General features: G+C 67.7%; 48 protein-coding genes and 1 tRNA gene (2 of these 49 running past the window's edge). 21 read left to right on the top strand and 28 right to left on the bottom strand.

Features of this window, described 5'->3' with window-relative positions:
- Positions 1 to 982 carry the end of an FtsK/SpoIIIE domain-containing protein gene (locus ACMX2H_RS00500; RefSeq protein ID WP_414958458.1) on the top strand. Its footprint begins 2,912 nt before the window's first position, so the window shows 982 of its 3,894 coding nt (coding positions 2,913-3,894); its start codon lies beyond the left edge, outside the window; it ends in the stop codon at positions 980 to 982.
- On the opposite strand, the gene ACMX2H_RS00495 is transcribed toward ACMX2H_RS00500, so the two are convergent.
- A complete protein-coding gene (locus ACMX2H_RS00495; protein ID WP_414958568.1) occupies positions 954 to 1,370 on the bottom strand; it encodes a hypothetical protein in 417 nt (138 codons plus the stop codon). The two genes, ACMX2H_RS00500 and ACMX2H_RS00495, sit on opposite strands and share 29 nt — an antisense overlap.
- A gap of 271 nt (positions 1,371 to 1,641) precedes the next feature.
- Here ACMX2H_RS00495 and ACMX2H_RS00490 point away from each other — a divergent pair, with 271 nt between their 5' ends.
- The gene (locus ACMX2H_RS00490) at positions 1,642 to 1,890 is read left to right on the top strand and encodes a WhiB family transcriptional regulator (RefSeq protein WP_086994524.1); all 249 of its coding nucleotides are present in this window, start codon (positions 1,642 to 1,644) and stop codon (positions 1,888 to 1,890) included.
- 79 nt (positions 1,891 to 1,969) lie between these two features.
- On the opposite strand, the gene ACMX2H_RS00485 is transcribed toward ACMX2H_RS00490, so the two are convergent.
- The 4 genes from ACMX2H_RS00485 to ACMX2H_RS00470 form a co-directional block, all read right to left on the bottom strand.
- The gene (locus ACMX2H_RS00485; protein ID WP_414958457.1) at positions 1,970 to 3,445 is read right to left on the bottom strand and encodes a sensor histidine kinase; all 1,476 of its coding nucleotides are present in this window, start codon (positions 3,443 to 3,445) and stop codon (positions 1,970 to 1,972) included.
- 1 nt (position 3,446) lies between these two features.
- On the bottom strand, positions 3,447 to 8,279 hold the full coding sequence (locus ACMX2H_RS00480) for an NAD-glutamate dehydrogenase (RefSeq protein ID WP_414958456.1): 4,833 nt from the start codon (positions 8,277 to 8,279) through the stop codon (positions 3,447 to 3,449).
- Between the two features lie 70 nt (positions 8,280 to 8,349).
- Positions 8,350 to 9,672, bottom strand: a complete 1,323-nt coding sequence (locus ACMX2H_RS00475) for an AAA family ATPase (protein ID WP_414958455.1) — start codon at positions 9,670 to 9,672, stop codon at positions 8,350 to 8,352.
- Positions 9,669 to 10,316 (bottom strand): CpaB family protein, encoded by a 648-nt coding sequence (locus tag ACMX2H_RS00470; RefSeq protein WP_414958454.1) that lies wholly within the window; start codon positions 10,314 to 10,316, stop codon positions 9,669 to 9,671. The genes ACMX2H_RS00475 and ACMX2H_RS00470 overlap by 4 nt, the downstream gene beginning before the upstream one ends.
- Before the next feature lie 242 nt (positions 10,317 to 10,558).
- On the opposite strand from ACMX2H_RS00470, the gene ACMX2H_RS00465 reads away from it, so the two are divergent.
- Complete coding sequence (locus ACMX2H_RS00465) at positions 10,559 to 10,774, top strand: helix-turn-helix domain-containing protein (protein WP_414958453.1); 216 nt, start codon at positions 10,559 to 10,561, stop codon at positions 10,772 to 10,774.
- A gap of 54 nt (positions 10,775 to 10,828) precedes the next feature.
- On the opposite strand, the gene ACMX2H_RS00460 is transcribed toward ACMX2H_RS00465, so the two are convergent.
- Positions 10,829 to 11,389 carry a hypothetical protein gene (locus tag ACMX2H_RS00460; protein WP_414958452.1) on the bottom strand — a complete coding sequence of 187 codons (561 nt, stop codon included), beginning with the start codon at positions 11,387 to 11,389 and terminating at the stop codon, positions 10,829 to 10,831.
- 161 nt (positions 11,390 to 11,550) lie between these two features.
- Between ACMX2H_RS00460 and ACMX2H_RS00455 the strand changes: the two genes are divergently transcribed.
- Both ACMX2H_RS00455 and ACMX2H_RS00450 read left to right on the top strand, forming a co-directional pair.
- On the top strand, positions 11,551 to 12,261 hold the full coding sequence (locus ACMX2H_RS00455) for a LysM peptidoglycan-binding domain-containing protein (protein WP_414958451.1): 711 nt from the start codon (positions 11,551 to 11,553) through the stop codon (positions 12,259 to 12,261).
- Between the two features lie 37 nt (positions 12,262 to 12,298).
- Positions 12,299 to 12,919 (top strand): Rv3235 family protein, encoded by a 621-nt coding sequence (locus ACMX2H_RS00450; protein ID WP_414958450.1) that lies wholly within the window; start codon positions 12,299 to 12,301, stop codon positions 12,917 to 12,919.
- A 15-nt stretch (positions 12,920 to 12,934) separates the two neighbouring features.
- Here the strand turns inward: ACMX2H_RS00450 and secA are convergent, their stop codons facing one another.
- The 7 genes from secA to mtrA form a co-directional block, all read right to left on the bottom strand.
- Complete coding sequence (gene secA / locus ACMX2H_RS00445) at positions 12,935 to 15,661, bottom strand: preprotein translocase subunit SecA (protein ID WP_414958449.1); 2,727 nt, start codon at positions 15,659 to 15,661, stop codon at positions 12,935 to 12,937.
- 39 nt (positions 15,662 to 15,700) lie between these two features.
- Positions 15,701 to 16,957: a winged helix-turn-helix domain-containing protein gene (locus tag ACMX2H_RS00440; RefSeq protein ID WP_414958448.1), complete on the bottom strand. Its 1,257-nt coding sequence runs from the start codon at positions 16,955 to 16,957 to the stop codon at positions 15,701 to 15,703.
- Between the two features lie 40 nt (positions 16,958 to 16,997).
- Complete coding sequence (gene hpf, locus ACMX2H_RS00435) at positions 16,998 to 17,720, bottom strand: ribosome hibernation-promoting factor, HPF/YfiA family (protein ID WP_414958447.1); 723 nt, start codon at positions 17,718 to 17,720, stop codon at positions 16,998 to 17,000.
- A 126-nt stretch (positions 17,721 to 17,846) separates the two neighbouring features.
- Entirely contained in the window at positions 17,847 to 18,743 is an 897-nt protein-coding gene (locus tag ACMX2H_RS00430) for a ComF family protein (RefSeq protein ID WP_414958446.1), read from the bottom strand.
- Positions 18,744 to 18,876: 133 nt separating this feature from the next.
- Complete coding sequence (locus ACMX2H_RS00425; RefSeq protein WP_414958445.1) at positions 18,877 to 20,604, bottom strand: LpqB family beta-propeller domain-containing protein; 1,728 nt, start codon at positions 20,602 to 20,604, stop codon at positions 18,877 to 18,879.
- Positions 20,585 to 22,279: an MtrAB system histidine kinase MtrB gene (mtrB, locus tag ACMX2H_RS00420; RefSeq protein ID WP_414958444.1), complete on the bottom strand. Its 1,695-nt coding sequence runs from the start codon at positions 22,277 to 22,279 to the stop codon at positions 20,585 to 20,587. The genes ACMX2H_RS00425 and mtrB overlap by 20 nt, the downstream gene beginning before the upstream one ends.
- Entirely contained in the window at positions 22,280 to 22,957 is a 678-nt protein-coding gene (mtrA, locus tag ACMX2H_RS00415; RefSeq protein ID WP_127511342.1) for an MtrAB system response regulator MtrA, read from the bottom strand.
- Positions 22,958 to 23,149: 192 nt separating this feature from the next.
- On the opposite strand from mtrA, the gene ACMX2H_RS00410 reads away from it, so the two are divergent.
- Genes ACMX2H_RS00410 through ACMX2H_RS00385 form a run of 6 tightly spaced genes read left to right on the top strand, consistent with a single transcriptional unit; the run spans position 23,150 to position 29,815 of the window.
- Positions 23,150 to 24,859 carry a glycerophosphoryl diester phosphodiesterase membrane domain-containing protein gene (locus tag ACMX2H_RS00410; RefSeq protein WP_414958443.1) on the top strand — a complete coding sequence of 570 codons (1,710 nt, stop codon included), beginning with the start codon at positions 23,150 to 23,152 and terminating at the stop codon, positions 24,857 to 24,859.
- A complete protein-coding gene (locus ACMX2H_RS00405; protein ID WP_414958442.1) occupies positions 24,856 to 25,536 on the top strand; it encodes a DUF4129 domain-containing protein in 681 nt (226 codons plus the stop codon). The genes ACMX2H_RS00410 and ACMX2H_RS00405 overlap by 4 nt, the downstream gene beginning before the upstream one ends.
- Positions 25,533 to 26,798, top strand: a complete 1,266-nt coding sequence (locus ACMX2H_RS00400) for a DUF4350 domain-containing protein (protein WP_414958441.1) — start codon at positions 25,533 to 25,535, stop codon at positions 26,796 to 26,798. The genes ACMX2H_RS00405 and ACMX2H_RS00400 overlap by 4 nt, the downstream gene beginning before the upstream one ends.
- Complete coding sequence (locus ACMX2H_RS00395; RefSeq protein WP_136784664.1) at positions 26,795 to 27,814, top strand: AAA family ATPase; 1,020 nt, start codon at positions 26,795 to 26,797, stop codon at positions 27,812 to 27,814. Before ACMX2H_RS00400 ends, ACMX2H_RS00395 begins: the two co-directional genes overlap by 4 nt.
- A gap of 7 nt (positions 27,815 to 27,821) precedes the next feature.
- Positions 27,822 to 29,114 (top strand): DUF58 domain-containing protein, encoded by a 1,293-nt coding sequence (locus ACMX2H_RS00390; protein ID WP_414958440.1) that lies wholly within the window; start codon positions 27,822 to 27,824, stop codon positions 29,112 to 29,114.
- A gap of 59 nt (positions 29,115 to 29,173) precedes the next feature.
- Positions 29,174 to 29,815, top strand: a complete 642-nt coding sequence (locus ACMX2H_RS00385; RefSeq protein WP_414958439.1) for a DUF4166 domain-containing protein — start codon at positions 29,174 to 29,176, stop codon at positions 29,813 to 29,815.
- A 106-nt stretch (positions 29,816 to 29,921) separates the two neighbouring features.
- Here the strand turns inward: ACMX2H_RS00385 and ACMX2H_RS00380 are convergent, their stop codons facing one another.
- From ACMX2H_RS00380 to ACMX2H_RS00360, 5 genes are all read right to left on the bottom strand, one after another.
- A complete protein-coding gene (locus ACMX2H_RS00380; protein ID WP_414958438.1) occupies positions 29,922 to 31,004 on the bottom strand; it encodes a uroporphyrinogen decarboxylase/cobalamine-independent methonine synthase family protein in 1,083 nt (360 codons plus the stop codon).
- Positions 30,982 to 31,347: a chorismate mutase gene (locus ACMX2H_RS00375; RefSeq protein ID WP_414958437.1), complete on the bottom strand. Its 366-nt coding sequence runs from the start codon at positions 31,345 to 31,347 to the stop codon at positions 30,982 to 30,984. Before ACMX2H_RS00375 ends, ACMX2H_RS00380 begins: the two co-directional genes overlap by 23 nt.
- Before the next feature lie 73 nt (positions 31,348 to 31,420).
- Positions 31,421 to 32,557 carry a tRNA 2-thiouridine(34) synthase MnmA gene (mnmA, locus tag ACMX2H_RS00370; protein ID WP_136784669.1) on the bottom strand — a complete coding sequence of 379 codons (1,137 nt, stop codon included), beginning with the start codon at positions 32,555 to 32,557 and terminating at the stop codon, positions 31,421 to 31,423.
- 81 nt (positions 32,558 to 32,638) lie between these two features.
- On the bottom strand, positions 32,639 to 33,862 hold the full coding sequence (locus ACMX2H_RS00365) for a cysteine desulfurase family protein (RefSeq protein ID WP_414958436.1): 1,224 nt from the start codon (positions 33,860 to 33,862) through the stop codon (positions 32,639 to 32,641).
- A 46-nt stretch (positions 33,863 to 33,908) separates the two neighbouring features.
- Positions 33,909 to 34,574: a helix-turn-helix transcriptional regulator gene (locus ACMX2H_RS00360; RefSeq protein ID WP_414958435.1), complete on the bottom strand. Its 666-nt coding sequence runs from the start codon at positions 34,572 to 34,574 to the stop codon at positions 33,909 to 33,911.
- 179 nt (positions 34,575 to 34,753) lie between these two features.
- Between ACMX2H_RS00360 and ACMX2H_RS00355 the strand changes: the two genes are divergently transcribed.
- From ACMX2H_RS00355 to ACMX2H_RS00345, 3 genes are read left to right on the top strand one after another with little or no spacing between them, the layout of a single operon-like run.
- Positions 34,754 to 35,989, top strand: coding sequence for an NAD(P)/FAD-dependent oxidoreductase (locus ACMX2H_RS00355; RefSeq protein ID WP_414958434.1), 1,236 nt, complete (start codon positions 34,754 to 34,756; stop codon positions 35,987 to 35,989).
- Positions 35,986 to 36,930 carry a dihydropteroate synthase gene (gene folP, locus ACMX2H_RS00350; RefSeq protein ID WP_414958433.1) on the top strand — a complete coding sequence of 315 codons (945 nt, stop codon included), beginning with the start codon at positions 35,986 to 35,988 and terminating at the stop codon, positions 36,928 to 36,930. Before ACMX2H_RS00355 ends, folP begins: the two co-directional genes overlap by 4 nt.
- Entirely contained in the window at positions 36,927 to 37,739 is an 813-nt protein-coding gene (locus tag ACMX2H_RS00345) for a pyrimidine reductase family protein (RefSeq protein ID WP_414958432.1), read from the top strand. Before folP ends, ACMX2H_RS00345 begins: the two co-directional genes overlap by 4 nt.
- Here ACMX2H_RS00345 and ACMX2H_RS00340 read toward each other — a convergent pair.
- Complete coding sequence (locus ACMX2H_RS00340; protein WP_414958431.1) at positions 37,661 to 38,566, bottom strand: diacylglycerol/lipid kinase family protein; 906 nt, start codon at positions 38,564 to 38,566, stop codon at positions 37,661 to 37,663. The two genes, ACMX2H_RS00345 and ACMX2H_RS00340, sit on opposite strands and share 79 nt — an antisense overlap.
- Before the next feature lie 125 nt (positions 38,567 to 38,691).
- On the opposite strand from ACMX2H_RS00340, the gene ACMX2H_RS00335 reads away from it, so the two are divergent.
- From ACMX2H_RS00335 to ACMX2H_RS00325, 3 genes are all read left to right on the top strand, one after another.
- Positions 38,692 to 39,627 carry a J domain-containing protein gene (locus ACMX2H_RS00335; protein WP_136784675.1) on the top strand — a complete coding sequence of 312 codons (936 nt, stop codon included), beginning with the start codon at positions 38,692 to 38,694 and terminating at the stop codon, positions 39,625 to 39,627.
- Positions 39,628 to 39,728: 101 nt separating this feature from the next.
- Complete coding sequence (locus ACMX2H_RS00330) at positions 39,729 to 40,196, top strand: tRNA (cytidine(34)-2'-O)-methyltransferase (RefSeq protein ID WP_414958430.1); 468 nt, start codon at positions 39,729 to 39,731, stop codon at positions 40,194 to 40,196.
- A 72-nt stretch (positions 40,197 to 40,268) separates the two neighbouring features.
- Positions 40,269 to 40,853, top strand: a complete 585-nt coding sequence (locus ACMX2H_RS00325) for an anti-sigma factor (RefSeq protein WP_414958429.1) — start codon at positions 40,269 to 40,271, stop codon at positions 40,851 to 40,853.
- Positions 40,854 to 41,000: 147 nt separating this feature from the next.
- Here the strand turns inward: ACMX2H_RS00325 and ACMX2H_RS00320 are convergent, their stop codons facing one another.
- From ACMX2H_RS00320 to ACMX2H_RS00305, 4 genes are all read right to left on the bottom strand, one after another.
- A complete protein-coding gene (locus tag ACMX2H_RS00320; protein ID WP_414958428.1) occupies positions 41,001 to 41,747 on the bottom strand; it encodes a PIG-L deacetylase family protein in 747 nt (248 codons plus the stop codon).
- A gap of 5 nt (positions 41,748 to 41,752) precedes the next feature.
- A complete protein-coding gene (locus tag ACMX2H_RS00315; RefSeq protein WP_414958427.1) occupies positions 41,753 to 42,697 on the bottom strand; it encodes an electron transfer flavoprotein subunit alpha/FixB family protein in 945 nt (314 codons plus the stop codon).
- 33 nt (positions 42,698 to 42,730) lie between these two features.
- Positions 42,731 to 43,546, bottom strand: a complete 816-nt coding sequence (locus ACMX2H_RS00310) for an electron transfer flavoprotein subunit beta/FixA family protein (RefSeq protein WP_414958426.1) — start codon at positions 43,544 to 43,546, stop codon at positions 42,731 to 42,733.
- A 151-nt stretch (positions 43,547 to 43,697) separates the two neighbouring features.
- Positions 43,698 to 45,224 (bottom strand): S1C family serine protease, encoded by a 1,527-nt coding sequence (locus ACMX2H_RS00305; protein WP_414958425.1) that lies wholly within the window; start codon positions 45,222 to 45,224, stop codon positions 43,698 to 43,700.
- Between the two features lie 335 nt (positions 45,225 to 45,559).
- On the opposite strand from ACMX2H_RS00305, the gene ACMX2H_RS00300 reads away from it, so the two are divergent.
- Positions 45,560 to 47,629: a TPM domain-containing protein gene (locus ACMX2H_RS00300; RefSeq protein ID WP_414958424.1), complete on the top strand. Its 2,070-nt coding sequence runs from the start codon at positions 45,560 to 45,562 to the stop codon at positions 47,627 to 47,629.
- A 75-nt stretch (positions 47,630 to 47,704) separates the two neighbouring features.
- A complete protein-coding gene (locus tag ACMX2H_RS00295; protein ID WP_414958423.1) occupies positions 47,705 to 48,472 on the top strand; it encodes a PspA/IM30 family protein in 768 nt (255 codons plus the stop codon).
- Between the two features lie 71 nt (positions 48,473 to 48,543).
- Here ACMX2H_RS00295 and ACMX2H_RS00290 read toward each other — a convergent pair whose 3' ends face one another.
- The 4 genes from ACMX2H_RS00290 to ACMX2H_RS00275 all read right to left on the bottom strand — a co-directional run bounded on the left by ACMX2H_RS00290 (position 48,544) and on the right by ACMX2H_RS00275 (position 54,261).
- On the bottom strand, positions 48,544 to 49,665 hold the full coding sequence (locus ACMX2H_RS00290) for a hypothetical protein (protein ID WP_414958422.1): 1,122 nt from the start codon (positions 49,663 to 49,665) through the stop codon (positions 48,544 to 48,546).
- Between the two features lie 147 nt (positions 49,666 to 49,812).
- Positions 49,813 to 49,886 (bottom strand) — tRNA-Met (locus tag ACMX2H_RS00285).
- Positions 49,887 to 49,931: 45 nt separating this feature from the next.
- On the bottom strand, positions 49,932 to 52,931 hold the full coding sequence (locus ACMX2H_RS00280) for a UPF0182 family membrane protein (RefSeq protein WP_414958421.1): 3,000 nt from the start codon (positions 52,929 to 52,931) through the stop codon (positions 49,932 to 49,934).
- A gap of 196 nt (positions 52,932 to 53,127) precedes the next feature.
- Positions 53,128 to 54,261: a YlbL family protein gene (locus tag ACMX2H_RS00275; protein WP_414958420.1), complete on the bottom strand. Its 1,134-nt coding sequence runs from the start codon at positions 54,259 to 54,261 to the stop codon at positions 53,128 to 53,130.
- A gap of 274 nt (positions 54,262 to 54,535) precedes the next feature.
- On the opposite strand from ACMX2H_RS00275, the gene ACMX2H_RS00270 reads away from it, so the two are divergent.
- Positions 54,536 to 55,966 carry a zinc-dependent metalloprotease gene (locus tag ACMX2H_RS00270; RefSeq protein ID WP_414958567.1) on the top strand — a complete coding sequence of 477 codons (1,431 nt, stop codon included), beginning with the start codon at positions 54,536 to 54,538 and terminating at the stop codon, positions 55,964 to 55,966.
- Positions 55,967 to 56,011: 45 nt separating this feature from the next.
- Here the strand turns inward: ACMX2H_RS00270 and ACMX2H_RS00265 are convergent, their stop codons facing one another.
- Positions 56,012 to 56,680, bottom strand: a complete 669-nt coding sequence (locus tag ACMX2H_RS00265; protein WP_414958419.1) for a M48 metallopeptidase family protein — start codon at positions 56,678 to 56,680, stop codon at positions 56,012 to 56,014.
- Between the two features lie 145 nt (positions 56,681 to 56,825).
- Here ACMX2H_RS00265 and ACMX2H_RS00260 point away from each other — a divergent pair, with 145 nt between their 5' ends.
- Positions 56,826 to 57,671 carry the 5' portion of a TOMM precursor leader peptide-binding protein gene (locus tag ACMX2H_RS00260; protein WP_414958418.1) on the top strand. The gene runs 228 nt beyond the window's last position, so 846 of the gene's 1,074 nt are visible here — the first part of the coding sequence; its start codon is at positions 56,826 to 56,828; its stop codon lies off the right edge, out of view.

The raw sequence follows: 57,671 nt of genomic DNA, 5'->3' as shown, positions 1-57,671 counted from the left end.
GGCCGGTGTTCCGTTGGTCCTGCTGGTGAGCGGCTCGGGCCGTTGGCTCGGTGGCTTCCGCTCCGGCCGGCTCGGCTGGGCCGAAGACTGCCTGCAGGACATCGCCCGCGACGGCCCGGCGACCGGGGTCGCCCTGGCCGTGACCGGCGAGCGCGAGTTGGCCAGCAGCCGGTTCCTGCCGCTGCTGGCCAATAGGCTCCACCTTCCGGCCGGCGCCGGAGCGGAGACCTTGATGAGTTGGCCGCGGCTTCCGCCGATGGAGCCGGTACCCGGCAGGGCGCTGGTGCTGGGGCGGATCGGCGGCGAGGGCGGTGTCTGCCAGCTGATCACCGGCGCGGCGGGTGCTCCCCCGCGGGCCGGGACCCGGATCCGTCCGTTCCGGGTTGAAGCGCTGCCACGGTCGGTTCCCGCGGGCACGCTGCCGCGCGTTCGGGAGGGACACCCGGTGATCGGTGTGGAAGGCGACGAACTGGAGCCTTCCACGCTGCCGTTGCCGGCCGGTGAGGTGTATCTGGTCCTCGGCCCGGAGGGCAGCGGGAAAACGAACTTGCTGGCGCTCCTGCGGCGGGCGCTCGACGGAGTGCGGCCGTGCTCGGTCCCACCCGACGGCGCCGACGCTGACGGTTTCTGGTCCTGCCACTCTCCCGTGGCGCGGGGCACCGTGCTGCTGGTCGACGACGCCGCCGGCCTCGGTGCCCGGGCGCAGGAATCTATCGCCGCCCTGGTGGCCGGCGGCGCATCGGCCGTCGTGGCAACCTGTCCGGGGCCGATGCTGCTGCAGCAAGTCCCGCTGGCCCTGCAGGCCCGGGCCGGTGGACGCGGCATGGTTTTGGCTCCGCGGGCAGCAGCGGATGCGGAGTTCTTTGGCGTTAGGCTGGACGACGGGTGGCGACCGCCAGGGCGTGCCTACCGGATCGGCTCCGGACGGGTCGTGCCGTTGCAGGTCGCGTTGGCTAAAGGGCGCGCGGAGCGGCGCCTTTGACCAGGAACGCCGTCACGGGCTTGGTCAGCAGCAGCACGAACGAGGCCCCGGCTGCCGCCAGCAGGATCGGGCCAAGCACCAGCTGGCCGGCCTGGATCATCGAGATGGCCACCACCACAACGAACACCTGCCACACCAGGGCAGCTGCCCGGGTCCAGCGGTAGCCGCGGAACAGGAAATGCCCGACCACCAGCAGCCAGCTGCCGAACACCAGCATCAGGACCAGCAGGAAGACGCTGCCGGCGAAAGATATCGGGGTTTGCGTGGCCAGACCGTAGCCATACAGGGCTGCCCCGGCCAACAACACGAGCGCCTCCAGAACGACGGCGGCGGCGATGATCTTTATGGCAATCGGGCGGGAGGCAGGGCTGGACGGCGGGGCAGGCATTGACACATTCGCACCCTACCTTAGATAGTCAGGTATCGGCTTCCGGGCCGGAACCACACCAACCACCCGTGTGATGAATGACTCACGATCTACTGCCGGATAAGTCGGCATGACCCCTTGTTTACATGGATTTAACATGAAACGCTGGATGGCGAAGCAAAGGGGGCCGGTCCGGCTCCCTTTTCTGTGACTCTGTTCGTGAATGTTTTCACGAATCCCCCAGCCGGACACTATTTAACCCGGACACCATTTAGAGGAGTATGTGATCAGCATGGATTGGCGTAGCCGCGCGGCATGCCTGGATAAGGACCCCGAACTGTTCTTCCCCGTGGGGAACACCGGGCCGGCACTCCTGCAGATCGAAGAGGCCAAGAGCGTATGCCGACGCTGCCCGGTAATCGATACCTGCCTGCAGTGGGCCATCGAATCCGGCCAGGACGCCGGTGTGTGGGGCGGCATGAGCGAGGACGAGCGCCGTGCGCTCAAGCGCCGCGCTGCCCGGGCCCGTCGGGCGTCCTGACCCGAACCCAGGTTTTACCAGAGGCCGCTGCCGATACCGGCAGCGGCCTCTGGTGTCTCCAGGCCCGGCAGGCTCCGGCCTAACGGGCCGCGTTGTATTTCAGCACCAGATCGATTCGCACGCAGGTTCCGCCACCCTCCCGGGCCGTCCATTCGATCCGGCCGCCCAGTTCGCTGGTGACCAGGGTCCGCACAATCTGCAGCCCCAGGCCCTCCCGCCGAGGTTCATCGGGCAGCCCCACACCGTCGTCTTCCACCGAGACGGTGAGCAGCTCTTCTTCTCCACGCCGGGACCGCTCGGCCGTCAGCAGGACCGTGCCGTGCCGCCCGGCCAAGCCGTGCTCGACGGCGTTGGTGACCAATTCGTTGATGACCAGCGCCAGTGGGGTGGCGAATTCGCTGGGCAACTCGCCGAACTCGCCGCTGCGTTCAGTGCGGACGGACTGGGTGGGTGAAGCGACTTCCGCCGAGAGCCGGAACTGCCGGCCGATCAGTTCGTCGAAGTCGACGTTCTGCGCCAGGCCCTGCGAGAGCGTCTCGTGCACCAACGCGATCGTTGCCACGCGACGCATGGCCTGCTCGAGCCCCTGCTTGGCCTCGTCGCTGACCATCCGCCGCGATTGCATGCGCAGCAGCGCCGCCACCGTCTGCAAATTGTTCTTCACCCGGTGGTGGATCTCCCGAATGGTGGCGTCCTTCGAGACCAGCTCCATCTCCCGCCGGCGCAGTTCGGAGACGTCCCGGCAGAGCACCAGGGCGCCGAACCGCTCCCGTTCGTTCCTCAACGGGATGGCCCGGAGCGAGAGCGAAACGCCGCGGGATTCGATCTCGGTGCGCCATGGCATGCGTCCGGTCACGACCAACGGCAGGGTCTCATCGACCATCCGGCGGTCCTTGAGCAGGGCCGTGGTCACTTCCGCGAGGGAACGGCCTTCCAAGGACTCGACGTCGCCGAGCCGGCGGAAGGCGGAGACGCCGTTCGGGCTGGCGTACTCCACCACTCCGTCGGCGTCCAGCCGGATCAGCCCGTCTCCGACACGGGGAGCGCCGCGGCGCGACCCGGTCGGAGACGCGAAGTCCGGCCACAATCCCAGCGTGCCCATCTTCAGCAGATCGTAGGCGCACTGCCGGTAGGTCAGCTCCAGCCTGGACGGCATCCGGGAGCTGGACAGGTCCATGTGCGATGTCACGATCGCCAGGGTCCGGCCGTTGCGGACCATGGGAACCGCTTCGACGCGCATGGCCATCTCCGTGGTCCAGTCGGCCTCCGACGACCGCTCGATCGTCTGCGACTCCCGCGCCGCGTCCACCAGCGGCTTCAGGTCCGCGCGGATGCGCTCCCCGACAAAGTCGCGGTGGAACACGGTGTGGGTGGTCGACGGCCGCACGTGTGCCAGGGCCACGTAGCTGCCGTCCGGCGTCGGGAACCAGAGGGCCAGATCGGCGAAGGCCAGGTCCGCGATCAACTGCCAGTCGCCGACCAGCAGATGCAGCCACTCTGCATCGCCCGGCCGGAAATCGGCGTAGTCGCGGATGGGGTCGGTGAAGATCGCCAAGCTACCGCCGCACTGTCGAACGCATCAGGCGCAAGGCCACCGACAAGGAGGCCATGTCGTCTTGCTCAAGCTTGTTCACTTCTTCGAACATGTCCCTGGCACGCTTGATGTTCTCGGCGTTGGCCTGCTCCCACTCGTCGAGCCTGGCTTCTGCCTGCTCGTCCGGCCGGGTGCTTTGCATCACCGCAACGGTGATGTCGGTGACCGTGGTGTACAGATCGTCGCGCATGGCGGCCCGGGCCAGCGACTGCCAGCGGTCCTCCCGCGGCAGTGCCGTGATGCGTTCAAGCAAATTGTCGACGTCGAACCGGTCGTAGATCGTGTAGTAGACGTGTGCGACCGACTCGACCGGTTCGTCCACCTGCCCGGCGATCCGGGCGACGTCGAGCAACCCGAAGCTCTCGAACTGCTCGGCCCACTGCCGGGCGATCTCCTCGGGAAGCCCCCGCTCTTCCGCCCTGGCAAGCCATCCGCGCACCCGTTCCAGGTCCTCACCGCGCAGGTACTTGACCAGTTGGCTGCGCAACGGGTCCATCTGGGGCTTGAACGCGGCGATGCCCTCGGCAACCGGCGTGCCGCTGTCAACATGGTTGATGTACCAGCGCACCGTCCTGTCCAGCAGACGGCGCATGTCCAGGTGCACCGTGCACCACAGCTCCGTCGGGAAGCTGGCCGGCAGCTCGTTCAGCTCCTCCACGAGCTTGTCGAATTCAAAGATCTCGCGCAGCGCCACGAAGGCCCGTGCCACCTCGGCCTCCGAGACCGAGGTCTCCTCCAAGACGCGGAAGGCGAAGGTAATGCCGCCCATGTTGATCATGTCGTTGGCCACCACGGTGGCAATGATTTCCCGTCGCAGCGGGTGGCCGGACAGGTCGTCGCCGAACCGCTCCACCAACTCTTGCGGGAAGTAGCCGCGCAATACACGATCGAAGTACGGGTCGTCGGCCAAATTGCTGATGCTCAGCGCATGGGTCAATTCAATCTTGGCGTAGGCCGCCAGCACGGACAGCTCCGGCGAGGTCAGGCCCAGGCCGGCGTCGATCCGTTCGTGCAGTTCTTCGGTGGTCGGCAGCGCCTCCAGCTGCCGGTCCAGTTCCGCATGGTTCTCCAGCCAGTCCATCAGGCGTTCGAAGCTCGGGCTTGCCTTGATAATCTGCTGGCGGTCATTGAGCAGCAGGACGTTCTGGTCGATGTTGTCCTGGATCACCAGCCGGCCGACTTCCTCGGTCATCGAGTGCAGCAGGTCGGCCCGCTCCGCCATCGGCAGTTTCCCGGCGGCGACCATCTGGTCCACCAAAATCTTGATGTTGACCTCGTGGTCGGAGCAGTCCACACCGGCGGAGTTGTCGATGGCGTCGGTGTTGAGGATGATCCCCTGGCTGGCGGCTTCGATCCGTCCGCGCTGGGTCATGCCCAGGTTGCCGCCCTCGCCGATCACCTTGACCCGGAGCTCGTTACCGTTCACCCGGATGGCGTCATTGGCCTTGTCCCCCACCTCGGCATTCGACTCGGTCGACGCCTTCACGTAGGTGCCGATGCCGCCGTTGTACAGCAGATCCACCGGCGCGCGCAGGATGGCCTGCAGCAGTTCGGGCGGGCTCATGCTGGTGACCTGCGGGTCCAATCCGAGCACGGCCCGGACCTGCTCGGAGACCGGAATCGACTTCACCGACCGCGGGTAGACCCCGCCACCGGTGCTGATCAGTTTGTCGTCGTAGTCGGCCCAGGACGACCGGGGCAGCTCGAACAGCCGGCGGCGCTCCTTGAAGGAGGCAGCGGCGTCGGGGTCCGGGTCCAGGAAGATGTGCCGGTGGTCGAAGGCAGCGACCAGCCGGATGTGCTCGGACAGCAGCATCCCGTTACCGAACACGTCGCCGCTCATGTCTCCCACCCCGACGACGGTGAAATCCTCGGCCTGTGTGTCGACGCCGAGTTCGCTGAAGTGCCGCTTGACCGATTCCCACGCGCCGCGGGCAGTGATGCCCATTTCCTTGTGGTCGTAGCCCACCGAGCCGCCGGATGCGAAGGCGTCGCCCAGCCAGTGTCCGTACTCCAACGAGATGTCGTTGGCGATGTCGGAGAAGCTCGCGGTTCCCTTGTCGGCTGCGACCACCAGATAGGTATCGTCGCCGTCCATCCGAACCACCCGCTCGGGTGGCACCACTTCCTGGCCGGATTCGGTCCGGACCAGGTTGTCGGTGATGTCCAGCAAGCCGCGGATGAAGGTGCGGTAGCTGTCCTGTCCTTCCGCCATCCAGGCCGCGCGATCCACCGTCGGGTCCGGCAGTCGCTTGGCGTAGAACCCGCCCTTGGCGCCGGTCGGCACGATCACCGCGTTCTTGACCGTCTGTGCCTTGACCAGTCCAAGGATTTCGGTGCGGAAATCCTCGCGCCGGTCGGACCAGCGCAGGCCGCCGCGGGCCACGTCGCCGAACCGCAGGTGGACGCCTTCGACGCGCGGCGAATAGACCCAGATCTCATACTTCGGCCGCGGGAACGGTGCTCCTTCAATCTGCGCGGGACTGATTTTGAAACTGAAGTACGGCTTGTTCTGGAAATAGTTGGTGCGCAGCGTTGCCTCGATCAGATTGGCCAGCGAGCGCAGCACCCGATCGGCGTCCAGGGTCGGCACGGCTTCCAGGCCAGCTGCCAGGTCGGAACGGGCAGCCTCGATAGCGGCCTCGCGGTCACCGTCGAGATCCGGATCAAAGGTGGTGTTGAACACCGCCAGCAGTGCCCGGGCCACGGCGGGGTTGGCCAACAGCGTGTCCGAAACGAACGCGTAGGACACCAGGTTGCCCAGCTGGCGCAAATAGCGGGTGTAGGCGCGCAGCACAGCCACCTGGCGCCAGCCGATTCCCTCGGCCAACACCAGGCGGTCGAAGCCGTCCGATTCGCTGAGCCCGGTGATGGCGGCGCCGAAGGCTTCTTCGAGCAGGCCGCCGGTGGCGATGGGATCAACGCCGGCAGGGTACCGGAGGCCGAAGTCGTACAGGAAGTAGTCCTCGCCGCCGGCCGTCAGGATCTCAAACGGCCGCTCGTCCAGCACTTCCAGGCCAGTGTTCTGCAGCACCGGCATGATGTTGCTCAGCGACCGCGCTTCCGGCAAGTACAGCTTCAGCCGGGCGTCGGCGGCCAGCACATCGTTCCGCTTCTCCGGCACATAGACATGCAGGACCGGGGCGGCCCCGGCTTCGCCGTCTTCGTAGCTGCGGAAGCGGCTGATGTCTTCCAGCGCGTCTTCCACTTCATAGTCCACCCGGTAGCTGGGCGGGAACGCATCCTTCCAGTCCGCCGAAAGCCGGGCGGCGCTCTCGGCGTCGAAGTTCGCGCGGAGCACCTCGTCGATGCCCTCCGACCAGGACCGGGAGGCCTGCGCCAGCCGGCGCTCAAGGTCTGCGGCATCCACCTTGGGCACCGCGGAGTCCCGCTTCAGCCGGATGCGGAAAAACAGCCGGGCCAGGGCGGATTCGGACATCCGCGCCTCGTAGTCAATGCTCTGGGGGTCAAAAGTGCGGCGCAGCTCGTCCTGGATGCGCAGGCGGACCGCGGTGGTGTAGCGGTCGCGCGGCAGGAACACCAGCGCGGAGACAAACCGGCCGTAGACGTCGGCACGCAGGAACAGACGGGTCCGGCGCCGCTCCTGCAGCCGCAGGATGCCCATCGCCGTTGCGGCCAGCTCCTCGGTGTCCATCTGGAACAACTCGTCGCGCGGATAGGTTTCCAGGATCGAGAGCAGGTCCTTGCCGGAGTGGGAATCGGCCGGGAAACCGCTGTGCCGCAGCACTGCCGCGACCTTCTGCCGGACAATCGGGACGCTCTTCACCGAGCGGTTGTAGGCGCTGGTGGCGAAGAGGCCGATAAAGCGGCGCTCGCCGTCGACGTTGCCCTGCGCGTCGAAGCTTTTGACTCCGATGTAGTCCAGATACGCGGCGCGGTGCACGGTGGAACGCGAGTTCGCCTTGGTGATCACCAGGGCGCGCTTCTCCCGAGCCCTGGCGCGGCCTTCTGCGGTGAGGTGCTGGACGCGCCGTGCATCGCTGGTGCGGCGCATCATGCCCAGGCCGCTGTCCTGGCGGACCAGCAGGACATCCTCGCCGTCCTGGGTCACGAGGTCGTACTCGCGGTAGCCCAGGAAGGTGAAATTGCCGTCGTCGAGCCATTCCAGCAGGGCCTTGGCCTCATCCAGGTCCGGTACCTCCTCGGCGCCGACCACCGAATCCAGCGACGCGGCGACCTGCCGCACCTGCCGCCGCATGGCCGGCCAGTCCTCAACCGAGGCGCGGACGTCAGCCAGCACGCTCTTGAGCCCGGCTTCCAGCTCCGCGGCCTTCGCCGGGTCGATCCGGGCGGTTTCCACCGCCATCCAGGATTCGATCCGCAGGACCTTGTCGCCGCCGGCCTCGAACGAGGCCAGGTTGGGCAGCGCCGCCGTGTCGCCGCTGGAGACTCCGGCGCTGGTTGGAACCCGCTCCACGCCGGTCAGGTTGTGGCTGTCCCGATCGCGGGTTGCCACAAAAGTGGGGTGCATGATCATCCGGATGGCGATGCCATGCCGGACCACCTCGGCCGTGACGGAATCCACCAGGAACGGCATGTCATCGGTGACGATCATGACGACGCTGGCGTCGGGTTCGTCGTGGATCCCGATCACTGGTTGGGCCGGCGGCCGGTGGGCGGCCAGGTCGCGGTGTGCCAGCGCCCGGGAACTGAGCACATCGGGACTGTAGCTGGCCGCATCGTCCGCGGCCAGGTGCTCGTAGTATTTGGCGATGAATTCCTCATCGTTCGTTGCTGAGCTGGACAGATCCGCCATGCTGGATCCAGTCGACATGTAAAACGCCTCCGATAGGTGTGTCCAAACCGCGCCTTTGCGGTCCTTTCGCAAGCCTAACCCGGCAGGTTCAAAACTTCACTTTGGCCAAGGCCCGACGGCGGAGTCCCCGCCTCGGTGCCTGCAGTTGGCTGCCTGCCAACCCGGCGATGGCATGGCGCAGCGCGGAGTTCGGCGCAGACTCCAGCAGGACCGAGCCGCCCAGCAACGCGGCGTCGGCGGCCGCCGGATCGGCCGGGAGCAGGGCACGGATTTCGCGCACCGGCCCGAACCGTTCCCACGCTTCCCGCAACTGTGCCTCCGGCCGGGCACCCACTGCCGCCGACCGGACCTTGTTGAGCACCACCTCCGCGGACGCTGAAGGCACGGCGTGTTCCAGTTCGTCCAGGGCCCGCACCAGGCGCGGCAGCCCGACCGCATCGGCGCTTCCCACGGCCACCACCCGGTCGGCGAGTTCCAGCACCCGCAAGGTGGCACCGTTGCGCCGCGGAGCCATCGAATCGAAGCTCAGCTCCTCGTCGTGTTCCAGCGAAAACCCGCAATCCACCACGACGACGTCCGCCACGCCGCGCGCCAGCTCCAGCACGGTTGCCAAAGCCGCTGGCCGCAGCTCGGTCCAGCGGTCCACCCGGGTAATCCCGGTCAGCACCCGCAGCGTCGTGCCGGTCACCGCCACCTTCAGGCAGACCCGCTCGAAGGCCTCCCGGTCCAGCACGCCCTGGTCCGCCATCCGGCAGGCGTGGGCCAAGGCCGCAGATTCGTCCAGCAGGCCCAGGAAAGCCGCCACGCTTGCCCCATAGGTATCCGCATCAACCAGCAGCGCGCGTTGCCCGGCGGCTGCGAATTCGGCGGCGAGGTTGACCGCCACCGTGGTGCGGCCGGGAGCCCCGGCCGGACCCCACACCGCCACCAGTTCGCCCTGCGCGGCCGGCAGTCCGGGTGGCACAGGGTCGGCGTCGCGTGGCTGCAGTGCCCTGGCTGGGTCGGCCAGCCCCACCAGTCGCTGGGTGCCGGACCCCGCTGCTTGGGCCGGTGCCCCTAAGCCCTGCAGCTGGGCGGCCGACTCGGCTACCAGGGCTGCCAAGGCCTCAGGCTCGACCGATTCGGCGCCGGTGCGGATACCAAGCCCCTCAAGCCGGCGCCGTTCGCCGTCGTCGTCGGTGAGCGCCACCACGGAGACCTCTGCGCTGTGCAGCCGCTCCACCACCCCGCCGTCAAGGTCCTGGGTTTGGCCGGCGACAATGGCAGCCCGGGCCAGTCCGGACTGCGCCGCCGCCAGCATTTCCGCCAGTTCGGTGCAGCGCCGGACCACCGTCACCGGCCCGTGCAGCCGCTCCAGCCCGGAAACGAAGTCCGCGGCCGCCGTGCCCAGGGTCAGCACCGGCAGGCTCACGACGTGCCGCCGGGATTGAGCACCACCGTGATGCGGGCACCATTGGCAAGCGCGTGCAGCAGCGCCGGCATGGAGTCATCACCGACCAGCACGTGCAGCCGTTCCGCACCCGACGAACCGAACGCCGAGGCGGCGTCGGCCAACTGCGACACCTCGGCCGCGGCGAGCAGCCGTTCCGGCTGGTCGAAGCCGTTGCGGCCATCGGGCATGGACACCCAGACGTCCACCCTGGAGCCGGGGCCGGCGCCCTCCGGCAGCGGGCTGTCAATGTTCAGTCCGATTGGTTTCCGGTCCAGGGCGTCAGCTGTGCCCAGCACCGACGCCGGCAGCAGTTCCCCGCCGCGGACCAGCCCGGTGGCGACCGCGCCTGCCGGCAACCCGGTGTCCGCCGGCAGGTAGCGGGATGCGGCCTCGCCCAACCTGACGTCCACAACCATCAGGTCATCAGCGGAGACGGGCTGGCCCACCGCAAGGTCCGTCTTGGCCGCCAAGACACCTACGGTCTGGTCCGCCGTGGCCACCAGCGCGGAGACCCCGGCGACTGAAGCCAGCACCAGCAGCAGTCCCACCAGCAGCCGTGGGTCTTTCCAGGACGGGCGCTTCAAGCGTGGCGCTGCGGCTTTTTCCGCGATGGCAGCGGTCAAGGTTCTCCCCCTCAGTCCCCCGCGCCCGGACGGACAGCGATGCTGCGGTCCGAACCTGTGCCCCGGGACCGCGGGTGGCACCATTCTGGTCGAGCCGGTGCCGCTTGGGAACCACGCCCGCCTGTACAGGGCGCCAACTGTGGAAAAACCCCCGGTATGAACAACTGGGCCTCAGCTCCGTCAAACGGCATCAAACGGTGCCATAATGGTGGAAACTCGTTCCCGTTCCAAAGGATCTGCCCATGCCACGGTTCCTCACTTTGGCCGACGTGGCCGAAGAACTGCAGATTTCCTCGTCCCAGACCTACGCCCTGGTGCGCAGCGGAGAGCTGCCGGCCATACAGATCGGCGGCCGGGGCCAGTGGCGGGTGGAGCAGGTCGTGCTGGACCAATACATCCAGGACAAGTACGCGCAGACGCGACGGCTGATCGAAGAAGCCAAGTCGAACACCGAGTGAGCGTTCGGACACGGCGTCGCACAACGAGTGCCGCAACTGCCGTGAACGCCACGGTCACGTCAGGCGTCGCGAAACGAGCGCCGCAATAGCAGTGAATGGCACGGTCAAAACCGAACGGACGTTTGCCGCGCGCCGGTCCTCTCCGGACGGCACAGCAGCGAGGTCGAAGGAATCGGCGCCGACCCTGTCGATCACTCCCTCGGCCGCCACCGTGCCGGAACTGCCGGCCAGATAGACGCCGATCGCCGCTCGGTCCCGGCCCAGCCCGCGCAGCGCCGAGCCGAGCCCCAGCCGGCGGGCTGCAGATGCCTCCGCCGCCGCATGCCGGCCCATGCCTTCGATCAACTGCACGGCAGCCAACGGCACGAGCACGCTCCGGCTGCCCTCGTTGAGTACCAGCCAAGTAGACCCGACGTGGGAGAGCGCTCCGTCGAACCCGAGCTGGTTGCCGACGCTGACGCGCAGCTGTGTCCCCAGTTGTCCGCGCAGCCTGTTGGCGAGATCCACGGCGGCCAGCTCAATCCGGGCGCGTTCGTTGACCTCGGCTTCCAGTTCCAGCCGGTCTGCGGCGTGCAACTGCGCCTCCAGATCCTCGAACAGGGCGTCCCATCGCATGGCGCAAGCCTAAGAACGCCAGCTAAACAACGTCAATCGTCCACAGCCCTTTACAACCAACTGTACTGAATGCCACGCTATGAACTCTCTGGCATTCAAACGTCACTAAACAACATCAAATGACACCAAAGACCATTCAGACGGGCAGGGAAAGGCATCCGATGCGCAGAACGATCTCCGATCTCGTCACCACCGGGCTGATCACGGCAAGCGGCGCGGTGCTGATCCTCGCCGGGACGAGGATCAGCCCCGGTTCGTTGTGGCCGCCGCGCAACTACCAGGACGCACTGGCGCTTCTGTCCCTCGGGGCCGGTGCCGCTGTGCTGTGCTGGCTTCTCCTGGGCCTCTCGGCAGCTGCCGCCGGCGCCATGTTGGCGAAGTCCGGACACCTTCGGCTGGCAGCGCTCTCCGCCGCAGCGAGTCCGGCTTTCCTGCTGCGGTTGGCGGGCGCTGTCGTCGGACTGAACCTGTTGGTTCTTCCGGTCGCCCATGGTTCCGCTGAGGCGGGCGGGGCTGGACCGCAGGCTTCCACCGCCCCAGCCGATGCGGGTGTCATCGATCCACGGTGGCAACCGGCTGGTCCCGCCGGCGACGCCGTGGACCCTGCGTGGCAACCCGCCCCTCCGGCGGCGTCACCCGGCCTGGTCGCCAAACCGCTCACACGGCATGACCCTCGCAGCGTGCGGACCGTAACCGTCGTGGCCGGGGACTCCCTGTGGCAGCTCGCGGCTGCCGAGCTCGGCCCGCTGGCGACGGATGTGGAAATAGCCGAACGGTGGCCGGACTGGCATGCCGCCAACCGGGTCACCATCGGCCAAGACCCCTCACTGATCCGGCCGGGACAGGTTCTCGCCGTTCCCCCGCCGCGATAGGACACCAGGCACCACCAGTGGAAAGAAAGGGCAGGACATGGACAACGTACGACGGCTCCCGGCGCTACCAGCAGAACACGCGGAAGCTGCGGACCAGGCCGGCGCGCTGGCACCCGCCAGCGGAGCGCCCCGGCCGCTGACGGTCCGGCGGGTCACTCCGCCGGGACCTGACAGTTACTACGCCCCCGTCATCCGGCTGCAACCCAGAAGAACGGACCCTGCAGCGGACCGGCCAGCCGGGCCCAGGACTGCGGCTCAGCCGGTCCCGCTGCATCCCCCTGCTGACCCGGAGGCGGAGGCCGAAGTGCGCCAGGTGACGGCTACGGCCCGGTCCGTGGCGCAGGCCTGTCTGGAAGCGGTCGCCGGTACGCGGCCTGTCCAGCAGTTGGCCCGCTGGCTCGACCCCGCAAGCTACGAAAAGCTGGTGCACCGGGCAGACATCGTCAAGGCGCACCAAGCCAGGCTGCGGTCCACCGGCGGCGCGCCACTGCGGCTGCACCGCAGCACCCTAGTGAGGTCCTCCCGGATCTGCCGGGCCGCCGAGGGCGCCTACGAAGCGTCGCTGGTGGTCGCCGAAGCCAGGCGCGTACGCGCCATAGCCCTGCGGCTGGAACTGGTCCGCGGGCTGTGGAAAGTCACCGCGCTGGAAATCGGCTGACCGCCAGCAGGCTTGCTACTTCCGCCGTTTGCCGCTCTTCGCAGGCCGCTTGTCCTTGGCGGAATCGGCGGTCTTGGCTGAGTTCTGGCGCTCAACCCGGGTCTCGGCCTCTCCGGATGCAGTCGGTGCCGTGAACTGCAGCGAGGCAGGACGCTGCGGCGCTTCCAAACCTGCCGCCGTGATCTGCGGACCCGCTGCCGCCCGGGCGTCAGCCACTCCCGGTGCGGAGACCTCGGCGGGCTGCTGGACCTGGACCTCAAGGTTGAAGAGGTAGCCGATGCTCTCTTCCCGGATGGACTCCATCATGGTCTGGAACATGACGAATCCTTCGCGCTGGTATTCAACCAGCGGATCGCGCTGCGCCATGGCGCGCAGGCCGATGCCTTCCTTGAGGTAGTCCATCTCGTAGAGATGTTCCTGCCACTTCCGGCCGATCACCGACAGCACGACGCGCCGTTCCAACTCGCGCATGGTCTCCGATCCGAGGGTCTGCTCGCGCTGAGCGTAGGAGACCTTGGCGTCGGAGACAATTTCTGCGCGCAGGAAATCCGCCGTGACCTTGGACCGGCCGCCTGCTTCCTCCAGCACTTCGTCGATCGTCAGTTCAATCGGGTAGAGCTGCTTGAGGTTGGTCCACAGCTGCTCATAGTCCCAGTCGTCGCCGTGGCCTTCCTGGGTGGCTTCGTTGACCATCGCGGTCACCACGTCTTCGAGGAAGAAGGAGACCTTCTCGTGCAGGTCGTCACCCTCCAGGATGCGCCGCCGGTCGTTGTAGATGGCCTCGCGCTGCCGGTTGAGCACGTCGTCGTACTTCAGCACGTTCTTGCGCTGCTCGGCGTTGCGGCCCTCGACCTGGGCCTGGGCGTTCTGGATGGCCTTGGAGACCATTTTGGACTCCAGCGCCACGTCGTCGGGCATCCGCGAGGAGTTCATGATCCGCTCGGCGGCACCGGCGTTGAACAGCCGCATCAGGTCGTCGGTCAGGGAAAGGTAGAAGCGCGATTCGCCGGGATCGCCCTGTCGGCCCGAACGGCCGCGGAGCTGGTTGTCGATGCGGCGCGACTCATGCCGTTCCGTACCCAGCACGTAGAGTCCGCCCAGCGCCCTGACCTCGTCGTGCTCGGCCTGCACTGCCTTCTGCGTCGATTCCAGCACCGCGGGCCACGCGGCCTCGTACTCCTCCGGATTCTCCGCCGGGTCCAGGCCGCGGCGTTCCAGTTCGGCGACGGCGTTGAACTCGGCGTTGCCGCCGAGCATGATGTCGGTGCCGCGGCCGGCCATGTTGGTGGCCACCGTGACCGCACCCTTGCGGCCGGCCTGTGCGACGATCGCCGCTTCACGCGCGTGGTTCTTCGCGTTGAGCACTTCGTGGCGGATGCCCTGCTTGGCCAACTGCTTGGACAGGTACTCGCTCTTCTCCACGCTGGTGGTGCCGACCAGGACCGGCTGGCCCTTCTCATGGCGCGAGGCGATGTCCTTCACCACCGCGTCAAACTTGGCGATCTCGTTCTTGTAGATCAGATCCGACTGGTCGATGCGGGCCATCGGCTTGTTGGTCGGGATCGGCACCACGCCCAGCTTGTACGTGCTCATGAACTCAGCGGCTTCCGTTTCGGCCGTACCGGTCATGCCGGACAGCTTCCCGTAGAGGCGGAAGTAGTTCTGCAGCGTCACAGTGGCCAAGGTCTGGTTCTCGGCCTTGATCTCAACGCCTTCTTTGGCCTCGATCGCCTGGTGCATGCCTTCGTTGTAGCGGCGGCCGGCCAGAATGCGGCCGGTGTGCTCATCGACGATGAGCACCTCGCCCTTGAGCACCACGTAGTCCTTGTCCCGCTTGAACAGTTCCTTGGCCTTGATGGCGTTGTTCAGGAACCCGATCAGCGGTGTGTTGGCCGACTCGTAGAGGTTGTCGATGCCGAGGTAGTCCTCGACTTTTTCGATGCCGGACTCGAGCACGCCAACCGTGCGCTTCTTCTCGTCGACTTCGTAGTCTTCGGTGTCCTTCAGCCGCATTACCACGCGGGCGAATTCCGTGTACCAGCGGTTGACGTCGCCGGAGGCCTGGCCGGAAATGATCAACGGGGTGCGAGCCTCGTCGATCAGGATCGAGTCAACCTCGTCCACGATCGCGAAGTGGTGTCCGCGCTGCACCAGTTCGTCGCGGCTCCAGGCCATGTTGTCGCGCAGGTAGTCGAAGCCGAACTCGTTGTTCGTGCCGTAGGTGATGTCCGCGGCATACTGTTCGCGCCGGGTGGCCGGGTTCTGGTTCGCCAGGATGCAGCCGCTGGTCAGGCCGAGGAAGCGGTAGACGCGGCCCATCAGGTCGGACTGGTACTCGGCCAGATAGTCGTTGACCGTCACGACGTGAACGCCCTTGCCGGTGAGCGCGTTCAGGTAGGCCGGTGCGGTAGCCACCAGCGTCTTGCCTTCACCGGTCTTCATCTCCGCGATGTTGCCCAGGTGCAAGGCAGCCCCGCCCATGAGCTGGACGTCGAAGTGGCGCAGCCCGAGGGTACGGCTGGCGGCTTCGCGGACCGCTGCGAATGCTTCAGGGAGCAGGTCATCCAGCAGCTCCCCGTCTTGGTAGCGCTGTTTCAGCGTGTCGGTTTCCCCGCGCAACTCGGCGTCTGTGAGGGACTTGAAGTCCTCTTCCAGCACGTTGATCGCATCGGCGTAACCGCGCAGCCTCTTCAGCGTCTTCTTGTCGCCGGTACGAAGCACACGCTCGAGAATCGTTGGCACTACATTGCTCCCAGTCAGTCGCGCAGAATTCTGGCTTGTTCAGTCTACGTGAGAGACGTGCCGCGCACTGTTTTGGTTCCCCCGAGCCCGTCTCGCCACTTCCCGGCCCAGCCCGGCAGCCAGATCCCCGCGGTCCTCAACCGCCACGCTGTCCAGCTTCAGCCACCCGGCCATCGCTGCTAGCTCGGCTGCCAACTCCGCAGCCGTTTCGGCCGGAGCGTCCTCTTCGGAATGCGCAGACCTGACCACCAGCCGGCCGGTGGACCGGTCTGCCTTCAAATCCACCCGGGCGCACAACCGGTCCCCCAGCAGGAACGGCAAAACGTAGTAGCCGTAAGTCCGCTTCTCCGCCGGAGTATAGATTTCGATCCGGTAGCGGAAGTCAAACAGTTGTTCGACCCGCTGACGTTCAAAAACCATTGAATCGAAGGGGCTCAGCAGCGCCCGGCCGGAGACCCGGCGCGGCCGCGCGGCATCTCCGTGCAGGTAGACATCTGCCTTCCACCCATCCACCTGTACGCGTTCCAACGTGCCATCGGCCTCCAGCGCCCGCACCGCGCCGGCCGCGGCGCGTGCCGGGACCCGGTAATAGTCGGCAAAACACTTGACCGTCCCAATGCCGTGGGCGCGGGCCGCGGCGTCCATCAACCGCAGCATCGCTTCCTCCGGATCAGGCCGGTGCGTGGCCTCGTACGGTGCCGGCAGCACTTTCTCAGTCAGGGTGTAGAGCCGTTCGAATTGCGGTGTCCGGGCGGCAGCACTGACCAGTCCCTGTTCGAACAGCGCCTCCAGAACCCGCTTGACCGCGTTCCAGTTCCAGCCCCAGTCGGTGGTGGACCGGGTCTCTTCATGGCCGATCCGGTCTGCCACCGCCCGCGCGGTCAGGCCGCGCGACGAGGCCAGCACGTCCAGGATCCGAGCGGTCAAATCCTGGACAAGTTCCGGATCCATGCCGGCAGCGCCCACCCAGTGGCGCCGCTGCCATTGGAGCAGATCGGCAAAATCCTCCGGCTTGATGTAACTGGCTTCGTGGGCCCAGTACTCCATCATCCGGCGCGGCGCCTTCCCGGCCAACCGGTGCACGATCTCGACGTCGTAGCCGCCGAGCCGGGAGAAGAATGGCAGGTAGTGGGAGCGCACCAGCACATTCACCGAATCGATCTGCAGCAGCCGGATGCGGTCAAAGGTCCGGCCCACCGTCCTTGCGGTAACAAGGCCGGTGGGCCGTTCCTTGGCCAATCCCTGGGCTGCCAGCGCAATGCGGCGGGCTTGGGCCGGACTGATGCGGGCTGTCATGCCTTCATATTAGGCATCCATAAGGCAGCCACTGCGGCACTCAGGCGGTGGCGCCCTCACGGGAGCGGTAGGCCAGCAACTCTTCGCGCGCCTTGGCTTCTTCGGCGCTGCAATCGGCATCGAGGGTAATCACGCCGTAGGTCCAGCCGCGGCGGCGGTACACCACGCTGGGCGCGCTGGTCTCCTTGTCAATGAACAGGTAGAAGTCGTGTCCCACCAGTTCCATATTGTCGACGGCATCGTCGAGGGTCATTGCCGCAGCCGGGAAGACTTTGCGGCGAATCAGCACCGGGGAGTCTCCGGCAGGGACGTCGTTTTCGATCTCGTAGCCGGTCCGTTCCTCGGCCGGTTCCTGGCGGGCGGCCGCGGAGGCCATCATTTCGTGCAGCGGCACGTTTGTACTGGCTGGTTCCAGCGTGGCGGTGGCCTGGTGGACGGCGGTCGGAGTGTGGCGACCGTGATGGACCTTCCGGCGGTCCCGGGCGCGGCGCAGGCGCTCCAGAAGCTTGTTGTAGGCGATGTCAAAAGCCGCGAACTTGTCCGCTGCCTTGGCCTCGGCGCGGACCACGGTGCCTCGACCGAGCACGGTGAGCTCAACCGTCATCGAGCTCTCGGCATTGCGGGCATTGGCTTCTTTGGTGACTTTGGCATCAAGCCGTTGGACCTTGTCGCCCAGTTGCTCGATCTTGGAGATCTTCTCCTCAGCGTACTCGCGGAACCTATCGGAAACAGACAGGTTGCGGCCGTTGATGTTGAATTCCATGGTGCCCTCCATAGTTGCCTAGATGACACAACAGCGACCGAAAGAGAAACTCCTTTCAGCCGCTGAAGACGGGAACCCTCCCTTACGGGAGCCCATACCTCACGTTAGATCACGGATGCCTTTTATTCACCCTTTAGACGATTTATCTCCAACATTTTCCTGCGGATTCTCCCGGTCACCCGAACGGCCCGGCGCTTGAGGGGAAGGCGCGTCGGGGTGTCCAGCCGGCGCCGAGGCTGCTGCCAGCACCGCTCCTCCCAAGGGGACTCCGCCGGCGGCACGGAGCGCTCTGGCCAGCTCGGCCATGGTTGCCCCGGTGGTGAGCACGTCGTCCACCAGAAGGCAGCCACGGTCGGCGATCAGCGGGATGTAACGAGGCGGCACGGCCATGCTGCCGGCCACGTTCCGCTGCCGGGCGGTCCGGCCCAGCGACTTCTGCCCGGCCGAAGTCCGCCACCGCATCAGGCGTTTCCCGCTTGCCACCGGGCGTACGGCCGGCAGCAACTGGAGTCCGGCTGGCAGCAGGTCCTGGCGTTCCATCCGGGTGAGCAGCAGCTGCAGCGGATCATAGCCGCGGCGACGGCGGGACGTTCCGCGTGCGGGCACCTGCACCAGCACCGCGGCGGCTGGCCGTCCGGCACGCTCGGCGGCCGCGTCCAGGGCGGCCGCCAAGACCACGGCCAGCACCTGGGCCAGCTCGGTCCGGCCATGGTTCTTGAAGGCCAGGATCGCCCGCGATAATTCGCGCCGGTAGGGTCCCCCGGCCGTCACCGGCAGAGGCTGGCCGGCCCCGTCCAGCGGCAGCGATTCGGCCGTCTCCTCGGCCGCCACGGGGCGCACCGTGGCGCGGCGCAGTCTCCTCCTGCAGCCTGCGCACAGCACTTGGTCCGGCGCGCCGCACGCCACGCAGTCTGTCGGCAGCAGCAGCCGTCCAAACTGCCCGGACCAGATCCGCAGTGCCTGGACGGTCCGGCTGAAGTACAGCCGGTCCAACCTGCTGCCCACTTCCGTCGTCGTTATCACCGCCGTTGTCCTGCCATGCACCAAGCCTTGCCGCGCCGGTTCCTTCCGGCCACCGGTACGCAGCGGATGTGGACAAGACTGTGGCCGGCGCGGCCTGTGCAGGAGCGGCTTACCCGGGGAAGGAAGGAGCGGCTTACCCGGGGAAGGACGGATCGATGACCAGCGGCGAATTGCGCTGCGGGGCCCAGCTGTTGCCCACCCGGATGTAGAGCATCTCGTTCGTTTGGGCGTAGACGTCCTGGTCGCCGTTGCCCGCGCTGATCTCCACCATGCCCTGCAGTGGCGCGGTCCTCAGGCTGCTGCCGTCCAGATGCAGAATTTCCGCGGTTACTGCCTCTTCCACCGAGGACTTCAGGACGATGACGGTATCCTCATCTGCCCAGACGCCGGTGTCGACCGGGACCGACGCCTTCAGCCGCTTGGGGGTGGTGATGCCGCGCGGCCGCCCGTCCCGGTCCCGGACCACACCTGCGATGTAGACGGCAGCGCTCTCGCCTTCACGGGCGATGATCAAAGCCCTGGAGCCTTCGCGGGAGATCTGCAGCTCAGTCACCGTCCGCTCGTTCAGCCACTGTGCACCTACGGCGACCACTTTGTCCGGCTCCTCCACGGAGACCGCAAATACTTTCCCGCTGGCATCGCCGGCGGCCGTCCAGGCCCAACCGAAGGGATCGACGCTGGGGCCGGTCAGTTCCCTCCCTGAAGCCGCCTGCACCGCCTTGCGGTCCTCGCCGATCACAAACATCCGGTTGTGCTCGGCGGTCAAGAACGCGAAGCGCTCCTGATCCAGCGACATCGCCGGTTCGCGGGGGCTCAGCTGGTCGACCGAGGGCAGGCCCTCGGGCTCGACCGGCCGCGACCCCTCGTAGAAGACCAGTTCCTCATTCAGGATCCCGATCTGTACATTGCCGACGGCCGGGTCCGTCACCGCGGCTTGGAACTCGGGATCCGGCCCCGTGCCCAGATCCACGTCCCGCTGGTCCACGGTCATCCGCACGGTGGAGACCGTATTGAGCTCGCCGAGCGTCAGTTCCAGCTGCTGCTGCATCTGCTGGCGGCGCAGGAACGTGGTGCCGGTCAGGACTTCGGCGGAGAGGTCAACACTGGCAGCACCTGATTCGATGGGCACGGCACGGCGCACCAGCTGGGACCCCTCCGGGAAGGCGCTGATCACCGCGCCGGCCAGATAGGGTGCCGGCCCCTCCAACATGGCCGCCACGATCGCCGCAGTAATTCCCTGCCGGTTGGCGAACCAGCGCACATCCGGGACGGCGTAGGTGTAGGTGGGGTCGTAGAAGTACAGGTTGTAGGGGGAGAACAACGTGCGGAAGTCGACGGTGGAGACCATGGTTCCGTCCGGAATGCTGGAGATCCGCCATTCGCCGTCCACCTCCGTCAATTCCACCGGCAGCGATTCGGTGGCGCCCTCCTCTGCCACCGTCCGCACGCCCGATTCGTTGATGGAGGTGTCGACTTCCACTTGGAGGACGAACTCGGTTTCGGACGGCGAACCGACAGTCTTCACGACGTTTCGGTACACCAGCGTCCGTTGCACCGGTTGCCATTCGCCGGCCAGATCGGGGGCCAGGAATTCCCGCGCAATCCGGTAGTCGTCCTGGGGCGCCGTGCCCGCCTGGATGAACCCTTCGACGATCTCCTTGGGGTCGTCCCCGGGCGTCGGCCCCGGCGGGTTGAAGGTGTATCCGGTCCCCTGGCTCTCGCCGGAGTCGGCTTGGACCGTCGCCACCGGCCCCGACATCGGAATCGAGGAGCAGGAGGCCAGCGCCAGCATGGCCAAGACCATAACGACGACGGTGCGCAGCCGGCTGATGCGGGCGGGGTCAGCTGGGGTCCGGAACACCGTTTTCCTCCTGCTGTTCAAGAAGTACGTTCTCCGCCGCCAGGTGCCCGTGCAGGCCGTTGGCGCCGGCCGGCGGCAACGGCAGCGGCGAATGGGTCAGCGTGCCGCCGCTGTGCCGCGGCAAGGTCAGCCGGAAGCAGGCACCGTTGCCGGGCTCACCCCAGGCCTGGAGCCAGCCGCCGTGCAGCCGCGCGTCCTCGGTGGAGATCGACAGTCCCAGGCCGCTGCCGCCGGTGGTCCGCGCCCGGGCGGGATCGGCGCGCCAGAAGCGGTCGAAGACCCTGGACGCTTCCATCGGCGTCATGCCGATGCCGTAGTCCCGGACCGCGACGGCCACCGCGTCCTCGGTAGCTCCGACGGTGAGCTCCACCGGGTTGCCCTCTCCATGTTCCAGGGCGTTAACGATCAGGTTCCGCAGGATGCGTTCGATCCGGCGGCGGTCCATGTCCGCAATGCAGCGCGGTTCCAGCGCGATCAGGCGCAGTTCGGAACCGCAGTTGTCCGCCAGCGGCTGGGCGGCGTCCAGCGCGGTGCGGGCAATTTCCACCACATCGGTCGGCTCGGCGTCGAGCGCCGCGGCGCCGGCGTCGAACCGCGAGATTTCCAGCAGGTCGGCCAGCAGCGCCTGGAACCGCTCCACCTGGTTGTACAGCAGTTCGGTGGACCGGGCGTTGATCGGATCGAAGTCCTCGCGCGATTCGTACAGTACCTCGGCGGCCATCCGGACCGTGGTCAGCGGAGTGCGCAGTTCATGCGAGACATCGGAGACGAACCGCTGCTGCATCTCGGACAGCGTGGCCAGCTGCGTAATCTGCTCCTGCAGGCTGCCGGCCATGTGGTTGAAGGAGGCCCCCAGCCGGGCCAGCTCATCCTCGCCCCGGACTTCCAGCCGCTCCTGCAGCTGACCGGCGGCCAGTTTCTCCGACACGATGGCTGCCTGGCTGACCGGGTGCACCACCGCCCGGGTCAGCAGCCAAACGATGCCGCCGACCAGCAGCAGCAGCAGTGCGCCGCCAATCCAGAGCACCCGGTGGATAAAGTCCAGCGTCTGCTGCACGGAGGAGAGGTCATAGACCAGGTACAACGCGTAGGCGTTGCCCGGCGGCAGCTGCACCTGGGTGCCGAAGCCGATGGCCGGCACGTCGCTGTCACCGACCGGCAACGCCAGGGCTTGGCGGTACTGGCCGCTGCCGGTGGCGACCTCATTTGCCAGCCCCTCCGGGATGATGTTGGCGGTGATGGAGGTGTTGGACTGGCTGAACACGTAGAGGTTCTGCCCGCCGGGCAGCGGTGTCAGCAGGTAGTAGCGCGGGGCTTCCGCGCCGGTGCCCTCCAGCAGCTTCAGCGTATCCCCCACCATGCTGGCCACCGTGGCACGGTCGCTGGCGGACGAACTCTCGAAGATGGTCTTGACCTGGGACAGGCCGCGCCTCGACTCCGCCTCGGCCTGGTTCACCCGCTCCTGGTAGAGCCCGGAGGCGATCTGGCTGGAGAGGAACGCGCCCACACCCAAGAACGCGAAGGCGGTGAGCAGGACGGCCGCGGTGACCGTTCGGAACTGCAGCGAGCGCCGCCATTTCCGATTCAGGAAATCGCGGCCCTGCAACGTGGCATGCCAAGCGGCCTCAGCTGCCGCCTTCAGCTTGGCTTTCCACCGGTTGAGAACCGGCTCCACTTACCCTTGGCCGGCCTTGTATCCGACGCCGCGCACCGTGAGCACCACTTCGGGGGCTTCCGGATCGCGCTCGATCTTGGAGCGAAGCCGCTGGACATGCACGTTGACCAGCCGGGTGTCTGCGGCGTGGCGGTAGCCCCAGACCTGCTCCAGCAGCAATTCACGGGTGAACACCTGCCACGGTTTCCGGGCGAGTGCCACCAACAGGTCGAATTCGAGCGGGGTCAGCGAAATTCTCTCGTCCCCGCGGTGCACCACGTGGCCGGCAACATCGATGACGACGTCGGCAATCCGCAGTGTCTCCGGGGCCCGCTGGTCTCCCGGGCGCAGCCGCGCCCGCACGCGGGCGACGAGTTCGGCCGGCTTGAACGGCTTGGGCACGTAATCGTCGGCGCCTGATTCCAGCCCGCGGACCACGTCCGAGGTGTCCGCCTTGGCCGTCAGCATGACAATCGGGACATCCGATTCGCCGCGGACCTGCCGGCAGACCTCGATCCCATCCAAACCCGGCAGCATCAGGTCGAGCAGCACCAGATCGGGCTTGCTGCTGCGAAAAACCTCAAGGGCCTGGGAACCGTCCGCGCAGAACACCGGATCAAAACCGTCGTTGCGCAGCACGATGCCGATCATCTCGGCCAGGGCCTCGTCGTCGTCTACGACCAGAATGCGTGCCTTCATATCTCCTAATTGTCCCCTATTTCACTGAGATCCTGCCGCAACGGCGCACCGGGCGCACGAAAAGCGACCCACGGCCGGCCCGGCCCCGGGATTCTAGGAACTCGCGGACCGAAACTATAGGCTGATGAGAGGCTAACACTTCGCCGACGGCGTCCCGCAGTCGGCCACACGAGACCAGAAAGACGGAACGCGATGAGCCACGGGGCCAACGACGCCGGGCATGACAGCAGGAATCCGCAACGGCAGGGCTCCGGCGGCGCCGGGCCCAATGGCGCTGGCCCTGATGGCACTGAGCCTCAAGGCACTGAGTCCAACGGCACCGGGTCCCATGGAGCCGGCAACGGCACCGGGCGCTCCGAATCGGGCTGGCAGGGCAACGACGCAGGCCTGCAGCAGCCCGCCCAGCCGGATGCGGCCGCGCAGCAGCCCTGGAGCCAGCCGGCAGCGCCAGCCACGCCCGGTCAGCCGACGTGGAGACAGCAGCCCGCTTGGGGACAGCAACCGGTGTGGGGACAACCGGGACCGGCGCCGCAGCAGCCGACATGGGCGCAGCCGGGCCATCAGCCGCCGCCCGCCCAGGCCGGCTGGAACCAGCAGCAGCAGTGGGGGCAGCCCGGGCAAGCCGGGGAGCCGTGGGGCCAGCCCGGCCAGACATCCGGTCAGTCCGCGCCCGGTCAGTCCGCGCCCGGCCAGGCGTGGGGTCACCCGGCGCCCGGCCAGCCGTCCGGGCAAGCCGGCCAGCAGTGGGGGCAGCCCGCACCCGGCCAGGCGTGGGGACAGCAGCCCGGGCCGTGGCAGGGGCAGCAAGGCGGCGGCTGGCCCGTTCCGGCCGGCCCCGGCCCGTACCGCGGCTACGTGGCTCCGCCGAAACCGGGTGTCATCCCGCTGCGTCCGCTCGGCGTGGGCGAGATCCTTGACGGCGCTTTCCAAGCTGCCCGCAAGAACGCCGGGGCCGTCTTCGGCACGGCGGTGCTGCTCCAAGTAGTGGTCAGCGCGCTGGCCTGGCTGGTCGGCGGACTGATCATTTCGGCCTTCGGCGGCCTGCAGGTCATGGCCAACGAGGAACTCACCGACGAATCCGCGGTGGCTTTCGGCCTCTCCATCATCATCTCCTCCCTGGTCCTGGGCCTGTTGTCCAGCGTCGGGGTCCTGGTCCTGCAAGGCGTGCTTGCCATCCCCACGGCCAGGGCCGCGGTCAACCAGAAAACCGGCTTCCGCCTGATGTTCGCGCTCGCCAAGGGCCGGATCGGAGCCTTGGCCGTGCTGGGCCTGCTGTATCTGGCCCTGACAGCCGTCGCGCTGGTGGTAATTATCGCCGGCTCGTTCTTCCTGGCCGACCAGCTGGGCGTTTCCTCGGTCTGGATCATCGTGCTGATCATTCTCGGCCTGACGGCGGTGTCCATCTGGATCGGCATCAAACTGATGCTGGCCCCCGCAGTCATCATCATGGAACGGGCACCGCTCTTCCGCGCGCTCGCCCGGTCGTGGCAGCTGACCAACCGCAGCTGGTGGCGGACCTTCGGCATCATCCTGCTGTGCACCATCATCGTCACCGTGATCACCTCCGTGGTCAGCATGCCGATTTCGTTCATCATTGGGCTGGCCGGCCCGCTGATGGGCGATCCGACGTCGGCCGAGAGCATGCTGGCCACCATGGGCCCGCTGACGCTGGTATCGATGCTGCTCTCGTCGATCTTCTCGGCGATCGGCTACGCCTTCCAAGCCGCAGTGATCGCCCTGGTCTACATCGACCTGCGGATCCGCCGCGAGGGCTTCGACGTGGTGCTGCTGCGCGAGCACGAAGCCTCCGGCGGCCAGGACACCCGCAGCATCCCGGGACTGGGCACCGGATCAGCGCACGGCTCCGCGGTCCCGGGGCGGTCCGGGCCGTGGGCGCCGTGACTGCGGTTCCGGCGGCATTCGCGTTCGCGGCCGCGCTGGTCAATCCGGGCCCGGAGGAAGCACGCGAACTGCTGGTCCGCGAACTGGCCAAGGAGGAATACCAGGACGCCCGCCCCGGTGTCTTGGAATCGGTGCTGCAGGGCATCCTCGACTGGTTCGCCGAGGTGATCTCGCAGCTGAACGGCTTCAGCCCGAACCTCGGCACCCTGATCCTGGTGCTCGCCGCCCTGTTGCTGATCGGCGCGGCCGTGTGGGTGGTCAAGCCACGGCGCAACGCCCGCCGTCGGGCAGCAGCGGAAATTTTCGACGCCGCCGCCCCCCTCACCGCCGACGAACATCGCAGGAATTCCCGCGAGGCGGCCGCCCGAGGCGATTGGGACACCGCGCTCACCGAGCGGTTCCGCGCGCTGGTGCGCTCGATGGAAGAGCGCGTGGTGCTGGATCCGCAGCCCGGCCGGACCGCCGACGAGGCTGCCGCCGGGATCGCTGCTGCGTTCAGTGCCGAGGCGGGCCGGCTGCGGGCCGCGGCCAACCGTTTCGACTCGGTGCGCTACGGCAAGGTGCCTGCGTCCCGCGACGATGTCGAGCGGCTGGCAGGCCTGGATGATTCCTTGGCTGCAGCGTCGCCGGTTTCGGCCGGCGACGCCAGCCTTCCGCCGCTGGCGGTTCCGCGATGACGCCGACCGGAACAACGGCGGCACCGGCAGCGGTTCCCGCCGGTCGGCCCGGAAGCCCAGCCGCCGGAGCAGCGGACCACGAATCAGCGGACCGGCCGGAAACGGTGGGCGACGGCGGCAGCGTGTGGTCCACGCTCCGTAACCGGCTCCGCCGGTGGAGCTTCTGGCTCGTCCTGCTGGTGCTGCTCTGCGGCGTCGTCGCACTGGAGTTGCTCCGCGGCCCGGCGGCCGACCGCGCCGACCTCTCCCCCGGGAACGCCGCACCCAACGGCGCCAAGGCCGTGGCCGAGGTACTCCGCCAGCAAGGCGTCCAGGTTGTCGCCACCGGCTCTCTGCAGGAAACGCGCGACCAACTCCACGCCGCCGGCGGCACTCTGCTGATCCATGATCCGGACAGTTACCTGTCAGCGGAGCAACTGGAACCGCTGAAAGCACAGGCTGGCCGGATTGTGCTGCTGGAGCCCGGTTTTGAGGCCCTGCGGGCGCTTGCCCCGGGTGTCCGGGCAGCAGGCGTCATCCCTGCCGACGGCGGAAACTTGCCCGCCGAATGCCGTCAGCCCGGCCCCACCACTGCCGGCGAGATCACCCGGGGCGGATTCTCCTACCGCGGTGGCAGCGACATGTGCTTCGCCGTCGACACGGCCGCCGGGGACGCGGCGCCCTACGTGCTCTCCGACGACGGTGCCACCGTTGTGCTGGGGGCCGGCCACGTGCTCAGCAACGAAGCCATCGTCCAGGCAGGCAATGCGGCGCTGGCCCTGAACACTTTGGACGCCACGGACCGGCTGGTCTGGTACCGGGCGGGCCCGCAGGACGTGCCCGTGGCCGACGCACCGGTCAACCCCATGAGCCTGCTGCCGGAGTGGGTGCTGCCGGTATCCCTGTGGCTGATGGCTGTCGGCGTGGTTGCCATGTTCTGGCGCGGCCGACGGCTCGGTCCGCTGGTGTCGGAGCCGCTGCCGGTTTTGGTCCGCTCGGCCGAGACGATCGAGGGCCGCGCGCGGCTCTACCAGAACGCCAAGGCGGTGAATCACGCCGCGGACAACCTGCGCGCCGCCACAATGACCCGGCTGGCCGCCCAACTGCGCCTGCCTGCGGGAGCCAGCAGCGCCGACGTCGTGAATGCGGTAGCCCGGAACAGCGGCCGCACACGGGCGGAACTGGAACGCCTGCTGCGCCACGAGGAGCCCGGGACCGAAGCCCGGCTGGTGGCCTGGGCCCAAGAACTTCAGCAGCTAGAGAAAGAGGTAACGCACCGATGAGCGAACAGACTGGACAGTGGCAGGCAGCCCAGTACGGCGGCGGCCCCGCCGTGGCCACACCGCCCGACGACCGCCTGCGCCAGGCCCTGCATGATGTGCGCGGCGAAGTGGCCAAAGCCGTGGTGGGCCAGGACTCCACCGTGACCGGACTGCTGATCGCGCTGCTCTCGCACGGGCATGTGCTGCTCGAAGGCGTGCCCGGGGTGGCGAAAACGCTGCTGGTCCGTTCCCTCTCCGCCGCGCTGAGTCTGGATACCAAGCGGATCCAGTTCACCCCGGACCTGATGCCGGGCGACGTGACCGGCTCGATGATCTACGACACCCACACCTCCGAATTCCGCTTCCGAGAGGGGCCGGTGTTCACCAATATCCTGCTGGCGGACGAGATTAACCGCACGCCGCCGAAGACCCAGGCCTCGCTGCTGGAGGCCATGGAAGAGCGCCAGGTCTCGGTGGACGGCACGTCGCGGAAGCTTCCCGAACCGTTCATCGTGGCGGCCACCCAGAACCCGGTGGAATACGAGGGCACCTACCCGCTGCCGGAAGCCCAGCTGGACCGCTTCCTGCTGAAGCTGACCATGAACCTCCCGGACCGCGACGCCGAAATCGAAATCATCCGCCGCCACAGCCTGGGCTTTGACCCGCGCGACCTGCAGGGCGCCGGAGTGCGGGCCGTCGCCTCCGCCGAGGACCTGGTCCAGGCCAGGGCTGCCGTGGCCAGGGTGGCGATCGCGCCCGAGGTTGTCGGCTACATCGTGGACCTGGTCCGGGCCACCCGGTCGGCGCCGTCCTTCCAGCTGGGCGTCTCGCCCCGCGGCGCCACCGCGCTGCTCAACACCTCCCGGGCCTGGGCCTGGCTGAACGGGCGCGGCTTCGTCACTCCGGACGACGTCAAGGCGCTGGCCCTGCCTGCGCTGCGGCACCGGGTCAGCCTGCGGCCGGAAGCGCAGATGGACGGGGTCCAGGCCGACGACGTGCTGCAGAGCATCCTGGCCACCGTGCCGGTCCCCCGCTGAGCACGCCGTGGCGATTACCGGGCGTTTCGTCCTGCTGGCCCTGGCGGGCGTTCTCCCGCTGCTGCTCTTTCCGCGACCGGCCACGGCGCTGACGTGGTGCCTGCTCCTGGCAGTTGCAGTAGCCGTGGACCTGGCGCTGGCCGTCTCTCCGCGCCGGGTGGGGCTGCAGCGGCGGCTGCCGGCGAATGTCCGGCTGGGCGAATCCGTGACGGCCCAGCTCTTGATGGCCAATCATGGCCGCCGCCAACTGCGCGCCGTGGTGCGCGACGGCTGGCAGCCCTCGGCCGGTGCCGCGAATCCCGACCAGCGGGTGCGGATATCCCCGGGCGAACGGCGGCTGCTGCAAGTCCAGTTGATGCCCCAGCGCCGCGGCGACCTCCTGGCGCACCATGGGGCCATCCGGTCGCTCGGCCCGCTCGGCGTGGCCGCCCGGCAGATCACCATCAGCCTGCCGGGCCGGCTGCGGGTGCTGCCGCCTTTCCACTCCAAGCGGCATCTGCCGTCCAAGCTGCGCAAGTTGCGCGAATTGGACGGACGCGTTGCGGTGCAGATCCGCGGCGCAGGCACGGAGTTCGACTCACTCCGCGACTATGTGCGCGGCGACGACGTGCGCTCCATCGACTGGCGCGCCACCGCCCGGCGGCAGGCCGTCGTCGTGCGCACCTGGCGGCCGGAACGCGACCGCCGCGTGGTGATCGTGCTGGATACCTCCCGCACCTCAGCCGCCCGGATCGAAGACGAGCCGCGGCTGGACACCGGGATCGAAGCGTCCCTGCTGCTGGCGGTGCTCGCCGAACGCGGCGGCGACCGGGTGGACTTCCTGGCCTTCGACCGGCGACCGCGCGCCAAAGTCGCCTCCGCGGCCAAGGGCAATCTGCTCAACCAGCTGGTCAACGCCATGGCCCCGCTGGACCCGGAGCTGATCGAAGCGGACTGGTCGCAAATACCTGCCGAGATCCATGCCCTGTCCTCGCACCGGTCCCTGGTGGTGCTGCTCACCGCACTGGATTCCGGCGCGGCCGAAGAGGGGCTGCTGCCGGTGCTGGCCCAGCTGACCGCGAAGCACACCGTGGTGGTCGCCTCGGTCAACGATCCGCACGTGGACCGGCTGCGCACCGTCCGCGACACCGCGGACGACACGTTCCGGGCCGCAGCCGCGGAACGGGCCATGCTGGAACGGGCCGCCGTTGCGGCCCAGATCCGCCAGCTCGGCGCCGAAGTGGTGGACGCTCCCCCGCACGAGCTGCCGCCCCAACTGGCCGATATGTACATCCGGCTCAAAGCCGCCGGCAGGCTCTAGCCACCATGGGATCCGTCAATGAAACGCCGCGCCACGAATCTGGCTCCGGAGGTGAGGCAATGGCCTCTGTCTACCAATTAGCGCTGGGACCGGACTTCCGGCTGCTCCAGCCCGAGTTGCAGCAGTACTTCTCGCTGTCGCCCGCTATGGGGAACGACGGCGGTGCGACAGTCAGCGGCGTCGGTTCCGGAACGTTCGACGTGGCAGGCTGCCCGGTCCCGGTGCTGCGGCCATTCCTCGGCCTGGCCAGCAGCGACAACGCGTTGTTCCCCGAATACCAGCACCAGGTGCCCTTCACCATCGAGAATCGGGCCTCGCTGGCTCCGGGCGGCCAGCCGCAGCTCACCGCGGTCAGGACGCTTCACTTCGAAAACCGGACCCGGATCATGGAGGACCGGACGGGTTGGGACGATGTCCTGGGCACTGCGGTCGGTGCGCTGGGGCGGAGCGGCCGTTTGCTGACGGACGTGACGTGCTCGGTCGGTAGCGGGGGCAGAATGCGGATCGTCTCGCGCCGCAGCCGCCTGGCCGCCGGCCGCCGCTCGGTCCGGCTGCCGCTCTTGTTCGACGCGGCGGCCTTCACCGAACAATGGTGGGACGAATTTGACCAGCGCTTCCGAATCCGCACGAAGGTCATTCAACGGCAATTCGGGACCGTGCTCGAATACGACGGGGCCTTCACCTATTCGGCACCGGTGTAGTCCAAGTCTGCGGCCCCGCGGAACACGCCGGACACTGTCCACGCCTGCGCCCCCGAACACAGCCGAGGGCCGGGCGACACGCCGGACACGGTCCCGGCCGGCATGCTCACGCTTCCGCGACAACCTGGTTCAGTGCATCGGCCGTCTGCGTCAACCGCTTCACCACCGAGCGTGCTGTCTCAGGGGCGGTCCCTGCCAGTCCGTCGGACGGCGTGATCCTCAGCTGGGGCAGGCGTTTCAAGGGCAAACCCAGCTGCCGCCAGGGCCGCACTACTGAATCAACCAGGGCCGTCACCTGCGGGATGCTTTCGGCCGCAGGGTCGATCAGGCCCGTCCAGATGCGCCGGTCGGCTTCCACCGCCGCGGCAATGGCTTCCCATTGCCGGGCATTCAGCCCGCCCGCCGGGATCGCAAAGCCGTCCAGGCTGCTGCTTGCCACCGCGTCCAGTGCGGAATCGGCGGCCGGTATCTGTGCCACCACTTCCATGGCACCGGCGTCGCGCAGGGCGGACGCCAGCAAGTCCCATGCGGAAAATACTTCCGACGCTGCTACCGAACGCAGGGTCCGGTAGCCGCTGGCGGTGGGAATGCTGCCGGCCAGGACGGCGTCGACGTCCGGCTCGTCCAGCTGGACCACCAGCTCCGTGCCGGCCGGCAGCGAGGCCTTGACCTGGGCAAGGTGCCCCGCCGCGCCGGCCGCCAGCGATTGGGCAAGGTCGCGCCGCGCGCCGGCGTCGATCAGGGCACGTTCGCCGTTGTGAAGGTAGAGGTTGGCGGCCAGCGACATCGGACCGCGCAACTGGACTTTGAAGTGGTTGCCCGGCCTGTCCTCGGCGCCAACCACATCGGCCAGCACGTTCAGGTCGGTGCGTAACGCGGAAACAGCCCGGCGGTGGTCCTGGCCCGGGCGGTTTACCAGGCGCCAGCCGTGCGGCTGCAGGTCAATGAAGAGTTCCGCCAGGAATCCGGCGGTCCGCGCGACCGGATCGGCCCCGGCACCGCGGTCCGGCAACTCCACCAGATGCGGCAGGTTCGGCTCGCCCAGTTCACCGCGGATAATCCGGGCCGCCTCCGCCGGATCCGTTCCGGGCCAGCTGCCCAGTCCGGTGGCGCTTACCTGGCCGGGCCGCGCCTCGGCGGCGGCCGCATCGGAGCCGGCTGTCACGTCAGTTGCCGCCGTTGTGCTCATCGGAGATCGCCTGGTGGTGCCTGATGACCTCGGAGATGATGAAGTTCAGGAATTTCTCGGCGAAGGCAGGGTCCAGGTGCGCTTCCTCGGCGAGCCGCCGCAAGCGGGCGATCTGGGCGGTTTCGCGGTCGGGATCGGCCGGCGGCAGCTTGTGCCTGGCCTTGAGGTAGCCCACCCGCTGCGTCGCCTTGAACCGCTCGGCCAACAGATACACCAAGGTTGCGTCGATGTTGTCGATGCTGCCGCGCACCGCCAGCAGCTCCGCCATCACCTCGGGGGCCACCTGGTCGGAGAGTGAGCTGGCGGTCGGGTCAAAGTCATCGGCAAGGTGGGGCTCGGTCATGGTCCCAGTTTATGGTTCGGCCCGCACCGGCCTTGCACCGGTTACTCCTGTGTGAAGCCCGGGGCAGCGAGTGTCAGGAAACCTTGGCCGGGTCCCAGCTCAGCGAACGCGCCGAATCAATCGTGGCCTGGCCCAGCACCCGGGTCCCCTGGTAGAGGACCATGGTCTGGCCGGGAGCCACACCGCGCATCGGTTCGATCAGCGTGACCACCAGCTGCTGCCGGCCGTCGTCGTCGAGCTCCGACTGGGCCCGCGCGGCCACCGGGTCGCCGTGGGCCCGGACCTGCACCATGCAGTCGAAAGCTGTCTGCGCTTCCACCTCGGGCAGCGGCAGGCCGGCCCAGGACACCTTGATGCCGCGCATCTGGTCCACGGCCAGCAAGGCCTCCGGCCCCACCACCACCTTGTTCTCCTTGGGCCGGATCTCCAGCACGAACCGCGGCTTGCCGTCCGGCGCCGGCCGGCCCAGTTTCAGTCCCCGGCGCTGGCCGACGGTGAAGGCGTTCGCCCCCTCGTGTTCGCCGACGACCTGGCCGTCCTGGTCGACGATGGATCCGGACTCCATCTCGATCTTCTCGGCCAGCCAGCCCCGGGTGTCGCCGTCGGAAATGAAGCAAATGTCGTGGCTGTCCGGCTTGTTCGCCACGGAGAGCCCGCGCCGCGCAGCTTCGGCACGCACTTCGGCCTTGGACGGCGTTTCAGCCAGCGGGAACATCGAATGCTTGAGCTGCTCGTGGGTCAGCACGCCCAGCACGTAGGACTGGTCCTTGGCCCAGTCGGCGGCGCGGTGCAGTTCGCGGTTGCCGTGCTCATCCTCGATGACCTTGGCGTAGTGGCCGGTGCACACGGCGTCGAAGCCCAGCGCCAGCGCCTTCTCCAGCAGGGCGGCGAACTTGATCCGCTCGTTGCAGCGCATGCAGGGGTTCGGCGTCCGGCCGGCAGCGTATTCGGCGATGAAATCATCCACCACGTCTTCCTTGAACCGTTCGGAGAAGTCCCAGACGTAGTACGGGATGCCGAGGATGTCGCAGGCGCGCCAGGCGTCCCGCGAATCCTCGATGGTGCAGCAGCCGCGGCTGCCGGTGCGGAGCGTGCCGGGCATCCGGCTCAGGGCCAGATGCACGCCCACCACGTCGTGGCCGGCCTCCACCGCCCGTGCCGCTGCCACGGCGGAGTCCACGCCGCCGCTCATCGCTGCCAGTACCTTCATGAATTCGTTTCCCTACTGATGTGTTGTCTGTGTCAGCCGCGGCACGCCGTTTGCGCCGTCGGCCCGCGCCGCAGCGCCGGGTCAGCCCGCCTGCGTACCGGCGGTCTGGATGCTGGAGACGTGCCCGGCCATGCCGGCCTTTTTGGCACGCGCGTACGCCTCCGGCAGCGCAGCCACCAAAGCGTCAACGTCGGAGTCGGTGGTTGTATGCCCGAGCGTGAAGCGTTGTGCGCCACGGGCCTCGTCTTCGCTCAGCCCCATGGCCAGCAGCACATGCGAGGGCCGCGGCACTCCAGCGGTGCACGCCGAGCCGGTGGAGGACTCGACGCCGGCCAGGTCCAGCAGGAACAGCAGCGAATCCCCCTCGCAGCCCGGAAACGTGAAGTGCGCGTTGCCCGGCAGCCGGCGGCCTTGCTGTTCCGGGTCCGGAGTCCCTCGCAGGACCGCCTCCGGCACGGATTGTACGACGCCGGCAATGAGTTTTTCGCGCAGCCCCGCCAACCGCCGGGCTTCTTCCGGCAAGTGTCCGACGACGGTCTCCGCCGCGGCGGCGAAGGCGGCGATCGCCGGGGTGTCCAGGGTGCCGGACCTGATGTCGCGTTCCTGTCCGCCGCCGTGCTGCACCGGGGTCAGCTTCACGTCCCGGCGGACCAGCAGCGCGCCCACGCCCACCGGGCCGCCGATCTTGTGCCCGGTGATCGCCATCGTGTCCAGTCCTGATGCCTTGAAGTCCACCGGCAGGTGCCCGAAGGCCTGGACGGCGTCGGAGTGGACCGGGATCCCCTGTGTCTGGGCGGCAGCAACGATCTCCGCCACCGGCTGGACGCTGCCGACCTCGTTGTTGGCCCACATAACGGTAATCAAGGCCACCGCTGCGGGGTCCGCTTCGATCTCCCGCTGCACGGCCTCCACCGGGACCACGCCGTTGGAATCGACCGGCAGCCAGACCGCCTCGGCCCCCTCGTGCTTCTCCAGCCATTCCACCGTGTCCAGCACTGCATGGTGCTCCACCGGCGAACACAGAATCCGCCGGCGCCGGGGATCGGCGTCGTGCCGCGCCCAGTAGAGCCCCTTGACGGCCAGATTGTCGGCCTCGGTACCGCCGGAGGTGAAAATCACTTCGGACGGATGGGCTCCGGTGGCGGCGGCGATGGTCTCGCGGGCGTCCTCGACCACCCTGCGGGCGCGGCGGCCGGAGCCGTGCAGCGATGAGGGGTTGCCGCTGCGGCTGAGTTCATGGGTGAGTGCGGCCAGGGCCTGCGCCAGAATGGGCGTGGTCGCCGCGTGGTCAAGGTACACGGGCACGCCAACATTTTACATGCCCGGCCTGTCCCCGGTGCTGGCCCGGGCGTCAAGCAGGCCGGTGGCGGTTGATTCTGGCGCAGCAGAACGGCCCGTCCGGATCTGCGGCGACGCTGTGGTCCCGGTCGGCGCAGCCGTCCAGCATCCCTTCCAGCAGGGCCAGGTTCAGCCCGCACACGGTCTGGGTATGGCTCCGGGCCAGCAAGTGGAACGGGCAGTTTCCCAACGCAAAGCCGGCCGCATCGGGCAACGGCCGGTAGCCCGCCGATGCCAGCGCGGCTTCCAGGCCGGCCGCCCCGGCCCCGAGCTCCTGGCCTTTGGCCCGGGCCGCCTCGGCCACCAGCTCATGCGCCGGCCGAGCCGTTTTGGCCGATTCCTCCACCGCTGTGGCCAACAGGTCACCGGCCAGGTCGTAGGAGCGTTCCGGCACCGAGGCGGAGACTTCCGGCACCGCGGCCGTGTAGACCTTGGACGGCCGGCCGGAGCCCGGCCCGGATTTGCCGCTGAGTTTGCGGAACTCGACGTTCAGCAACCCGTGCCCGGCCAAGGCGTCCAATTGGAGGGACACGGTGCTGCGCGGCAGATCCAAGGCGGCGGCGGCCTGGTCCCGCGTCACCGGTTCGGCGCTGTGCCGGACAAACTCGAACAGCCGGCGGCGGACGTCGTCGCCCAGAGCGGTGACGGCCGAAAGTCCGGGTGACGGCTGGTGGGTCATGACAATCTTTCCGGTGGCGGGTGCATTGACTTATGCGGTGCGGATTTCTAAAGTCGAACATACCTATTTTAGAACATCTGGCCCTGCCCCAACAGGCAGCTGCCGGTGCTTCCATCAGATCGGCAGCCGCCGGGGTTCGGCCCGCAAAGTGCCTGCCGGCATTGTGAAGGAGCGCTGCCATGGCAGAGAACCCGATCGTCATTGCCGGAGCCGGACTCACCGGCGCCACCGCAGCCGAGGCGCTGCGCGCTGGCGGCTACAGCGGTGAACTGGTGCTTGCCGGCACCGAGGACCAGCACCCTTATATCCGGCCGCCGCTGTCCAAGGATTTCCTGGCCGGGCGCGAGGACGCGCAGGCGGCGCTGGTGCAGCCGCCCGGCTGGTATGCCGAGCACGGCGTCCGGCTGCTGCGCGGTACCACGGTGGAGTCCTTCGATCCCGCCGCCCGCACCGTGACGTTCTCCGACGCCATCACCCTTCGGTATTCGGAACTGCTGTTGGCCACCGGGGCGTCGCCGCGGCGGCTGCAGCTTCCCGGCGCCGAGCTGGAAGGCGTGCACTACTTGCGGACGCTGGGTGAGAGCGAATCGCTGCACACCGTGCTGGCCACCGGGGCCCAGCGGCTGGTGGTGCTCGGCATGGGCTGGATTGGCCTGGAGGTGGCCGCCACCGCACGCCAGCTGGGCAACGAGGTGACCCTCGTGGGCCGCGGCAAGATCCCGCTGGCCTCGGCACTGGGCGGAACCATAGGCAGCATTTTCGCGGAAACGCACCGCCGCGAGGGCGTGCTGCTGCGCACCGGGCGCAGGCCAGTGGAAATCCTCGACGAGGCCGGCAAAGTCAGCGGCGTTCTGCTGGACGACGGCGAGCGCCTCCCCGCGGATCTGGTGCTGGCAGCCATCGGCGCCGTCCCGAACACGGCAGTGGCCGAAGCCGCCGGCCTGGCGGTCTCCGACGGCATCACCACCGACCAGCAGCTGCGCACTTCAGCCGAACACGTCTTTGCCGCCGGCGACGTGGCCCGCGCCTTCCATCCGGTCTATGGTGCGCCGCTGCGCAGCGAGCACTGGGCGAATGCCATTGCGCAGGGCAAGACTGCCGCTGCCGCCATGCTGGGCCGGGATGCGTCCAACGACGACATCCCGTACTTCTACACCGACCAGTTTGGCATCGGGATGGAATACTCCGGTTATTTCCCGTGGGCGGCAGAAACCGAACCGGTATTCCGTGGCAGCTACCAGGACCCGGACAAGCTGGAATTCATTGCGTTTTGGCTGCGCAATGGCAAGGTAGTGGCTGGTATGAATGTAAACATCTGGGACGTCCAGGAACCCATCCAGGACCTGATCCGGTCCGGCCGCACCGTGGCGGCCGCGGACCTGTCCAACCCTGACAAGGAGCTGACCAGCCTGTGAGCCAACCTGCGACGGACCAGACGCCGTCCGGCGCCTTCCTGCCCGAATTGCACCACCCGGTGCACGAATTCGGCGCCCGCCGGATCGATTTCCGCTCGCAGGTGGCGCTGATGGCCATCGTCAACCGGACGCCGGATTCGTTCTACGACGGCGGCCGGACGTTCGCGCTGGAAGCCGCCATCGATGCCTCGCTGCAGGCGGTGGCGGCGGGGGCGGACTGGGTGGACATTGGCGGTGTGCCCTTCGCGCCGGGACCGGCCCTGTCCGCGCGCGAAGAAGCGGAACGGATTGTCCCGGTAATCGAGGCCGTGCGGGCAGCGTCGGACGTAGTGATCTCCGCCGATACCTTCCTGCCGGAAGTGGCCGCGGCGAGCCTCCGGGCCGGAGCCAACGTCATCAACGACACCACCGGACTGCACGATCCGGACATGGCGGCGGTCGTGGCGGAAGGCGGAGCCCATCTGGTCATCACCCACTCGCTGGCCGCTCCCCGCACGGTGTATCCGCGGCCCCGCTACGGCGACGTGGTCGAGGACGTTGTCGGCTTCCTCCGCCGCAAGGTGGACCTGGCCATGGACCTGGGCATCCCCGCGGAGAAAATCATCATCGACCCCGGCCACGACCTGAACAAGAACACGCTGCACTCACTGGAAATCACCCGCCGTTTCGGCGAAATCGCCGCGCTCGGCTATCCGGCGTTGGCGGCGGTGTCCAACAAGGACTTCATCGGCGAAACGCTGGATCAGCCCAAACAGGAACGGCTGTCCGGATCGCTGGCGGCCGCCGTCATCTGCGTCATGAACGGCGCGCGGATTCTGCGCATGCACAACGTACCCGAAGCCAGTGCCGCCATCCGGATGGCCGAGGCCGTGCTGGGCTGGCGCGAACCGTCCTATCTCAAGCACAACATGGGCGAAGCCAACGAACCGGCGGCGCCGTGACGCGGCCAATCCGGCGCATCCTGCCGCCGGGACCGGAGCAGGCCAGCGACCAGGACCTGCTGGACTGGTACGGCGAACTCCCCCGGACCGGGCCATGGGTCCGGTTCAACTTCGTTTCCAGCCTGGACGGCGCGGCCACCTACCAGGGCCGCTCCGGAACGCTGGGCGACGAGGTGGACCAGCGGGTGTTCCTGCTGCTGCGGCGGCTGGCCGACGTCCTGGTGGTCGGGGCTGGAACCATTCGGGCAGAAGGGTATGGCGGCGAGCTGCTCTCAGCCGAGTCGCAGGCCTGGCGCACCGCCCGGGGCATGAGCCCGCATCCCCCGGTGGCGGTGGTCTCCGCCTCGCTGGATCTCGATCCGGACAGCGAGTTCTTCACGGCGGCGCCGGTGCGGCCGATCGTGTTGACCAGCGCGGCCTCCCCCGCAACGCGGCGCCGCGCACTGGAGCCGGTGGCGGACGTGGTCGACGCCGGCACCAGCCGGGTGGAACCGGCGTTGATCGTGAAGGCACTGGCGGACCGCGGATACAAGCAGCTGCACAGCGAGGGCGGGCCCACCCTCTTCGGCAGCTTCCAGGCCGCAGGACTGGTCGACGAGCTGTGCCTGACCATCAGCCCGCTGCTGGCCGGTGGCACCGCCAAGCGGATCGTGGACCATGTGCCGGGCCAGTCGCTGCAGCGGCTGGAATTGCGCCAGGTGCTGGAGTCAGGATCCATGCTGCTGTTGCGCTACACCGCGGCCCGCAACGCCCCGGGCACCACGTCGACCGACAGCGGCAGCCTGCCGACCGGCTCGCCGTCGGCATAAGCGGTGACACCGGTGGCCTCCAACTGGACCGTCCGCACCCGCTCGATGTGGACCGCGGGATGGCTGGTGTGCCGGCCCGCGTAGACGCGCGGAAAGATGCCCAAAAAGGCGGGACGGGACAGCGGCGAGACGATGAACAGGTCCAGCGCGCCGTCGTCGTACGCGGCCTGCGGAACAATGCGCATCCCGCCGCCAATCGACCGGCCGTTGGCAATGGCAACCAGCATCGCGTCGGTCTGCCGCGGCACCCCGTCCACCACCAGGCTGTAGCTCAGCGGGCGGAAGGAGGCCAGTTCGCGCAGCATCGCCAGCGGGTAGCGCAGGCGGCCGCGCGGAAAGCGCCAGCGGTTGGCCCGGTCGTTGACCGCGGCGTCGAAGCCGGCGGAGAGGACCCCGGCGAACCAGCACGTGGTTCCGTCCTCACGGGTCACCCGGCCCAGGTCCACCCTTTGCGGCTGCTCCAGTGACTGCAGGAAGTGCCCGACGGCGGTGCGCGGCTCTGCGGGCAGGTTGAACAACCGGGCAAAATCGTTTCCGGTCCCCGTGGGCACTATGCCCAGCGGAACCTGCGTGCCCGCCAGCGCGTTGACTGCTAAATGAACCATTCCGTCCCCGCCCACTACCAACAGGGCGGAGATCCCCCGGCGCAGCTCGCCGGCCACACGGTCCGCGAGCGCGGACCATGTCTCTGCCCGCAGCTCGACGGCATTCCGGCCGTACCGGGCCAACTCTGCCATCACCTCCGCACCGGCGCGGGCCGTGGCCCCGAACGCGGCATGGGGATTGATGGCGACGGCGATCGGGGCGGAGGACGGCAGCGAAGTCACAGCAGTTCATTCTGGCAGCACGGCCGGCTGCAGCCGCGGCACGACACAGTCGGCCGGTTCCCGCCCGTTCCGGCGGTTACACTGGGCTTCGCGCAGGACCCCCAGACCCTACAGAGAGGCGGCCGGTGACTCCCCCATCCCACTACGATGCCTTGGGGCTGCCGGTCAATGCCACCGCCCAGCAGATCAAGGCCGCGTACCGCAGGGCCGCACGTGCCACGCATCCCGACCACGGCGGGGACCCCGCCGAGTTCCGCCGCGTGAGCCTTGCCTATGAAGTGCTGAGCAACCCGCAGACCCGGTCCCGCTATGACCGGTCCTACGGCGCTGCAACGGCCCCGCCGGCACGGACGGACAGCGCCGAATCCTTTGCGGCGTCCGCCGCCCCAGCCGCGCCCCGGCGTGCGCCCGGACAGCGCGGGCCCTCGGCCGCGGACGCGCCCATCTACGTTCCTGCCTATGGCTCGGCCGAGGCTTCCACCGGGCTGGCCGAGAACATCGCCCGCCAGCAAATCCACGGTGTGCCGCGCAAACGCGGAATCTTCGGTGCCGGCGCCCGGCTGCGCCGCGAGGCGCTGAGCGTGCAACTGATCAGCCGGCAGATCCTGCCCGCCATTCCGTCGGCGCGCTTGGTCAACGGTCTGCACTCGCCGGCCGACAACGGCTTCATCGACCATGCGCTGCTGGCCGGCTACCGGCTGGCTCTGATCGATTCGATGCTGCTGCCGCGCGGGAACTTCCGCTGGGACGGGCGGACCTTGCACAAGGACGGCCGCGTGGTGGAACCGCCGCTGCTGGCACCGGCGGTCCGGCGGATGCAGGAGCTGTTCCCGGAGCTCAATGTCACCGGTTGGATCGTGCTCCACTCGGCGGACGGAAATCTGCACGAACCGGTGATCGACTACACGCGCGGCTACGACCCGGACGGAATCGCCCCGGTGCACGTGGTCAACGCCGCCCGGCTGGTGCGCGAAGTCAAGCAGTTCCTGTCCTCCGGACCGGCACCGAACACCGTGCACGTCCCCTCGCTGGCGCGGCTGCTGGCAGGCATGCACAGCTAACCGGCGTCAGTGCCCGGGCCGGTCCGCACGGCCGGTGCTTCGAGGCGGGTCGGTGCCGGCCGGTGCTTCACCGCTGCTTCGGCGCGCTTAGGATGGAATCCGTGTTCCGCATCCTCTTCTACACTCCCGAGATCCCCGGCAATACCGGCAACGCCATCCGCCTTGCCGCGGTCACCGGGGCCGAACTGCACCTGGTTGAACCGCTGGGCTTCACCTTCGAAGACTCCAAACTCCGCCGCGCCGGTCTGGACTACCACGATCTGGCCGTGGTCCACGTCCACGCCAATCTGGAGGCGGCCTGGCAAGCCCTGCAGCCGGAGCGGGTCTTCGCGTTTACCTCGGACGGTGAGACCTCCTACACCGACGTCGCCTACCTTCCCGGCGACGTCCTGATGTTTGGCCCAGAGTCCGTTGGGCTGCCGGATGCGGTCAAGCAGGATGCCCACGTGACCGCACGCCTGCGCCTGCCCATGCTGCCGTCGCTGCGGTCGCTGAACCTGGCCAACTCGGCCTCGATCGCTATCTACGAAGCCTGGCGGCAGCACGGCTTCGCCGGCGCAAAGCTGTAGAGGCCGCCTGAATAAGCAGCGTGTCGTCGGCGAAGGAGCCGCCGCGCTTGGGGACCGATAGACTGGAACCCTATGGATACGCCACAGCCATCTGATCGCCTGGCCAGCCCCGCAGACTCCGAGGGGAACGACTACGCAGCAGCGGATGAGGACCATTCCGTACTGCACGCCGACCAGTTGACCGGCGGACCGGAAGAGAACGGGCGGCGGCAAATGCCCGCGGTGACCAAGTGGCTGTTGTTGGCCCTGGCCGCCATTGTGGTGATCATCGGCGCCATCGCCGTGGCGGGTGCCCTCGGCGGAACCTCCGACCAGGACGTCGCCGACGCTCCCGACGTCGTCACCAGCCAGCAGGACGTCGAAGGCGGCGGCACCGTCGACGCCTCAATCTCGCTGGGCAAGAATGCCGCTGTCCTGACGTTCAATGATGTTGCGGCGTCCGAGGGACGCACCTACCAGGTGTGGCGGGTTCCGCTGGACGGCTCCGCGCCGGTATCAGCCGGAACGATTGATGCCGCCGACATCTCTGCCGGCAATCCCGTGGTGATTGACGGCATCTCCACGACCCGCGAACTGGCTATCTCGGTCGAGGCACCCGGCGGGGCGGAGTCCCCCAGCCTGCCGTTCGCCGTCATCATTCCCACCCCGGCGGGCTAACCCGCCGGCCGGACCGCAGCGTCGGGCCGCCGCAACCGCTGGCCAGCCCGCGCCAAGCGGCGCAGTCCGCGGCTTTTGGTATCCCTCAGCAGTGCCCGGCCCGCTGCGGTACCGGGGCACTGCCGCCGAATCGGGATACGCCCGGCGTCAGAAGCCGGCGATCGTCTCCGGAGTGTTGATTCCGACCACGTGGAAAGCCTCCGAGCTGCGGCCCGCGGGAAGGCCGCCGCGTGCGGCGTTCTCGGTCAGGTTCTGTCGCACCCGGGCGTCCATCGCGGCCAGGTCCGGGTGCTGGCTTGCATGGATCCGGATGGCTGCCAGCTTGGTGTCAACCCAGTCGGTGATGTCCACGTGGTGGTTCTCCCGTTCCCGGGGGCCACCGTAGAACCACAGATAGGGCACCTTGTAGGCTGCCAGGCCTTCCTCGAGCAGTTCCGGATAGGCGTAGGGGTTCTCCACTGCCGGGTAAATAGCACGGGTCACGATTTCGCCGCAGGCCAAGTGGTCCGGGTGGCTCTTTTGGATCCGGTCCCAGGCCCGCTCCGGGTGCATGGACAGCACGATGTCGGGACGGATCCGCCGCATCAACGCCACCGTCTGCCGGATGACTTCATGGGTGGGCTCCAGGTAGCCGTCGGGCTGGTGCAGGAAATGCAGGTCCGTCACGCCGGCCAATGCGGCTGCCTTCGCCTGCTCGGCCGCCCGCAGCTCCACGATGCCGGCGCGCTGCGCATCGTCGAAGCCTCCGGCGTCGCCGTCGGTCATGATGCAGTAACTCACCTGCACGCCCGCGGCCGTCCAGCGGGCGATGGTGCCCGCCGCGCCGAAATCCAGATCGTCCGGGTGGGCGGCAAACACCAGGACCCGCGCCGGATTGAACTCAGCAGCCGTCACCGCGGCTAGCCCTTCCGCCGGCGGATCTCGGCGGCGGCCTGGGGCAGCACCTCAGCCAGGTCGCCGATGATGCCGAAGTCGGCAATCTCGAAGACCGGCGAGTCGGCGTCGTTGTTGACCGCCACGATCACCTTGGCCGTCTGCATGCCGGCCTTCTGCTGGATGGCGCCGGAGATGCCGGCGGAGACGTAGAGCTGCGGCGAGACGGTCTGGCCGGTCTGGCCCACCTGTGCCGAGTGCTCGATCCAACCCGCATCGGTGGCGGCCCGGGATGCGCCCACGGCCCCGCCCAGCGCATCGGCCAGGTCCTCGATCGGAGAGAAGTCTCCGCCGGTGCCGCGGCCGCCGGCAACCACCACGCGGGCCTCGGTCAGCGCCGGCCGCCCGCTGGCTGCCTTCTCCGCGCGGTGCGTGATGCGCGCCGCGGGGCCGAAGTCCCCGACGTCGACCGTCGTCACTTCCGGCACCGCCGCGGCGTCCGCGGGAGCCTCGGTGACGGCGTTGGCCTTCACCGTGATAATCGGCGTACCCCGGCCGACCTGTGCCTGCACCGTGTAGGAACCGGCGAGCACGCTTTTGGTCACGGTCAAGTCGGCGGAGACCCCGATCGCATCGGTGATCACGCCGGAGTCCAGCTTGATCCCGGTGCGGGCGGCAATCTCCTTGCCTTCGAACGTGTTGGGCAGCAGCACCGCGGCCGGGTTGGCTGCACGGGCGGCGGCGGCAACGAACGCGGCCTTCGGAGCCACCAGCGCAGCGTCCAGGTCCGCAGACGGCCGGTAGATGGTGCCGACGCCGTAGTCCCCCAGCATGGTCCGGACGGCGTCGGTGAGATCTCCGTTGAATGCTGCCACCGGCTCGCCAATGGTGCGCGCCAGCGTGAGCAGTTCCAACTGGCCCTTGTGCAGGGCTTGGCCGGGGTGGTCGATAAAGACAAGAACTGTAGGCATGGTGCCGGTATCCTTCGCGGTTTCCGTGGCGGACTAGAGCAGGTTTTGGGCGGCCAGGAAGTCCACCAGGCGGATGCCGGCGTCGCCCTCATCGTTGATGATGGTCCCCTGCGATCTCGGCGGGCGTGCTTCGGCCGTCCGGACAGCGGTCCAGGCGCCGGCGGTGCCGACCTCTGTTGACTGGATGCCCAGATCCGCCAGTGTCACTGTGGCAACCGTCTTTTTCTTGGCCGCGATGATGCCCTTGAAGTTCGGATAGCGGGGTTCGTTGATCTGGTCCGTGACGGATACCAGCGCCGGAAGTTCGGCTTCGAGCGTGTCGGCATGAGTGTCGCCGTCGCGGCGGGCACGCACCGTAGTCCCGTCCAGTTCGAGGCTGGCGACGAAGGTCAGCTGCGGCAGGCCCAGCCGCTCGGCCAGCTGGGCCGGAACCAGCGAGGTTTCACCGTCGGTGGATGCCATGCCGGTGAGGACCAGGTCCACGTCGCCGAGGCTGCGGATGGCCGCGGCCAGGACCAGCGACGTTCCGGTGGCGTCGGAGCCGGCCAGCGCGTCGTCGTTCACATGCAGGCCCTCGGTGGCGCCGATCTGCAGGGCTTTCTTCACTGCAGTGGCGGCCGCTGCCGGCCCCATGGTCAGCGCAATGACCCGGTTGCCAGCCTTCGGACCGCCGCGCTCCTCCGCCAACTGGAGGGCGGATTCAATGGCATATTCGTCCAGTTCGGACAGGATGCTCTCGGACCGGTCCACCGTTGCCGGATCGCCGGTCAGATGGCGGTCGAACTGTGCATCCGGTACATATTTGACCAGCACCACGATGTTCAAGGCTGTGCCTGCTGCTTTTTGCATCCTCGCTGAACTTCCTTCCGCCGTCCACGGCCCGCGCGGGTGTTGCGGGTCGCTGCAAACACCCTAACCTTACCGGGAACGCAGGCCCGGTAAACACTTGCGGCCCCGCCGTGGGAGGCAGGGCCGCAGGAGCGTCGCAGGAAGGTGGAGGTCAGGCCTGGCCTTCGCTCAGGGTCACCTCGGCGGTGTGGGTTTCGCCGCCACGCAGGTACGTCACCTTAACCGTGCTGCCGGCCGCATGTTCACGAATGGCGGCGGTCAGTGACTGGCTGTCCTCGATGGCCCGGTTTTCCACGCCGGTGATCACATCGCCCTTCTGCAGTCCGGCCTTCGCCGCCGGTGAATCCTTCACTACCTCGACGACGTCCGCGCCGACCGAGAATTGCGTGTTGCCGGAGGAATTGCCGGACGCCTTGGCGGTGACCGAGACCCCGAGCATGCCGTGGCTTGCCGACCCGTCCTTGATCAGTTCCTGGGCGACTCGCTGTGCGTAGTTGCTGGGGACGGCGAAGCCGACGCCGATGCTGCCGCTGTCTTCGCTGGAGGACGCGATGGCCACGTTGACGCCGATCACCTCGCCCTTGGTGTTCACCAGCGCGCCGCCGGAGTTGCCGTGGTTGATGGCCGCGTCGGTCTGGATCACGTTCAGGAAGATGCTGCCCTGGTTGGCGGACTGCTTCTCGCCGGGGAACTGGAAGTTGAACTGGTCGTTGGGACTGGGCTGGGCGTTGTCGCCGGAATTTTCCGGAACCGCCGAGGACGAGACGCTGATGGTCCGGCTCAGCGTGGACACGATTCCGTCGGTGACGGTCCCCGCCAGGCCGAGCGGCGCGCCGATCGCGATCGTGGTGTCGCCGACATTGAGCTTCCCGGAGTCGCCAAACGCCGCGGGGGTGAGGCCGTCGGCGTCGATCTTAATCACGGCCAGATCCGACAGCGGGTCGGTGCCCACCACCGTGGCCTTGTGCACCTTGCCGTCGCTGGTGCGGACTTCGACGTCCGGGTTGGACGTTTGGCCGCCGAGCGTCACCACGTGCGTGTTGGTGAGGATGTGGCCCTCGGTGTCCAGGATGATGCCGGAGCCGGAACCGCCGGTGTTGCCGCTGGCCACCGAAATCGTCACCACGCTCGGAGAAGCTTTGGCCGCGGCCGCGGTGATTTCGTTGACCGAATCGGTGTTGTTCACGATCAACTGCTTGGGTGCGTCGCCGGTAATCGACGTGCCCGCTGTTCCATCGGCCAGAGCCTGCGACCCCACGGCCACGCCGCCGCCGGCCAGACCCGCCAGCAGCATGCCGGCAATCAGCGTCCCGGTGCCGAAACGCTTCTTGGCGCTGACCGCGCTCTGCTGCCCGCCGCCGTAGCCGGACGTTGTCCCGTATCCGTGGCTGCCGTAGCCACCATGGCCGGATGACGAGTCCTGGCCGTAGGGCGGCGCGGCATGCTGGCCAAAGCTGCCCGGAGCGTACTGGCCGTACTGCAGCGTCGGGGAGGTCAGGGGCTGCGTCTGTTCCTGTCCGGGAACCTGCCGGGCCGCATCTGGGGCCGGGGAACTGAACTGCTCGGTGTCGTTGGCAGCGGACCGCTGCTCTCCGGCCCCGTAGGCCGGCGGGTTCTGCGGCTGGGGCGGTACTGCCCGCGCGGGCCGCTGCTGCGGGTCCTGATTGTTCTCGGTCATGGCAGGTCCTTTCTGGTCTGCAGTCCACTATGCACGGCGTCGCTGGGATAACGTCGCACGTTTCCTGAAAGGTTTCTGGGAAGCAGCCGGATGCGCACGACGGCGGCGCGTAGCGCGGTATCGCGGCTCCGCAAGGCTCCAGAGCGGCGCAGGGAACGGATCCGCCCGGGGCGCGGTGCCGCCTGCCGCGTTCGCCGCAGGCGGAGGGCATCGGTGGACTGCGTCAAATACAGGACCATAGAATCACAATGGCGGATCTGTCCCCGTTCGGGGCCGGAGCATGCTGACGAGCCGGGGCACCACGGCCCCAGTTTGCGTTTGCCGAAGGGACCTACATGCGTTCATCGTTCAGGCGTCTGGCGGCCACAGCCGGCCTGACCGCAGTCTTCCTTGCGCCGGCTTCACTGGCGCACGCCGTACCTCCGGTCGACTTTCCGCCGGGCGAGTTTGTGGTGGACCAAGCCGGCGTGCTGGGTGCCCGGACCGGTGAAGTCGAGGACGCCGTCCGCGAACTGCAGCAGTCTGAAGGCTTGAACGTCTTCATCGTGTACGTGGACGAGTTCACCGACCCGTCCGACCCGCAGCAATGGTTGAATGGCACCGCCGAGCTGAACTCATTCGACTCAGTGGACAGCGTGCTGACCGTTGCCGTCGACAGCCGCCAATACCTTTTCGAGTCTGCGCGCGGCAATCCCGCCAAGCCGCACGACCAGGAGATCGCCCAGTCAATCGGCCCCCTGCTAGGCCAGGAACAGTGGGCCGATGCCGCCCTCGCTGCGGTGGCCGGCGTCAAGGACGCTGCCACGGGCGGCGACGGGTCGGTGTCCTCCGGAGGAGGTATCTCGCTGGCTCCGGTGCTGCTGATCGGCGGCGTAGTGGTGGTGGGCGGCGGTGCGGCCCTGCTCTACACCCGTTCCAAGCGCAACAAGAAGCTCCAGCAGCAGCCGCAGCTGGTACCCGGCCCCGACGGCCGTCCGCTCGATCCGCATGATGCCATGTCCGTTGAAGATCTGCGGAAGAAGGCCGGGAGCCTGCTGGTGGCCGCGGACGACGCGATCAAGTCCAGCGAGCAGGAACTGGGCTTCGCCATGGCGCAGTACGGCGATGAAGCAGTGCAGCCATTCCGCCAGGACATCACGGCGGCCAAGTCCCACATGATGGAGTCGTTCAAGCTGCAGCAGCAGCTCGACGACCATATCCCGGACACCGAACAGGAGCAGCGCGCCTGGCTTGGCGACATCATCCGCCGGTGTGAAGCGGTCAATGATTCCCTGCAGGCGCACAAGGAAGACTTTGACGCGCTGCGGGAGCTGGAGAAAACCGCGCCGCAGGCACTTGAGCAGGCACGAGCTGCTGCCCGGGAAACCCGCAGCCGACTGGCTGACGGCACGGCGCGTCTGCAGGAGCTCCGCGCCCGCTACGCCGACACCGCGCTCCAACAGGTCGCCGACAACATCGACCAGGCCGGAGAGCGGCTGGATTTCGTTGAAAACGCAGCCACCACTGCACAGGGCAAGTTGGACGAGGGAGACCGCAGCGCCGCCGTGATCGCCGTGCGTGCCGCCGAGGAAAGCCTGCACCAGGCCAACATCCTGCTGGAGGCCATCGCCAAGACGGCCAAGGACCTCGACGACGCCCGGAACAGCATGGAACAGACCGTTTCCGATGCTGCACAGGACATTGCCCAGGCCAAAGCCATGATGGCGTCTGGGCAGCATCCCGAGCTGGCCGGTCCGGTGGCCGGTCTGGAAGCGGCTCTGTCCGCGGTGCAGCGGCAGGTCGCCGGAGGGCGCATCGACCCGATCATGATGGCGCAACGGCTTGAGGAGGCCATGGGCCCGCTGGATGCCTCGCTCTCCGGCATTCGGGACGCGCAGGACCGCAACCGGCGAGCCAGAGAGGCCCTGCAGCACGCCATCATGTCGGCGCAGGCGCAGATTTCCGGCACTTCCGATTACATCCAGGCCCGCCGCGGAGGGGTCCGGAGCGAAGCCCGCACCCGACTGGCCGAGGCCGAACGGAACCTGGACCATGCCCTGGCGATCGCTGACTCCGATCCGGAGCAGGCCCTGAATTACGCCCGGCAGGCCAACGCCCTGGCCCAGCAGGCCAGCCAGATGGCCCAACAGGACGTGGACGGCTTCGGCGGCATGGGCGGATTCGGCGGCGGCGGCATGTTCGGCGGCCGGGGCGGCGGTTTGGGCGGAGCCATCCTCGGCGGCATCTTGATCGATTCCATCCTGCACGGCGGCCACGGCTCGCACGGCGACGGCGGGATCTTCGGCGGCGGCGGAGGTGACGTTTTCGGAGGCGGCGGCTTCGGCGGTTTCGGCGGTGGCGGCGGCTTCGGCGGCGGCTTTGGCGGCGGTTTCGGTGGCGGAGACGGCGCCGGCGGCAGCTTCTAGACCAGACAGGCTGGGCAGCCAACCGGCTGCCCGGAAGGCAAACAGTTCGAGTAACCCAGATCGAAAGGCATCACCGTGGTAAAGCACTCCATTTTCGGCCGCATCGCACAACTGGCCAAGGCGAACATCAACTCACTGATCGACCAGGCCGAAGATCCGCAGAAAATGCTGGATCAGATGGTCCGCGACTACACGAACAACATCGCCGAAGCCGAAAGCGCCGTCGCGCAGACCATCGGCAACCTGCGGATGCTGCAGGACGACTACAACCAGGACCTCGAGAACGCCAACAGTTGGGGCAACAAGGCGTTGGCTGCCAGCCGGAAGGCTGACGAGTACCGTTCCGCGGGACAGGCAGCTGATGCCGAGAAGTTCGACAACCTTGCCAAGGTAGCGATCCAACGGCAGATTTCGTCTGAGAACGAAGCCAAGGGCGCCGAGCCGACCATCTCGTCACAAACCGAGATCGTTGAGAAGCTCAAGCAGGGTCTCAACCAGATGAAGTCAAAGCTCAATGAGTTGCAGAACAAGCGCGATGAACTGATCGCCCGTTCCAAGACTGTTCAGGCCCAGTCCCAGGTCCACGATGCGATCAAGAGCATCGATGTTTTGGACCCGACCAGCGAAGTTGGCCGATTCGAGGAAAAGATCCGCCGCGAAGAGGCGAAGGTGCGCGGCCAGGCCGAACTGGCTGCCTCCAGCCTGGATGCCCAGTTCGAGAGCCTGGAAGACCTCGGTGAGCAGACCGAAGTGGAGGCGCGGCTCGCCGCCCTGAAGGCCGGCAGCAGCACTGCGCCGTCGTCACTCGAGGCGGGCAAGGAAGCAACGTCCGAAACCTACTGATCCGCTAGCCGACGCGGACGCGATGAACGGCTCCGGCCGCGCCTGAAGAGGTGCGGCCGGAGCCGTTTAGTTTAGCGGCGAGGTTTCGCTGCCCGGAGGGAGCGGTGGTTTGCCGGGCGTCCGCGTTTGGCCGGGACATCCGGGGCCCGGCGGAGGGCTTTCGGATTGAAATGCCGCGGCCGGTGCTCGCCTTGCACCAGCGGGCCGGCCGGTTGTTCCCGCAGCCCCGCCTCTCCCCCGTCCTGCCTCGGCAGCGGTTGGCGGGAACGCCCGGTGGATACCGCCCGCGGTGTTGCTGCCGGCGATGCCGCAACTGACTCGACTGCCGCAACAGCAGTACGGTCGCGCGGCGACCCCCGCCGACCATCACGGGGCTGTGGCTTGCGCAGCAGGAGCCAGCCGGTCAGTGCCAGATAGGCAGCTGGGATCAGCCACACTGGAACGGCCTGGAGCACATCGGTCAGTGCCCCGTGGACGCCGTGTGCGGCGTCGATCAGCCGGTCTTCGACCTGGGTTCCGGCGGCGTCGCGCACGGCGAAGAAGGCGTAGTAGGCGGTGCCCAGGCCGGCGAGCAGGAGCAGGTAGTCTTGCGCTTTATCCAGCACGGATCCGGTGGCGGGCCATCGCCGCCCGGCGGCGCCACCCAGCCATGATGCGGCGGCGCAGAGAAGACCGAAGCCGGCGAGCAAGCCGAGGAGGTAGGCGGCGATTTCCACAGCGGCGGCGCCCGCACCGGTCCCCCGTTCTCCTTCCATTCTCGCCAGCAGCTCCGGAAGCTGCGGTGCCAATGAAGCCAGTCCGGTCACTGCTCCGGCCACTGCGAGGCCGGTCAGCCGGATGCGTGATCCACCAACCGGCGACGCCGCCTGCAGCAGCGGCACGCGGCCGCCCGCGACCAGGAAGGATGCCAGCAGCACGACCAGCATCCCGGTGCCGGCCGAGACATACGCCAAGGCGCCCGCCGCGTCCGCCGGGCCGCCCGGCACCGACAGCGCCAGCGAAAATGAGGCAGCATAGCCGCCGGTCAAGGCCAGCGCAGCGGCGGCAGACCAGCGCGTTCCGCCCGCCGTCGACTGGTCGGAGGCACGGGCGGCGACCATCGCGAGCCATACCGGCAAAAACAGCAGGCTGCATGGATTGAATAGGGCTGCTACTCCGGCGGCGAGGGCATAGCTGGGCACTGATTCAAACATGGGATAAACAGCGATCTTTCCAGGGGAAAATCGGAACGGGTGAAACCATTCTATCCGCCGTGCCCAGCCCAGTGATCCGGTACGGAAATGCTGCTGGGAATGCAAAGCCCCGTCCGAGGCGGCCTCGGACGGGGCTTTTGCATTTAGTTGCGGGGAGAGGATTTGAACCTCTGACCTCTGGGTTATGAGCCCAGCGAGCTACCGAACTGCTCCACCCCGCGGCGCAGTGAATACTCTACCGGCCGCGGGATGGTGAAGCAAATCGATCAATTGCCCTCGGTGGCCGGGGGCGACGGCTGCTCGGTTGCCCCGCCGGCGCCGTCCGGGGCGTTCCCCGAGATGGCGCCTTCGGCGTCGATCGCATCCTGGAGCGCCTGCTGCAAGCGCTTCTGGGCTTCGCCGTACGCTGCGAAGTCGCCCTTCGCCAGCGCTGCCTGCCCGTCCTGGATGGCGGTGCGGGCCGCTTGCAGCGCCGTCTGCAGCTTTTCCTCGGAGGTGGTCGTCGACGGAGCCTCCGGCGTCGCCGGTGTCTCGCCGACGTTGCCTTGGTCGCCGGTGGTGGCACCCGAGTCGCCTTGGAAGACCTGGTCCAGCGCTTCGGACAGCGTCGGGGCAAAGCCCACCGACTCGCCGAAGCTCACCAGCACCCGGCGCAGGATCGGGTAGGAGGACGCGCCCGAGGACTGGACGTAGACCGGCTGCACGTACAGCATGCCGCCGCCGACCGGAAGGCTGAGCAGGTTGCCGTTGATCACTTCGGACGCACCCTGGCGCAGCAGGTTCAGCGCCTGCGACACTTCGGTGTCCGAGTTGAACAGGTTCTGCGCCTGGCCGGGGCCGGGCACGGTGATGTCGCGCGGCATTTCCAGCAGCCGCATGGTGCCGTAGTCTTCCGCCTTCTCGCCGGCCTTACCGGTGCCGGCATCGGCGTTGACCGACAGGAATCCGTACAGCACGTTGCGGGCCGGCTGGCCCGGCGGCGTGAACGGGATGAACGGGGTGGTCAAGGAGAACGAGGCCTCGTCTTGGTTGGGCATCTTCAGCGACAGGTAATACGGCGGCTGCTTGATCGACGATCCCTCGCCCAGCGTCGGGTCCGCGGGAACGCTCCACGCGTCGGAGTTCTCGTAGAACTGGCCGACATCGGTCACGTGGTAGCGGGTCAGCAGTTCACGCTGCACCTTGAAAAGGTCTTCCGGGTAGCGGACGTGCGCCATCAGGTCGGCCGACATTTCGCTGTACGGCTTGATCGTCGTCGGGAAGACCTTCTCCCAGGCCTTGAGCAGCGGGTCGTGGTCATCCCACGCGTACAGATCCACCGACCCGTCGTAGGCGTCAACGGTTGCCTTGACGGAGTTGCGGATGTAGTTGACGTCCTCGGCCGGCAGGGCGACCGTGGCCCCTTCCCGGGTGGTCGAATCGGTCGTTGCCGATTCCAACTGCTGCGGGGTGGAGTACGGGAAAGCCTTGCTGGTGGTGTACGCGTCGACGATCCACTTCACCCTGCCGTCCACGATCGCCGGATAGGCGTTGCCGTCCACCGTCAGGTAGGGCGCCACCTTCTCGACACGTTCGCGGGGATTGCGGTCGTAGAGGATCTGGGATTCGGAGTTGACGGCGTCGGAAACCATCAGGTCGGTGGACTGGAACTTCAGGGCGTACACCAGCCGGTTGAACCAGTTGCCGATCCGCGGACCGCCGTCGCCGTCGAACGTATTCCGGGTGTCGGTTTCGGCATTGGCGCTCTGCGGCCTGTCGATCTCGATCGGGTTGCTGCCCTCGGGCGCGCCGACAATCGAATAGTCCGGCGACTTTTCGCCGAAATAGATCCTCGGCTCGTAGCTGGAGTCGTTGGCCAGCGCACCCTGGGTCGGGATGCCGGAGAGCAGGAAGGAGGGTTTCCCGTCGGGCTCGACCCTGGATCCGGCGGCGGCCACCACTCCATAGCCATGCGTGTACAGCAGGTGCTCGTTGACCCAGCCGGCAGGCACACCCGCGGTGTTCAGTTCACGGACCGCGATGACGGTGTCCTGCACCTCGCCGTCGATGTTGTAGCGGTCCACGTTGAGGGTCTTGTCGAACTGGTAGTACTGGCGGAACTGTTCCAGCTGGGCAAACGCGTCGGAAACCAGGTTCGGGTCCAGCAGGCGGATGTTCGCCGTGGTCTCGGCATCCGTGCGGAGCGCGCCGGCTTCGGCCTCCAACGTCGCCTTGTAGTTGGTGGACTCGATCTTATCCAGCCCGTACGCCAACTGGGTCAGCGCAATATTCCGTTGAATGTAATCGGCTTCCACCTTCTGCTCGTTGGGCTCCACCTGGAAACGCTGCACGATCCAGGGGTAGACGCCGCCGGCCAGAATGGCGGTCACGATGAGCATCGCGGTGCCGACGATCGGCAGGCGCCAACGTCCGACGAACGCCGAAACGATGAACAGGATGGCCACCAGCACGGCGGCGACAGCCAGGATGGCCTTGGTAGGAATCACCGCATGGACGTCCGTGTACAGCGCACCGGTCCACTTCCCGGCGTCCGACTGCACCGTGGCATACCGGTCCAGCCAGTAGTTGATGCCCTGCAGGATCAGGAAGAGCGCGGCGAAAACGGCCACATGGATCTTGGCAGCGGTGGACGCGAAGAAACCCTTGTCCTCCAGCCGGATGCCGCCGTAAAGGTAGTGGGTCAGCAGCCCGGCAATGCCGGCGATCAGCACGACGCTGATCAGGAAGCCGTTGATGAAACCCAGGAACGGCAGCGTGTTCATGTAGAAGCTGTAGTCCAGGAGGAACTGAGGATCGGCCTGGCCGAACGGCTGCTGGTTGAAGAACAGCAGCACGGTCTGCCACGCCGAGGCAGCCGCGGTGCCGGCGAAAGCACCGAGCACCACCGGGATGCCGATCATCAGCAGGCGGCGGACCGGCTCCAGCTGCTGCTGGTAGCGGTTCAGATTGTCCTGCAGCGAGCTGTCCGGCGCGTACACCGGGCGCGAACGGTAGGCGATCCGCAGGCTGAAGTAGACGGCAAGGCCCATGATCAGGAACGCCGCCAGGAAAATGGCAATCCTGGTGCCGTTTTCTTTGAGGAAGACTTCCAGATAGCCCAGCTGGTTGTACCAGAGGATGTCTGCGTAGATCTGGGAGAAGAAGACGAAGCCGATCACCAGGACCGCCACCACAATCAGGGTGGGTACCAGTGCGGAGCGTTTCTTGCCAGAATTGCTGGGCGGTGTTGGCCGGTCGCTGTAGGACCGGTCTTGTCCGAACGTCACTCGTTACCTCGTTGTTTGCGGGCTTAGCATCGCGGCGAACCCGCCGCTGCCGGGGATACACCCCCTAGTTACCACGAACGGACGTCTCGGAGGGTTCCTGCCCCATTCTGCCTTGTCAGCACCGGCCCGGGCGAACCGCGGCGGGGGTCAGCCCATGACTGTTGCCTGAATGTGACCGCCCGTCAGCTGAAACGAATCAGCTGCAGCCGGGCAGGGATGACGTGTCCCCGTCCTTGCCGGCCAGCGTGACGGCGTGGACGGCCTCGTCCAAAGTAGCCACCGAGACCACCTGCAGCCCGTCCGGAACATGGCCGGCCACCTCCGCGCAGTTGGCCTCCGGCGCCAGGAATACGGAAGCTCCGGCTTCTGCTGCGCCGACCAGTTTTTGCCGGATGCCGCCGATCGGTCCGACAGTGCCGTCGGCGTCGATGGTGCCGGTCCCGGCGAAGTGCTTGCCGCCGGTCATTTCCCCTTCGGTCAGGGTGTCGATGATGCCCAGCGCAAACATCATGCCGGCGCTGGGGCCGCCCACGTTGTCCAGTTGGATCTTGACCTGGAACGGGAAGTCGAACTCGGTGCCCAGCATGACGCCCAATTGGTACACGCCGTCGCCGCTTTCCTTCGGAGCGACGGCCACGGTTTCCTTCCGGCCGTCGCGCGTGATGCCCAGTTCCACCGGCGCACCTTCACTGGCATTGAGCTCATCGCGCAACACGTTGATACCGGTCACCGGCCGGCCGTTGACCGTCCGGATCGTGTCCTTGGCCTCCAGCTTCCCGGCTGCCGCGGCGTCCGGAGTGAAGTCGGCTACCGACAGGGTCTGTGAGTACTTCACATCCAGCTGCGTCAAAGCCGCCGCGATGGAAGACTCCTGCGACGACGCCATCAACGCAGCGTTCTGCTGTTGGATATCGTCCTGCGTCACGTCCGGCGGGTAGACCAGGTCGGTGGGCGCGACGCTACGCTGCGGGTTGAGCCAGGCGGCCAGGACCTGCAGCATGTTGACCTGCGAGTTGGGTCCGCCCTCCACGTACACCGTCGTGAGGTCCAGGGCGCCGGACGTCTTGTAGGTCTGATGGTCCGGGACCTCGATCAGCGGCGTCCCGGAGACTTCGCCAATGGTGTTGATCGCCGGGCCGGGCGTCTCGATGACATATCCCGCGGGCAGCGCCAGTCCCACCGCGCCGGTCACGACGGCCACGACGGCGGCGGCGGCCATGACCGGCCCCCTGCGTTCCCGGGGACGCGGCGCGACCGGCTGCTGGCCGGCGCCCTCGCCGGCCCAGCCGTCCATGCCCGGCTCAATGCCGTTGTTGGTGGACTGTGTCACCTGATGGTTTCCCTCTCGGAGCTCTCCGGATGCCTACTGACGCACTGCCGCCTGATGGCGCTGACGGTGCCTGCTCTAGCGTACGCCGTTGGCCCGGCATCGACGGCCCTGGGGCTGCTCGGCCTAGAGCGAACTGCCCGTCCTCCGCGCGACAAGGAATCCCGGCTGCCGGTAACGTGGGAGTGACGCAACATCCCGGGCATAGTCGCCGCTGCCTCCGCGGCAGCCGCTGCGGCCCGTGCCCGTTCCAACCCCTCGAGGACCGGTGGTAGTGATGACCCCCAAGCAGCCAGATGACGACGCGCAGGATCCGCTGTCGGAAATGTTCGCCCGGCTCTTCGGCGGTCAGGCAGGGGACGTGGATCCCGCAGCTATGGCCAAGGCCGCAGGCCTGCCTTCCGACCCCAATGCGCTGGCCCAGATGTTCCAGCAGGTCCAAGCCATGATGAGCGCCCCGTCGGAGGGGCCCGTCAACTGGAAACTTGCCCACGAAAACGCCCGCAAGGTGGCAGCCTCGGACAGCGACCCTTCGGTATCCGCACAGCAGAGCCGCGCGATTGACGAGGCGCTCCGTTTGGCGGAGATGTGGCTCGATCCCGCCACGACCATTCCCGGCACGGGAGTGATTGGCCGGGCATGGTCCCGAGCCGAATGGGTCGAGGCGACGTTGCCCACCTGGAAGCGGCTGACCGAGCCGGTTGCCAACAGCATCGCGTTTGCGTTGACCTCGGCGCTCACCGAGCAGGTGCCGGAAGAGATGAAGCAGATGCTCGGCGGGGCGCACTCCATGCTGCAAAACCTGGGCGGCGCGATGTTCGGAATGCAGCTGGGCCAGGCTGTCGGCGCGCTGGCCAAGGATGTGGTCAGTTCCAGCGACATCGGCGTTCCGCTGGTGGAGGGAAAGATGGCCCTGCTCCCGGCCAACGTCAAGTCCTTTGGTGAAGGGCTGGACATCCCCGCGCAGGACGTACTGCTCTTCCTGGCCATCCGGGAAGCGGCCCACACCCGGTTGTTCACGCACGTTCCCTGGCTGTCCGGCTACCTGCTGGGCGCGATCGAAAGCTACGCGCGCGGCATCCACATCGATATGAGCCGGATCGAGGAAGTCGCCCGCAACATCGATCCCAGCAATCCCGAGTCCATGCAGCAGGCGCTCTCGCAGGGCGTTTTCATGCCGCAGCGCACCCCGGAACAGGACGCCGCGCTGATCAAGCTGGAAACAGCCCTCGCGTTGGTCGAGGGCTGGGTGGATGAGCTCACCGCCAGCGCCGCGGCCAACCTGCCCTCGGCCCCGGCGCTGCGGGAAACGGTCCGGCGGCGCCGTGCCACCGGAGGCCCGGCCGAACACGCGTTCGCGGCCTTGGTGGGCCTGGAGCTGCGGCCCCGCCGGTTGCGCGACGCTGCAGCGCTCTGGGCTGCGCTGAAGGAGGAACGCGGGATCGAGGGACGCGACGACGTCTGGAACCACCCTGACCTGCTGCCGACGCCCGAGGATCTGGACGACCCGGCCGGCTTCAGCGCCCGTCGGAAACTGCTGGACGCCTCGGAAGCCGAAGTCGATGAGGCACTGCAGAAACTCTTGAGCGGCGGATTCGACGAGCAGCCGGATGACGGCGGTTCCCCGGACCAGGGCGGATCCTCCGACGGGGAGGATGACGGTTCGGAGGACGGCCCGGACAACTCCGGCAACGGCGACCGCAGCTAGCTAGCGCTCTCGTCGGCGCCGTCGAGAACGTCGCCGTCGCCACAGCTAGCTGTCGCTCTCGCTCTCGCCGTCCAGCACGTCGCCGTCGTCGTCCTGCAGGCCGCGGCCCATCGCAAAGGCTGCGCCGGAGAGGAAGGCCTTGGCCCGTTCCAACTGGGGGTAGGGCTGCAGCAGCCCCCAGAAGCGCGGGCCGTGTCCTGCCTCCAGCAGGTGCGCAAGCTCGTGCAGGATCACATAGTCCACCACCCACGCGGGCATCTCTTTGATCTTGTCCGAAATGCGGATGGTGCCGCGGGCCGGCGTGGCCGAGCCCCAGCGGTCGTTCTGGTTGGACACCCAGCGGATGCTTTCCGGCACGGCGTCGCCGGCCAAGTAGCGCTCCGACAGCTCTGCCGCGCGGCGGGCCAGCTCGGCGTCGTTGGCTGCAGTCCGGCCCGCCGGACGTGCCGTGCGGGTCTCGAGTTTGGCCAGCATCCGCCGCACCCACTCCTGCTCCTGCGCCTGGCTAAAGTGCCCGGGAATGGAGATCACTGCCGCCCCGTCCCGCCATGCGGCCGAGACCGTCCGGCGCCTCCGCGCGGAGCGTTTGACCACCACGGGCGCACCGCTGGATGTGGTCAACGACACACGCTCTCCGGCGCCGGCCACCAGCGGCACCGGCCGTGAGGTTGCTGCTGAACCGCGGGATTTCTGCGTCTGTTCTGCTCGGGACATGCGTTGAGGTTACCGGGTGCTTCCGACCGGCCGCATCCGCCCAGCGCTCCAGCCCCGTTTTCTGTGGATAACCATCCGGCAACGGCGAGCGCCGTGCCAGCATGGACTATCAGTTCACTCCCGGTCAGGGGACAAAGGAGGCGCCATGGCTCGGCTGAAGCTCAATCCCGGCCTGCGCATGGTCGAAATCGCAGCCGGCAGTGTGCAGTTCGGTCTAGGCGACGGCGGTCTGGTGCTCGAAGGAACCGGGGAAACGGACCGGCGCTTCCTGCGCCGGCTGCGTCAGGGTTTCGACTCGGCAGAACTGGACGCAGTGCGCACGGAGTGTGGCCTGGCGGCCGAACGGGCCACGACGCTGCTGGCGGCGCTGGCTCCGGTGCTGGTGCCGGATTCCGGCGGCGAACGCTTGTCCGGTTTGCGCGCAGACCGGTTGGCACCGGACTCCCGCCACTGGTCTGCCGTCTACTCGGCCGACAGCGAGGGATTGCTGGCCGCACGGAGCCGCTGCGTGGTGCAGATCATCGGGCTGGGTCGCACCGGTTCAGCGTTGGCCACAGCCCTGACGGCCGCCGGCGTGGGCACGCTTCTACTGGAGGACCCGGCGGTGGTAGGCCCGGCGGACGTGGGCTCGGGCGCCTTCCGGATCACCGACATCGGGCTGTCCAGAGGACAGGCTGTAAGGCGAACGGCGCGCCAGATCGATCCGACGGTCGCCTGCCATCTCTTGCCGGGCTCGACCGCGGAGCAAGGCGCCGCAGGCATCTTTCCGCGGGCGCTCAACCTGGCCATCTACCTCGACCGCGACGTGGCAGACCCTCGGGTTTCGGCCGCGCTGATGAGCCGGGGCCACCCGCACCTGAGCGTCCTGGTCCGCGAACACGACACCTTGATCGGACCGCTGGTGGTCCCGGGTCACACCAGCTGCCTCGGTTGTGTGGAACAGCACCGAACGGATGCCGATCCGGCGTGGCCGGAGGTCGTTGCCCGGCTG

This window comes from Arthrobacter sulfonylureivorans (assembly GCF_047607445.1).
GTDB lineage: Bacteria > Actinomycetota > Actinomycetes > Actinomycetales > Micrococcaceae > Crystallibacter > Crystallibacter sulfonylureivorans_A.
This window is presented reverse-complemented; position numbering and strand designations above follow the sequence as displayed.

Bases quoted from the DNA above. Each gene is read 5' to 3' on its own strand.
- ACMX2H_RS00265 (WP_414958419.1), bottom strand. From the start codon at position 56,680: ATGTCCCGAGCAGAACAGACGCAGAAATCCCGCGGTTCAGCAGCAACC.
- ACMX2H_RS00290 (WP_414958422.1), bottom strand. From the start codon at position 49,665: ATGTTTGAATCAGTGCCCAGCTATGCCCTCGCCGCCGGAGTAGCAGCC.
- ACMX2H_RS00400 (WP_414958441.1), top strand. From the start codon at position 25,533: ATGACGCCGACCGGAACAACGGCGGCACCGGCAGCGGTTCCCGCCGGT.
- ACMX2H_RS00465 (WP_414958453.1), top strand. From the start codon at position 10,559: ATGCCACGGTTCCTCACTTTGGCCGACGTGGCCGAAGAACTGCAGATT.
- ACMX2H_RS00460 (WP_414958452.1), bottom strand. From the start codon at position 11,389: ATGCGATGGGACGCCCTGTTCGAGGATCTGGAGGCGCAGTTGCACGCC.
- ACMX2H_RS00455 (WP_414958451.1), top strand. From the start codon at position 11,551: ATGCGCAGAACGATCTCCGATCTCGTCACCACCGGGCTGATCACGGCA.
- mnmA (WP_136784669.1), bottom strand. From the start codon at position 32,557: ATGAAGGTACTGGCAGCGATGAGCGGCGGCGTGGACTCCGCCGTGGCA.
- ACMX2H_RS00480 (WP_414958456.1), bottom strand. From the start codon at position 8,279: ATGTCGACTGGATCCAGCATGGCGGATCTGTCCAGCTCAGCAACGAAC.
- ACMX2H_RS00310 (WP_414958426.1), bottom strand. From the start codon at position 43,546: ATGCAAAAAGCAGCAGGCACAGCCTTGAACATCGTGGTGCTGGTCAAA.
- ACMX2H_RS00490 (WP_086994524.1), top strand. From the start codon at position 1,642: ATGGATTGGCGTAGCCGCGCGGCATGCCTGGATAAGGACCCCGAACTG.
- mtrA (WP_127511342.1), bottom strand. From the start codon at position 22,957: ATGAAGGCACGCATTCTGGTCGTAGACGACGACGAGGCCCTGGCCGAG.
- ACMX2H_RS00440 (WP_414958448.1), bottom strand. From the start codon at position 16,957: ATGACAGCCCGCATCAGTCCGGCCCAAGCCCGCCGCATTGCGCTGGCA.
- ACMX2H_RS00305 (WP_414958425.1), bottom strand. From the start codon at position 45,224: ATGACCGAGAACAATCAGGACCCGCAGCAGCGGCCCGCGCGGGCAGTA.
- ACMX2H_RS00410 (WP_414958443.1), top strand. From the start codon at position 23,150: ATGAGCCACGGGGCCAACGACGCCGGGCATGACAGCAGGAATCCGCAA.
- ACMX2H_RS00355 (WP_414958434.1), top strand. From the start codon at position 34,754: ATGGCAGAGAACCCGATCGTCATTGCCGGAGCCGGACTCACCGGCGCC.
- ACMX2H_RS00450 (WP_414958450.1), top strand. From the start codon at position 12,299: ATGGACAACGTACGACGGCTCCCGGCGCTACCAGCAGAACACGCGGAA.
- ACMX2H_RS00360 (WP_414958435.1), bottom strand. From the start codon at position 34,574: ATGACCCACCAGCCGTCACCCGGACTTTCGGCCGTCACCGCTCTGGGC.
- ACMX2H_RS00385 (WP_414958439.1), top strand. From the start codon at position 29,174: ATGGCCTCTGTCTACCAATTAGCGCTGGGACCGGACTTCCGGCTGCTC.
- ACMX2H_RS00325 (WP_414958429.1), top strand. From the start codon at position 40,269: ATGGATACGCCACAGCCATCTGATCGCCTGGCCAGCCCCGCAGACTCC.
- ACMX2H_RS00300 (WP_414958424.1), top strand. From the start codon at position 45,560: ATGCGTTCATCGTTCAGGCGTCTGGCGGCCACAGCCGGCCTGACCGCA.
- ACMX2H_RS00395 (WP_136784664.1), top strand. From the start codon at position 26,795: ATGAGCGAACAGACTGGACAGTGGCAGGCAGCCCAGTACGGCGGCGGC.
- ACMX2H_RS00315 (WP_414958427.1), bottom strand. From the start codon at position 42,697: ATGCCTACAGTTCTTGTCTTTATCGACCACCCCGGCCAAGCCCTGCAC.
- ACMX2H_RS00495 (WP_414958568.1), bottom strand. From the start codon at position 1,370: ATGCCTGCCCCGCCGTCCAGCCCTGCCTCCCGCCCGATTGCCATAAAG.
- ACMX2H_RS00270 (WP_414958567.1), top strand. From the start codon at position 54,536: ATGACCCCCAAGCAGCCAGATGACGACGCGCAGGATCCGCTGTCGGAA.
- ACMX2H_RS00380 (WP_414958438.1), bottom strand. From the start codon at position 31,004: ATGAGCACAACGGCGGCAACTGACGTGACAGCCGGCTCCGATGCGGCC.
- hpf (WP_414958447.1), bottom strand. From the start codon at position 17,720: ATGGAATTCAACATCAACGGCCGCAACCTGTCTGTTTCCGATAGGTTC.
- ACMX2H_RS00375 (WP_414958437.1), bottom strand. From the start codon at position 31,347: ATGACCGAGCCCCACCTTGCCGATGACTTTGACCCGACCGCCAGCTCA.